The organism is Nocardia aobensis NBRC 100429 (genome assembly GCF_000308375.1).
GTDB classification, from domain to species: domain Bacteria; phylum Actinomycetota; class Actinomycetes; order Mycobacteriales; family Mycobacteriaceae; genus Nocardia; species Nocardia aobensis.
Map to the genome: position 1 here is coordinate 1 of NZ_BAFQ01000061.1, position 47,337 is coordinate 47,337.

The window sequence follows — 47,337 nt, forward strand, 5'->3', positions numbered from 1 at the left end:
CGGCCCCCGTCCGCCCCGGCATCGTCGCGCCGAGCCACCCCGGTCTGGGCGCCACCCCCGGTGGTGGCTTCCACGGTGGTGGACTGGGCGGTGGGCTCGGCGGTGGTTTCCATGGCGGTTTCGGTCACTGACACCGCTCACCGAGCGGGTTCGGCCACCGATGCCGGGCCTGCGACTACGAGGCTGTGTGCTGATCCAGGACGTCGAGGTAGTGCTGGTTGGACATGATGCCGAGCAGATTGCCGAACGGGTCGATCACCGAGGCGGTGACGAAGCCCGGACCGCGTTCGGTGACGGGCTGATGTTCGGCGGCGCCGAGTTCCCGGAGCCGCCGCAGAGACGCGTCCAGATTGTCGACATGCCAGTACAGCAGCGCGCCGCCGGTCCGGTGGGCGGGGTCCGGGCAGTAGCGGCGGTCGATGATGCCGAGTTCCTGCCGGTAGTCGCCGATGCGGAATTCGATATAGCCCGGAACTTCGAAATACGGTGCGGTATCCAGTAATTCGCTGTACCAGTGCTTGGCGGCGTCCAGGTCGTCGGCGTAGTAGGACACGGTCGTCATTCCTCGCAGCATGGTTTTCTCCTCGGTCGTTGCGGTGTCTCATACGATCTTCGCGCGCAAAGTGCTCACCGAATGAGCACTTTGTTGGGCAGAATTGCCGCATGCGCGCCGACCGTCTGATTGCCACGCTGCTCCTGATGCAGGCGAGGGGCCGGGTGACCGCCGCCGAGGTCGCCAGGGAGCTCGAGGTTTCCGTGGCGACCGCGCGCCGCGACCTCGAGGCGCTGTCGTCGGCCGGTGTTCCGGTCTATCCGCAGCCCGGTCGCGGCGGGGGCTGGGCGATGGTCGGCGGCGCCCGGACCGATCTCAGCGGAATGAAAGCCGACGAGGCGCGGGCGCTGTTCCTGCTGCTCGGTCCGGCCGCCTCGGGATCGCCGGCCACCCGCTCGGCGCTGCGAAAACTGTTGCGGGCCTTGCCGGAGACGTTTCGGGAGGAGGCGTTGGCCGCCTCGGCGGCGACGCTGATCGATCCGGCCGGCTGGGGCCGGCAGCCGCACGCCGAGCCGGCGGAGGTCGCGCTGTTGCAGCAAGCCGTCACCCGGCGGCGACCTGTCCGCTTCCGCTACGGTCCGGCCGGTCGCGACCGTCTCGTCGAGCCGTGGGGCGTCGTCGGCAAGGATGCGGTGTGGTACCTGATAGCCGGAACCGATCGAGGGCGCCGGACCTATCGGGTCGATCGGATGAGCGAGGTGACCGTCGAAGACGGCGTCACCGTCGTCCCGGCGGATTTCGACCTGGCGCAGGCGTGGTCGGAAATCGTCGAACAGATGGAACGCCGCCGCGGCGACGTGTCGGCGATCGTGCACGCCGATGCCGGGATCGTGCCGGTCCTGCGTGATCGGCTGGGCCGGCACTGCGTCGAGGACGGTCCGGTCGACGACGGCCGGGTACGGCTGCGGATCAGTGCGCACCTGCCGCGCGCGATCGCCGAACAGCTCGCCGGATTCGGGAGACGCCTCGAAGTCGTTGCCCCCGAATCGATTCGGCGCGAGCTGGCCGCGCTGGCGGCCGAACTCACCACGATCTATCGCTGATCCGAGGGCTCAGCGAGCGGTGAAACCACCGTCGACGGCGACCGCCGCGCCGGTGACGAAGCTCGCCTCGTCGGAGAGGAGGTAGGCGCACAGGGATGCGATCTCCTCCGCGCGCGCGATCCGGCGGAGGGGATGCAACGCCGCGACCGCTGCCTCGCCTTCGGGTGTCGCGCCCATCGACGAGCGGAAGGCGGGAGTATCCACCGCGCCCGAGACCAGGGCGTTGACCCGCACGCCCGCGGCGGCTGTCTCCAGCGCTACCGCGCGGGTCAGGCCGACCACGCCGTGTTTGGCCGCGACGTACGGAGCGACCGAGGCCATGCCGACCACGCCGAGGTTGGAGGCGTTGTTGAGAATCGCCCCGCCGCCGGACGCCAGCAGCGCCGGGACCTGGGATCGCAGACCGAAGTACACGCCGGTGAGATTCAGTTCCAGATCCGCCCGCCAGCCGTTTTCGTCGATGTCCTGCACCGGGCCGAAGGCGTTGACCGCCCCGGCGTTGTTGAATGCCGCGTCCAGCCGTCCGAATTCGTCGATCGCGGTGCGGGTGAGCCGCTCCACGTCCTCGGCGACGGTGACGTCGGTCGGCACGAAGACGGCCCGGCCGCCCTCGGCCCGAATGTCCGCGGCGATCCGGTCCCCGGCCTCCTTACCGCGAGAGCCCAGCACCACCGCGGCTCCCTCGGCCGCCACGCGCCGGGCCACGGCCGCACCGACCCCGCTGCTCGCACCGGTGATCAGCACGACCTTCGATTCGAACCGGTTGTCCATCGTCGTCTCCATATCTGCTGTTTCCACATCCGTTGTCTGCCACGTGATCTCGCGGCAGCTGTCAGTCAAGTCGTGCGGAGCCGGCAAAGCTGGCGGGATTCGGACCTATAGTTGATGCGTCATGCAACGCTCGGGCCGGCATACCGCCGGGTAACGGAGGCGGGGCTGTCAGTGCGGATGCACGATCGGTGACAATGACTCGGTGAACAGTCCTCGACTGATTGCCCTGGATGTGGACGGGACCATCCTGCAGGCGGGCGCACCCATGAGTCCGCGGGTGCGTGCGGCGGTGCGCGCCGCGGTCGATGCGGGCGCCCACGTGGTGATCACCACCGGCCGCACCCTGCTGGCCACCCGTCTCGTGATGGAGGAGCTGGGACTCGAGGAGGGGCAGGCGCTGTGCTCGAACGGCGCTGTGCACGTCGACATTTCGAACTGGGAGCCGCTGGCTGTGCACACCTTCGACCCGGAACCGGCGGTCGCGACACTGCGTGCAGTGCTGCCCGACATGGTGCTGTCGGTGGAGAAGGTGGGTGTGGGCACCTGGGCCACCGGCTACTATCCCGGCAGTTTCCGGCTCGGCGAATTCCGCTTCGTCGACGATGCGGAGTTGAGCCTGGAACCCACCACGCGGCTGAACGGCTGGTGGCCGGGCGGCAGCCTCGACGAAATGATCGACGCCGTCGGCGAACTCGATCTTCCCGGCGCCGGCTGGGTGCACGGCGAGGACGAACCGTGGCTGGTCGCGTCCAAGCAGGGGGTGTCCAAAGGCTGGGCGCTGGAACAACTACGCCTGGCCCTCGACATCCCGCTGGAGCAGACCCTGGCCATCGGCGACGGGTACAACGATATCGAAATGCTCACCTGGGCAGGGCATTCCGTCGCCATGGGGAATGCCGTGGCCCCGGTCCACGAGCTCGCCGACGAGACGACCGCCGATATCGGCGAGGACGGGGCGGCCCTGGTGCTGGAGCGCTGGTTCGGGGGATGAGCCCCGGCGCGCGAAGCCGCGCGACCGACGCGAGGCCGAGCCCGAATCAGGCCGAGAGTTCGAGTGACAGCCGCCCGGCGGCGTGATAACGGTCGAGCGCGACCTCCGTGAGAAGCCGGTGCGGCCCGATCGGGGGTGCGTGCACGAGGCCGGGTTCGGCGTCGGCCAGCCGATCGATGAGCAAGCCGGGGGCGAGGAACCACGGGACGACCATCACCCGGCGGGCTCCCCGGCTGCGCAGTTCCGACGCCGCTCGGGTCAGCGACGGCTGCGTGGTCGCGAAGCAGATCGCGGACCGCCAGCCGGTGCCGTGCGTGAGCGCCGCCGCGACCTCGGCGGTGATCCGGTTGGCGGCCGCGGACGAGGAGCCGACGGCTGCGACCGCGAGACCCAGGCCGGCGTCGTCGCGATCGGCGCCGGCGTCGAACGCTCGATCCCGCAACGCCGCCACGAGCCGTGCGTCGGTTCCGAGCACATCGGCCTGCGTGATCCGCAGCAACGGATGCCGGTGGCGGGCGGCCGCCAGCATGCCGGGCAGGTCCACCCGGGCGTGAAACGCGCTGCCCAGCAGCAACGGAACGACGATGGCTTCGGTATGTCCCTGTGCCGCAACGGCATCGATGACCTGTTCCACCGAGGGGGTGTTCAGATCCAGGAATGCCAGTCGTACGTCGACATCCGGACGCTGTTGGGCGATCTCGGCGACTACGGCCGACATCGTCGCCGCGGACCGCGGATCACGGCTCCCGTGTGCGACCGCGATGAATGCCGGGGCGCGCCCGTTCCCGACTGCGGCAAGTCCGGTGCCGGAGGGCATCGCGGGCGCGGCCAACGGCCGCAGCGACCGCTCGCCGTTCCCGAATGCTCCACCGGCCGAACTCATCTCAGTTACCGACCTCGACCGAGGTCAGCACGTCGCCCACCAAGCCGGCGGCCAGGGTGTTACCGCCCGCCGGGTCGATGAGCAGGAAGCTGCCGGTGTAGCGGTTGACCCGATAGTCGTCGGCCGCGATCGGCTCCGCGACGCGCACCGAGATGCGGCCGATATCGTTGAGCGCCAGCGATTCCGGATTCGGATCGGCGGCCAGGTTCTGCTCGTCGAACCGCTCGATCAGCGCGCCGACGATGGCCTGCGTGGTCCGGGTGCCGTGCTTGAGCAGCAGGCGGGCGCCGGGCCGCAGCGGCTTGTCGCCGAGCCAGCAGACGGTGGCGTCGAACGAATCGATCGGTTCGGGTGCGTCGGCGGCCGCGACGATGGTGTCGCCTCGGGAGATGTCGACGTCGTCGGTGAGCAGCAGGGTCACACTGCGGCCGGGCTGGGCCGAGGGCAGTTCGCCGTCGGCGGTATCGATGCGGTCGACCGTGGTCCGGATACCGGAGGGCAGCACCACGACCTCGTCGCCCTTGGACACCATGCCCGCGGCGACCTGTCCCGCATATCCGCGATAGTCCGGATACTCCGCCGTCCGCGGGCGGATCACGTACTGGACGGGGAAGCGCAGACCCACCTGATGGCGGCCGGTGCTGTCGGCATCGACCGGCACCGACTCCAGATGCTCGATCAGGGAGGGGCCGTCGTAGAACGGAGTTTTCTCCGACCGCGACGCGATGTTGTCACCGTGCAGCGCCGACACCGGAATCTCGACGACGTCCTCGGCGGCCCAGCCGAGTTTGCTCGTCAGCTCGGTGAACTCGGTCACGATCTGGGCGAAGACCGCTTCCGCATCGTCGACCAGATCGATCTTGTTCACCGCCAGCACCAGCTTCGGCACACCCAGCAGCGCCATCACGGCGGCGTGGCGCCGGGTCTGCTCGATGACGCCCTTACGGGCGTCGACCAGCAGGATCACCAGCTGTGCCGTCGACGCGCCCGAGACGGTGTTGCGGGTGTACTGCACGTGGCCCGGGGTGTCGGCGAGCACGAAGGACCGCTTCGGCGTCGCGAAGTACCGGTAGGCCACATCGATCGTGATGCCCTGTTCGCGTTCGGCGCGCAGCCCGTCGACCAGCAGCGAGAGATCGGGAGTGGCCAGACCCTTGTCGACCGAGGCCCGGGTGACGGCGTCGATCTGGTCGGCCAGCACCGATTTCGTGTCGTAGAGCAGACGTCCGACCAGTGTGGACTTGCCGTCGTCGACACTGCCGGCGGTGGCCAGTCTCAGTAGGTCGGACATCAGAAATAACCCTCTCGCTTGCGGTCTTCCATGGCGGCCTCGGAGACGCGGTCGTCGCCGCGGGTCGCGCCACGTTCGGTGAGTCGCGACGCGGCGACCTCGGCGAGGATGTCGTCGTTGGTCGCGGCATCGGAAAGTATTGCGCCGGTGGTGGATCCGTCACCGACGGTGCGGTAGCGCACCGACTTGACGACCAGCTCCTCACCCTCGCGCGGACCACCCCAGGAACCCGGGGTCATCCACATGCCGTCACGCTGGTACACCGGCCGCTCGTGCGCGTAGTAGATGGTCGCGAGTTCGACGTTCTCACGCGCGATGTAGCGCCAGATGTCGAGTTCGGTCCAGTTGCTCAGCGGGAACACCCGCACGTGCTCACCGGGCGCGTGCCGGCCGTTGTACAAGTTCCACAGTTCCGGGCGCTGCCGCTTCGGGTCCCAGCGGCCGAACGCGTCGCGCAGCGAGAAGATCCGCTCCTTGGCCCGCGAACGCTCCTCGTCGCGCCGGCCGCCGCCGAAGACCGCGTCGAAGCGATTCTCGGTGATGGCGTCCAGCAGCGGCACGGTCTGCAGCGGGTTGCGAATACCGTCGGGCCGTTCGGTGAGCCGGCCGTCGGCGAGGTACTCCTCGACGCTGGCGACGTGCAGCCGCAGCCCGTACTTCTCGACCACGTGATCGCGGAAGGCCAGCACCTCGTCGAGGTTGTGGCCGGTGTCCACGTGCAGCAGCGAGAACGGCAGCGGCGCGGGCCAGAAGGCTTTCAGCGCCAGGTGCAGCAGGACCGTGGAGTCCTTACCGCCGGAGAACAGGATCACCGGCCGCTCGAATTCGCCCGCCACCTCACGGAAAATGTGGATGGCTTCGCTCTCGAGGGCGGCAAGGGTATCGAATTGTGTATCGGTCACCGTTGAAGTCATGAGGCGTGCAACCCGCATTCGGTCTTGGCGAGGCCGGCCCAACGGCCGCTTCGCGGATCGGATCCCGGTTCCGGCTTCCGTGTGCACGGAGCGCAACCGATGGACGGATATCCCTCCTCGACGAGAGGGTTGACGAGAATGCCGTGCTGGTCGATATACGCGGCCATCTCGTCATCGGACCAGGCGGCGATCGGGTTGATCTTCACCAGGCCGAAGCCCTCGTCGAAGGAGATCAGGGGCGCGTTGGCCCGGGTCGGGGCCTCCACGCGCCGGATGCCGGTCACCCACGCGTTGTAGGGAGCCAGCGATCTCTTCAGCGGCACCACCTTGCGCAGCCGGCAGCATTCACCGGCGTCGCGGGCGAACAGATCCTTGCCGAGCAGCTGATCCTGTTCGGCGACAGTATTTTCGGGCTGCACGTTCACGATGTTCACGCCGTACACGGTCTCGACCGCGTCCCGGGTGCCGATGGTCTCGGCGAAGTGGTAGCCGGTGTCGAGGAACAGGATGTCGACGCCGGGCCGTACCTGCGCGGCCAAGTGCACCAACACGGCGTCCTGCATATTCGAGGCGACGATGTAGCCGGAACCGAAGATGTCCTCGGTCCACTGCAGCAGTTCGGTCGCCGAGGCGTCCGGGCCCAGCCGCGCCGCGCCGTCCTCGGCGATCCCGCGCAGCTCGGCTTCGCTCAGCTTGTCCAAAGTGGTTGCCATACTGAATCTCCCGTTACCGAAGGTCGGCCTCGTCGGCGCGGACAGCCCATTGCGCGAACCGCTCGCCGTCGTTGCGGTTCTTGACGAAATTGCGGACAACACGCTCGATGTAGTCGCCGAGCTCCTCGCTGGTCACCTTGTGCTGGCGTAGCTTGCGGCCGAAGGCGGCATCGAGCCCGAGAGTGCCGCCCAGATGAACCTGGTAGCCCTCGACCTGATTCCCGTTGCCGTCGTCGACCAGCTGGCCCTTGAAGCCGATATCCGCGATCTGCGAGCGGCCGCAGGAGTTGGGGCAGCCGTTGATGTTGATCGTGACCGGCACATCGAGTTGCGCGTTGATGTCGGCCAGGCGCTGATCGAGTTCGGGCGCGAGCACCTGCGAACGCTTGCGGGTCTCCACGAACGACAACTTGCAGAACTCGATACCGCTGCAGGCCAGCAGGTTTCGCCGCCAAGCGGACGGGCGGGCCTGAAGTCCGAGCGGCTCCAGCTCACCGATCAGTTCCTCGACCTTGTCGTCGGGAACATCGAGCACCACGAGCTTCTGGTACGGGGTGAACCGGATCCGATCGGCGCCGATCCGCTCGACCGCGTCGGCGACCTTGGTCAGGATCGTGCCCGACACGCGGCCCGCGATGGGGGAGAAGCCGATCGCGTTGAGCCCGTTGCGCAGCTTCTGCACACCCACGTGGTCGATGGGACGGGTGGGCTTCTCCGGCGCCGGGCCGTCGATGAGCTTGCGCTGCAGGTACTTGGTCTCGAGAACTTCTCGGAATTTCTCGACGCCCCAGTCCTTGATCAGGAACTTCAACCGCGCCTTGGTCCGCAGGCGGCGGTAGCCGTAGTCGCGGAACAGCGAGACGACCGCCTCCCACACATCGGGCACCTCCTCGAGCGGCACCCAGGCGCCGACGCGCTGAGCGAGCATCGGGTTGGTGGACAGGCCGCCGCCGACCCACAGATCGAAACCGGGCCCGTGCTCGGGGTGTTCGACGCCGATGAAGGCCACGTCGTTGATCTCGTGGACCACATCCTGCTGGCCGGAGATCGCGGTCTTGAACTTGCGGGGAAGGTTCGAGTACTCCTTCTTACCGATGTAGCGGCGGGTGATCTCCTCGACCGCCCAACTGCCGTCGATGATCTCGTTCAGCGACTCACCGGCCAGCGGGGAGCCGAGCACCACGCGCGGGCAGTCGCCGCAGGCCTCGGTGGTCTGCAGGCCGACCGCCTCGATGCGCCGCCAGATCTCCGGGACGTTCTCGATCTCGATCCAGTGGTACTGGAGATTCTCGCGATCGGACAGGTCGGCGGTGTCGCGGCCGAACTCCGTGGAGATCTGACCGAGGGTGCGTACCTGCTCGACGTTCAGCGCGCCACCGTCGCAGCGGATGCGCATCATGAAGTACTTGGCTTCGAGCAGATCGATGTTCTCGTCACCGGTCCAGGTGCCGTCGTAGCCCTGCTCGCGCTGGGTGTAGAGGCCCCACCAGCGGAAGCGGCCGCGCAGATCGCTCTTGTCGATCGAGTCGAATCCGCCCTTGGCGTAGATGTTCTCGATGCGCGCGCGGACGTTGAGCGGATTGTCGTCCTTCTTGCTCTGCTCGTTCGCGTTCAACGGCTCCCGGTAACCGAGGGCCCACTGGCCCTCGGACTTGCGGCGGACCGGCTTGCCGGTGCGTTCGCGCGGCCCGGAGGCCTCCGGACGGGGCCGGGCACGACGCTCGCGGGCGAGGCGTTCACGATCGGCGCGAACGGACTCGGGGGTGGGACCGGCGTCGGTACTCGACGTCATAGGGTCGCTCCTGAAGAAGATGGATCAGGCCTTGCGGCAGGCGGGAGGGGCTGGCTCGCGCCTTCGGTGTTCAGCGAATCGGACCGATGGGCATCGCGACGGATGCCGGGAACCGGGAGAGGGGAGGCCGAGCTACCGGAGGCGATCCGGCAGACAACTGGCACTGCAGACACGCTTGAAGTCGACATGGCGGCGCGCCACGAGTCGTACTCCAAGTCCGGTCATGACAGTTATTGTGCCATGTCAGATGGGTCTTTCCGACGGGTGGGTCATATTCTCCGCAAAAAAGCGGGAAATTCCCTGGACGGCCGTCCTAATTTGTGAGATGCGTCATAGAACAAGCGGATTCGCCGATTGCCGTACCGGCGGGTCCGTTCGGAGGGGTGCCGAGCGGGTCGGTCAGGGCAGCACGACGAGCTTTCCGGTCGCCTCGTCGTTCTCCATCCGGCGGTGGGCCGCGGCGATGTCGTCCAGCGCGAAGACTTGGTCGATGTTCGGAGGCAGAACACCCGCTTCGACGCTGTCGACGATGCGCTGCAATACGGCCGTGCTGCCCACGCAGTCGTCGCTGTGGAAGGCGGTGAGCCCGGTTCCGGACGGGATCATCGCGATCGGCTCGAAGTCCGGGATCAGCCATCCACTTAGCGAGCCCGCCACACAGACCGTGCCGCCGCGGCGAACCAGACGAAGCGAATCCACCGCCGTACGCGCCCCGACCAGATCCAGGACGTAGTCGGGACCCTCGGGCCAGATCGCCCGCACGGCCCCGGCCACGGATCCGCCGTCGTCGGCCAGGACATGATCGGCGCCGGCCGCGATCAGCGCCGACACCTTCGCGGGCCGGCGGGTCGTGGCCACGGTGTCGATACCCTCGGCGGCCGCGAGGCAGATCGCGGCCATGCCCACCGACGAGGTTCCGCCGCGAATCAGCAGCCGCGCGTGCCGCCCCGCGGACAGGACGCCCGAGGCCGCCAGCGCGCCGTGCGCGGTCAGATACATTTCGGGCAGCGCGGCCAGTATGTGCCACGGCAATGTGGTGCGGATCGGCATCAGCAGCGTGTTCGGTAGCAACGCGAATTCCGCGTATCCGCCGTCGAATTCGCGTCCCATCCCGCCCATCACCGCCGCGACCGTCGTCCCCTCCGGCAGGCCGGGATCGGTCGAGACCGCCACGTCGCCCACGCATTCGATACCGAGTACGCGCGGGAACCTCACCGCCGGGGAACGGCCCTGCCGGGTTCGCAGTTCCGACCGATTCACCCCCGCCCCGCGCACCCGCACCAGACTCCATCCCGGCCGGACCTGGGGAATCGGGCGCTCTCCGATCTCGAGCACCTCCGGCCCGCCCGCCCGCACACAGACCGCCGCACGCATCGTCGTCTCGCTCATGCGTTCACTGTCGTGGACCACCGAGGCGGCCGACCACCGATAGAATGCCACGTTATGCCCGTTCGCCGCCACGCCGCCGAGACGGGTCCGACGTCGCGGCTGTGGCCCTCCGGTGGCGTTCACCAGTGGGCTTCCGGAGCGTCGAGTTCGGTCCACGCCCATGCGCGCGGACATCTGGTGTACGCCGCCCGCGGTGTGCTGTCGGTGCACACCGAGCGCGGGACGTCGATCGTGCCGGCCAGCCGAATCGGCTGGACCCCAGCCGGATTCACGCATCAGCACCGCGCGCACGGACGTACCGACATGCGGATCGTCTTTCTCCCCGCGGCGCCGGCCCGGCTGCTACCGGATCACCCCGCCGTCTTCGGGGCCACCGATCTGGCCCGCGAGATCTTCCTCAGTCTCACCGGGCCCCGCGACCACGACCGCGGCGCGCGTGCCCGACTGCATCGCGTTCTCGTCGACGAACTCCGGGAAGCCCACGAGCAGCCGCTGCAACTGCCGCAACCTCGCGACGACCGATTGCAGGCCGTCGCGCGGATCCTGTACGACAATCCCGCCGACACCACCCCGCTGGCCGAACTCGGGCGGGCGGTCGGTGCAGGTGCGCGCACGCTGAGCCGGCTGTTCCACGACGAGCTCGGCATGACCTTCTACGAATGGCGCACCCAGCTGCGCATCTCGCACGCCCTCGTGCTGCTCGCCGAAGGACACGACGCCACATATGCCGCGCACGCCTGCGGGTGGGCGAACCCCAGCGGTTTCATCGCGGCGTTCACCGAGATCGTCGGCACCACTCCCGGCAGATATGCCCGCTCGCATCGGACCCAAGGTGGGCGACCGGCGCCGGAAGCGGTCGACTGACCGGTGTGCCGCCGGTCACTGCGGCGCACCGGGCACACTGGTGGGGTGACCGCATCCGCTCCCGAACAGACCACCGCCGCGCCGACGCTGCGCGATTTCGGCGGCGGGCCGTTCGGGATCTACGTGCACGTTCCGTTCTGCGCGACGCGCTGTGGTTACTGCGATTTCAACACGTATACGGCGGGCGAGCTGGGTTCCAGCGCCTCGCCGGAGTCGTGGCTCGAGGCGTTGCGCGGAGAATTGTCCACGGCGGCAGCGGCTTTCGCGGAACTGCCGAGCGCGCAACCGCCGGTCTCGACGGTGTTCGTCGGCGGCGGTACCCCGTCGCTGCTGGGCGGTGACGGCCTGGCCGACGTCCTCGCCGCCATTCGCGCCGAATTCTCCCTCGCCGCCGACGCGGAGGTGACCACGGAATCCAATCCGGAGTCCACCTCACCGCAGTTCTTCGAGCGCATCCGAACCGCCGGGTACACCCGCGTCTCGCTCGGCATGCAATCGGCCGCGAGCCACGTCCTGCGCATCCTGGACCGTACTCACACGCCCGGCCGCGCCGTGGCCGCCGCTCGCGAGGCGCGAGCCGCCGGTTTCGACCACGTCAACCTCGACCTGATCTACGGCACACCCGGTGAATCCGACGCCGACCTCGACGCCAGCCTCGACGCGGTCCTCGCCGCCGGGGTCGACCACGTCTCCGCGTACTCCCTGATCGTCGAGGACGGCACCGCCATGGCCCGCAAGGTCCGCCGCGGCGAACTCCCCGCACCCGACGAAGACACCCTCGCCGCCCGCTACGAACGCATAGACGCCCGCCTCGCCGCCGCCGGCTTCGACTGGTACGAGGTATCCAACTGGGCCACAACACCTTCCGCCCGCTGCCGGCACAACCTCGGCTACTGGGACGGCGGCGACTGGCTCGGCGCCGGCCCCGGCGCGCACAGCCACCTCGGCGGGGTGCGCTGGTGGAACGTCAAGCATCCGGGCCGCTACGCCGAGCGCATCGCCTCCGGCGCCGGACTACCCGCCGCCGGATGGGAGGCGCTGACGGACGCGGAGCAGTACACCGAACGGGTGATGCTGCGCGTGCGCTTGCGTTCCGGTCTTCCGGTCGGGGAATTGGACGCCGATGGGCGTGCGGCACTCGAGGGTGTGGTCGCCGAGGGACTGGCCCGGGTGGCCGATGGTCGGCTCGTCTTGACCGATCGAGGGCGCCTGCTCGCCGATGGAGTCGTCCGCGATCTGCTGAGCTGACAGTCGCCATCTCTCGGGGCGATGTGACGGACGGTACGCAGCGTTTCCGAATAATCCTGCGGCACAGAGCTTATCGACCGCCGAGCGATGTGGTCCCGATCCGCGTCGTGACAGCAAATCGCCCGTGATCGCCGACGTGCCCGATCCGCCATGCTTCGCAGTTCCGGCAAGTCGTTACCTTTGCGCACCACTGATTCGGCCGGTACCGTCTAACGAGCTTGACGGGGGCGGGTGAGCCGGTCCGACCCCGAGCGATGCGGCACCGGCAGACGTGAGGGGCGAGATGGCCAGCTGGGGGAAGGCGGCGCGGGGGATTGCGCTCGGTGTGGGCGTCGTTGCGGTGGTAGCCGGGTGCAATTCGGGCGGGGGATCGAAGGGGAGTGCAACGAGTGCTCCCGCATCCGCGACTGTCGCAGCGGACGTGCCGGCGGGTTTCGACGCATGCCAGCTCCCACAGTCTTTGATCCAAGCTGAGAAGCTGAAGAACAAGGGGACCGACACCCATGACGGTGGCGGCGGCACCAAATGGCGTGGCTGTATCTGGGTCGTATCGGATGGTTACAGTGCGTCGATCGACTCCACGAACATCACCTTGGATATGGTCCGCGCTAATAAAGATTTCACGGTCGGACAGGAGTTGTCGGTGGCAGGCCGCCCGGCGTTGGCATATGGCCCCACCAATCAAAACAATTTGCAGACTCACTGCATCCTCAGTGTCGAGGTGAGAGGCGGCAGTCTCGAGGTGAGTGTGAACAACCCACCGAACCGTAGCGCAACCGGAGGCGAGGATTCGTGTGCCATCGCTACCCGCTTGGCCGCGGGTATCGGTCCGGTGATCCCCGCGAACCTATAGACGTGTCGCCTGCTACGGGGATGCGGACGTAGAAACGGGGAGGAAGTAAAACAGTGGCTGACGATGCTTCGGCCCAGTCGGGGTCCTTGGCGAATTCGATCGACGATGCACGTGACGGCAATCTTACGGTCAAATTCAGCGACAAAATCCGTGTCAACGCCGACGAGTTCGTTTATATAGAGCGCGATTGCCAGGCGTTCAAAGACGAGATCAGCGCGTTACAGCAAATCGCGCAGAACATTGCGGATCGTCAGCATTGGGGCCTCGGTGAGTTGACTGAAGGTCTCGACTCGGCGAAAGTCCTGGTGGGATGGTTTCGTGGTAAAGCCAAAATAGTCGACCCGACACGAGACACGTCGAACAACGTCTACGACATCTTGCAGCAGCATTATCAGATCGTCGATGATATACAACGTATCCATCGCGCAATCGCCCAGAAGTACGTGGAAACCGACCAGGAATTCGCCGCCGAATACAACGCGCTGATGGCGAACACCCCCGCGAGCCCCATCGGGAAGGTGCAAATTCAGCCCGGCATCGTTCCCCAGAGCCCTGCGGTGGGAGCGCCGTAGTGGCCACGGGCAACGAAAACCCCAGGATCACCAACGGCGGTGAGAACCCCGACAGCTGGACCCATCAGAAGATCTACGACTCCTTCGTCGGCCTGAACACCACCGAGGCGAACCATGGGTGCGGTGAATACGAGGAGATCGCCCGGCGGTGGAATTCGGCGGCGGAGTTGTTCGCGGCCCGTATTCACAACTCCAGTTCGGCGGCGTGGGAGGGCCCGGCGGCGACGTCGACGCGCGACGCGATCAATAGATATGCGCAACGGGCGCTGGATCTGGTGACTCCGTTGAATCAACTCGCGCAGCGGGTTTCGTCGACGGTCGACGGTGTGGACAAGACGAGAACCATCGTGGACAAACCGCCGGCGCACGCGTCGGGGTGGAATCCGACGAGTTGGCAGATGCTGGGTATGCACGGTCCCAGTTCGCCGTCGGTCCGGGGCGATTGCGAGAACGCCGCCCGGGAGGCCATGCGGGATCACTATGTGAAGCAGTTCGTCGCCGCGGACGGGCAGATCCCGGTTCTGCCGGTACCCGACAATCCGGCCGATCCGCTGTACAAACCGCCGGGGACGTCTGTCGCGCCGCCTCCGACGGGTCCCGGACCCGGCCCTGGCCCCGGGCCGGGACCGGGGACTCCCGGTCCCGGGCAGCCGGGAAGTCCGACCGACAACACGCCGTCGACGAATCCGTCGTTCACCGCTCCGTCGTCGACGACGCCCTCCGGTCTCGGTTCGCCGGCGAATTCTCCGACCACGCCCAGTGCCGTGGACCCGTCCGGATTGGGGGCCTCGACGATGCCCAGCGGCTTGTCGGGCGGAGCAGGCGGGCTGTCCGGTGGCGGTTATCCCGGCGGTGGTCTCGGCGGCCTGCCCGGTGGGTCGACACCCGGCGGTCCGGGGCGCAGCGTCCCGGGGGGCCCGGCCGGCACCGCGGCGAACGCGGCCGCCACCGGCGGCGCGCTCGGAGGCAAGACGGGGACCTCGGGTATGCCCGGTATGGGCGGCTTGGGTGGTGCCAAAGGGAAGTCCGAGGGCGAGGAGAAGACTCACGACCTGCCCGAGTGGCTGCGGAACATGGAGAACACCGAGGAGTTGCTCGGTCCCGCACCGCGAACCATTCCGGGCGGCGTGATCGGCGGCGACTATGCCGAGCCGCCGGCCGGTTCCGGCTGATCGCACCGGTTCGCCCCTGTCACCCGAATCCGTCTGTTTCGCCGCCGTTCTCGTGATCATCGAGTCCGGCGGTGCTGTCTCGCATGATCGGAGCGTTTCCCCACGATGGCCGAATGGAGTTGGGACCCGGACGATTTCGCGGTCCTGTGGTACAGCGATGCCAACGATCGGATACCGGTGCCGCTGCGCTATACCAGCAAGCTGGCCACCAACGACGAGGTCACCGCACACCGGGCCGCCGTGCGCGCCCGATACGGCACCGACGAGTTCGAGCAGCTGAATCTGGCGCTGCACACGCTCACCACCTCCGAACTCCGCATCGAAATCCACGGCGAATCTGCGGTTCTCGGCAAGGGCAGGCCGCGCGAGTACCGCGTGATCGGCGCGCGCACCCCCTACCACGCGGTGATGCTGACCCAGACCGCCGACGGCGACGCCGACGGTCCCATCCGCTGCCGGCTGTTCCCCACCGACCAGCTCGCCGGCCGCCTGGCCGCCATCGTGCCCGGATGCCCTCCGGGAAACGGGAAGCCGGGCACCTTCCACATCGACGACCTGCGCGGCCCGGACGACGGCTATACCCGCAACTCCGCGCGCGACCGTTTCCACCGCCTCACCGCCCGGCCCCTCGACGGCACCGGTATGGCGGGCCTGTTGGCCGGTTATCTGCACAGCCGCCCCGACCCCTGGAACATCCTCGGATGGTTCGACGTCACCGGTGACGGGCGTTATCTGCGGGAGCAGTCCCGCGAGCACATCGCCATTCGCCCGGCGGCGAGCCGAGATCTGGCCGCGCACTTCGAGACCTGGATCGACCGAGCCGTGCGCCGCCTGCGCGAGGAGCAACCCGCCACCTGGTAGCGATCCGGTGGATCGGCCGATTTCGCCCGGAATTCGGCGCTGCCGCCCGGGCACGGGCCCGGACAGCGTAGGGTTCGAGGCAACTTGAGGAGATCCATGTCACAGGCACGCCACATCACACTTGTCCACGAGCAGAGCGAGTTCGCCGAAACGCGTGCCGCGGAGAAAGCCGAGGCCGCGCGGCGCGGGGCGCTCGCCGCGCGGGCGGTGGCCAGTCATTCGACCGGAGTCGACGACTGCCAGGCGCTGCTGACGATGCTCGGATTGGATGCGGCGGCAGGCAAACTCGTCGCCGAATCGGACTGAGTTCGCGCGTCGGGCGACGATCGGACCTCGTCGCCCGCGCCTGCCGTGATTCCACCCCGCTCCGCCGCGCGACCGGGTGCCCGGTGCCGGTCCGGTACCACTGTGCGACCTCACACGCGGGAACTTGTCCGCACAGGAACTAAACTGGTGTCGGATCAACCGGGAATCCGCGCGGTCGACGCTGCCCGTCTGCGGCCGTGTGGACCCCGAAGGCGAGCGAGGAGGTGGGGCCGATGTCGAGCACCGAGAAGCGGCGGCTGGAGGTCCTGCGCGCGATCGTCGCGGACTACATCGCGACCAAGGAGCCGATCGGGTCGAAAACGCTGGTGGACAAGCACAATCTGGGTGTCTCCAGCGCAACCGTGCGCAACGATATGGCGGTCCTCGAGGCTGAGGGCTACATCACTCAGCCGCACACGAGCTCCGGTCGCATTCCGACCGACAAGGGCTATCGCCAGTTCGTGGACAACATCGCCGAAGTCAAGCCGCTGTCGAATGCCGAGCGCCGCGCGATCATGGAGTTCCTCGAAAGCGGCGTGGACCTCGACGACGTCCTGCGCCGCGGGGTGCGGTTGCTGGCGCAGCTGACCCGGCAGGTCGCGATGGTGCAGTACCCGACGGTCTCGGCGTCGACGGTGCGCCACCTGGAGGTGGTGGCCCTCAATCCGGCCCGGCTGCTGCTGGTCGTGATCACCGACACCGGGCGGGTCGACCAGCGGCTGGTCGACCTGGGGGCGGTGATCGACGACGAGGATCTCGCCGCACTGCGCGGCATGCTCGGCAAGGCGATGGACGGTAAGCGTCTGTCCGCCGCCTCGAGCGCCGTCGCGGCGTTGCCGGAGAACGCACCCGCCAGGCTGCGTGATGTGCTGGTCCGGGTGTCGACCGTGCTGGTCGAAACGCTGGTGGAACATCCGGAGGAGCGGTTGGTGCTGGGCGGCACGGCCAACCTGACCCGCAACGCCGGCGACTTCGGCTTCCCGGGCTCGCTGCGTGCCGTACTCGAGGCGCTCGAGGAGCAGGTGGTGGTGTTGAAGCTGCTGGCCGCCGCGCAGCAGCCCGGCACGGTGACGGTGCAGATCGGCGAGGAGACCCGGGTCGAGCAGATGCGCGGCACCTCGGTGGTATCCACCGGGTACGGTATGCCGGGTACCGTGCTGGGAGGTATGGGAGTGGTCGGCCCGACCCGGATGGACTACCCCGGCACGATCGCCTCGGTCGCCGCGGTCGCCCGTTATATCGGTGAGGTGCTCGCGGAACGATGAGCCCGCCCCGGTAACCGGGATCCGCGTCGGCCGGCAACCGAGTTCGCCGGTCGGCCACAGTGAACATGGCAGCATCGGCTGCGAGCAGGGATGCTGGACGACACCCATTCGGAACAGGACTAGAGACTCAAGTGGCACGGGACTACTACGGAATCCTCGGCGTCGGGCGCAATGCGTCCGACCAGGAGATCAAACGCGCCTACCGCAAGCTGGCCCGGGAACTGCACCCCGACGTCAACCCGGATCCGGACGCGCAGGAGCGGTTCCGCGAGGTATCCACCGCCTACGAGGTTCTCACCGACTCCGAGAAGCGCCGCATCGTCGATATGGGCGGCGACCCGATGGAATCGGCGGGCGCGGGCGGTGGCTTCTCCGGCGCCGGCTTCGGCGGTCTGGGCGATGTGTTCGAGGCCTTCTTCGGCGGTATGAACGCGACCAGTTCGCGCAAACCGCGCGGGCGGGTGCAACCGGGCGCGGATTCGCTGCTGCGGACCCGGCTGTCGCTGGCCGAATGCGCGGTCGGTGTCACCAAGCACCTCACCGTCGACACCGCGGTGCTCTGTGATCTGTGTCAGGGTTCGGGCACCAACGGCAATTCCAAGCCGGTGCGCTGTGAGACCTGTGGCGGCGCGGGTGAGGTGCAGACCGTGCAGCGGTCCTTCCTGGGGCAGGTCATGACGTCCCGGCCGTGTCCGACCTGCCGCGGCACCGGCGAGACCATCCCCGATCCCTGCCGCAAATGCGGTGGCGACGGCCGGGTGCGTGCGCGCCGCGAGATCGCCGCGCCGATTCCGGCCGGTGTGGCCAACGGCATGCGGGTGCGGCTGGCCGCGCAGGGTGAGATCGGCCCCGGCGGCGGACCGGCCGGCGACCTCTACGTCGAGATCGTGGAGCAGCCGCACGACACCTTCGTCCGCGACGGCGACGATCTGCACTGCACGATCCGGGTTCCGATGGTCGATGCCGCACTCGGCACCACGGTGGTCATCGACACCATCCTGGACGGGCCCACCGAACTGACCATTCCGCCGGGCACCCAGCCGGGTGAGGTGTCGGTGCTGCGCGCCCACGGCATGCCGAAGCTGCGCTCGAGCTCGCGCGGCGATCTGGTCGCGCACCTGGACATCGTGATCCCGACCAAACTGGACAACAAGCAGTTCGATCTGCTGCGCAAGTATCAGGCGATGCGCAACGGCGAACACACCGAGGTGCTCTCGGCCCAGTCCGAACACAACAGCGGATTGTTCGCGCGGCTGCGCGCCTCGTTCAGCGGTCGCTGACAACGCCGTGGCCGCAACGGTTTTCTACCTCGACGACATTCCGCCGGTCGGCGCGGTCGCGGTGCTCGACGGCCCCGAGGGACGGCACGCCGCGACCGTGCGCCGCATCCGGGTCGGCGAGCCGATCACGCTCTCCGACGGTGCGGGACTGCTCGCCGAATCCGAGGTCGTGGCCACCGGGCGGGATCGACTGGACCTGAAGGTGCTCGACCGGGTGGTCGCCCCGCCCGTGTCGCCCCCGGTGACAGTGGTGCAGGCACTGCCCAAATCGGATCGCTCCGAACTCGCGGTCGAATCGATGACCGAGGCGGGCGCCGACGTGATCGTGCCGTGGCAGGCCGCCCGGTGTGTCGCGAACTGGGAAGCCAAGGCGCGCAAGGGCGTCGACAAATGGCGTGCGGCGGCCCGGTCGGCGGCCCGGCAGTCGCGGCGGGCCTACATTCCCGAGGTCGCCGATCTGCACCGCACCCTGGATGTGGCCGAGCTGGTCCGGAAAACCATCGCGGACAACGGCATCGCGATCGCGCTGCACGAATCCGCGGCGGCACGATTCGCCGAGCTGCCGTTCCCGCAGACCGCGCCGATCGTGTTGATCGTGGGCCCCGAAGGCGGCCTCGACGAGTCGGAGCTGGATGCGCTCACCGCGGCCGGTGCCACCGTCGCGCTGTTGGGACCGACCGTGCTGCGCACGTCCACCGCCGCGGCGGTCGCGCTCGGTGCGCTGGGGGCCCTGACTCCGCGCTGGTAGATCGCGTCGGCGGGATGGCAGGTGCCATCGGCGGCGCGGTCATTCCACCGGGCTATCGCGCCGCATGCCGGCGAACGTCCCGGCCGATCGCCGAGCTGCGATGTCCGTGCGCGGACGGAATCCGAGGCTCGCGACCAAGCCGGCCGCGACGACGATCAGCACGCCCACGTACAGCACCAATCCGGCCCACCCGTGCCAGCTGTAGGCCAGGCCCGCCAGCGCTCCGACGATCGAACTGCCCACGTAGTAGGCGAACAGGTACAGCGAGGAGGCGGCCGCGCGATTGCCGGTCGCGGTGGCGCCCACCCAGGCGCTGGCCACCGCGTGCGCGCCGAAGAAGCCCGCGGTGAACAGCAACAGCCCCGGCAGCAGGATCGCGAGTTGGTCCGGAATGGTCAGCAGCAGACCGAGTCCCATCGTCACGATGGAAATCGCCACTACCGGGAAACGGCCGATTCGATCGGCGAATCGGCCCGCCGCGGTGGACGAGACCGTGCCCGACAGATACATCAGGAAGACCGCACCCGCGGTGGCCGCCGACAGACCGAACGGCGACTGGATGAGCCGGTAGCCGAGGAAGTTGTACACCGAGACGAATCCGCCCATCAGCAGGAAGGCCAACCCGAACAGCGGTAGCAGCGCGCGGTTGCGCAGATGTGCGGCGAGATCGCCCAGCAGCGCTCCGACGCCGAGGGGCCGTGCGACGAAGTAGCGCGAGGGCGGCAGCATCCGCACGAACCACACCGTGCACAGCGCGGCGCCCACCGCGAAAATCGTTGCGCCCCAACGCCAGGACGCCACTTCCAGGGTGAAGGCGGGGATCAGCCGACCGGCCAGACCGCCGATGGTGGTGCCCGAGACGTAGATGCCCATCGCCGCGCCCAATCCGGCCGAACCGATCTCCTCGGCGAGATAGGCCATCGCCACCGCGGGGACGCCGGCCACGGCGATGCCCTGAACAGCCCGGCCCGCCAGCAGCACGTCCAGATTCGGGCTGAACGGCAGCAGCAGCCCGATGACGCTGGTCGCCATCGCGGACGCGATCATCACGCGGGTGCGGCCGAACCGCCCCGACAGCACGCTCACCGGCACGATCGCCACCGCCAGCAGACCCGTGGTCAGCGAGACCGCCAGTGCGGCGTGCGCGGGCGTCGCGCCGAAGGCCGTCGACAGGCTCGGCAGCAGCGCCTGCGCGCTGTACATCGACCCGAAGGTGGTGAGCCCGGCCGCGAAGAGTGCGAGGGTGATCCGGCGTTCGTGGCGCGCGTCCTCGGTCGTCCGGGTGGGAGCGGTGGTCACGGTCGCGCTGGTCATTCCTCCACCGTGGCTCGGCGGGGCTGGAAAAGGAAATGCATAATGATCGGTAAGTTGATGCAAATGCCGCATTAGGTGAGCTGAGCGCGGGGAGCCTTCCGATGGCGAGTGACGATTTGCACTGGTTTCTGACCCTCGCCGAACTCGAGCGCGTGGGCGCGGCCGCCGACCGGCTGCATCTGGCCCAGCCCACGCTGTCGCGCATGCTCGCCCGGCTCGAACAGCGGCTCGGCACGCAATTGTTCGACCGGCACGGTAAGCGGCTGACGCTCAACGAATCCGGGCGCATCTTCTACGAACACGCCCGCCGCGCCCAGGCCGAACTGGACGCCGCGGGCCGGGCGCTCGCGGATCTGGCGAATCCGGCGCGGGGGTCGGTGCGGCTGGCGTTCGTCCATTCCTTCGGCGGCCGGGTGGTGCCGGAGTTGATCGCCGGCTTCCGGCGGGTGTCGGGGCGGATCACGTTCCGGCTCGATCAGGGGCCCGCGAACGTGGTGGCCGCCGAGGTCCTCGACGGCACGGCGGATCTGGGCCTGACCTCGCCCGAACCCGCGCTGCCGGGACTGGGCTGGCGCACGCTGTTCCGGCAGCGCCTCGCCCTGGGCGTGCCGGTCGACCACCGGCTGGCGGGACGGCGGCAGATCCGGCTGGCGGAGGCCGCCGAGGCCGAATTCATCGCCATGCCGACCGGATACGGGATGCGCAGAATTCTCGACGAGCTGTGTGCCGCAGCGGATTTCCGCCCGCGGATCGCACTGGAGTCCAGTGATCTGGTGACCGTTTCGGGCCTGGTGGCGGCGGGACTCGGCGTGGCGTTGCTGCCGTTGGAGGAGCCGGCGGTGCGGGGACCGCAGCCCGGGCCGGTGCTGGTTCCGCTGTCGGATCCGGGCGCCGCCCGCGCGGTCGGGCTGATCTGGTCGGCCGACACCGTGCCCGGCGAGGCGGTGCGCACCTTTCGTGACTTCGCCGTCGAATGGGCGCGCCGCAGCGGCCGGTGAACGGACGGTGACGACCCTCATCTTCCGGGTGAGCGGGCTCTGAGCTGCGGCTGGAGATCAAATAAGTGGGCGGTGTCGGAGCCGCGCGATAGACTTTGAGAACAGGAGAGGATCCGTTCGAGACCGGAAAGCAGGCCATAGCTCCTTTTGCGAACATCAGGCGATATCGGCGACCCGACAACACCCACGACCGGCATCGGAGCCGGTGCCCCCGGCAATGGTAACGGTTCGGGTCCAGCGGCCCGGACGGTGCGTTCCAGCATCGAACTGGCCCCCGAGTCCGTGTTCGGATTCCTCGGTTCCGCCGACGCGAACCTGCGTGAACTCGAAGGTCTGCTCGACGCCGACATCCACGTACGCGGGAATTCGGTCACCCTCACCGGTAAGGCCGCCGATGTGGCGCTGGCCGAGCGGGTGGTCGAGCAGCTCGTGGCGCTGACCGCGCACAACCGCGTCGTCACCCCGGAAGCGGTCCGGCATACGGTCTCCATGCTGACCGAGGGATCCTCCGATTCCCCCGCCGAGGTGCTGAGTCTCGACATCATCGCCCGGCGCGGCAAGACCATCCGCCCGAAGACGCTGAACCAGAAGCGCTACGTCGACGCCATCGACGAGCACACCATCGTCTTCGGCATCGGCCCGGCCGGTACCGGTAAGACCTATCTGGCGGTCGCCAAGGCCGTGCAGGCGCTGCAGAGCAAGCAGGTCACCCGCATCATCCTCACCCGTCCGGCGGTGGAGGCCGGGGAGCGGCTGGGCTTCCTGCCGGGCACGCTGAACGAGAAGATCGACCCGTATCTGCGCCCGCTCTACGACGCCCTGCACGACATGATGGACCCCGAGGCGATTCCGAAGCTGATGGCCTCCGGCGTGATCGAGGTCGCGCCGCTGGCGTACATGCGCGGACGCAGCCTCAACGATTCGTTCATCATCCTGGACGAGGCGCAGAACACCACGCCGGAACAGATGAAGATGTTTTTGACCCGGCTCGGCTTCGGCTCGAAGATCGTCGTCACCGGCGACGTCACCCAGGTCGACCTGCCCGGCGGGACGAGGTCCGGACTGCGGGTGGTCAGCGACATCCTCACCGATGTGGACGACATCCATTTCGCGGAGCTCACCTCCAGTGACGTGGTTCGCCATCGGCTGGTCTCGGACATCGTCGACGCCTACGAGCGCTACGAGTCCGATGCCCGCCCGCAGGTGGCGCGGCATTACCCGGGCGGCAACCGCGCCCAGCGCCGCGCGGCCGACAAGGCGGCGCGCCGCTGAGTTGTAGGAGCGGCGCGCCGCTGAGTTGTAGGAGCGGCTCGCCGCTGAGTAGCCGGAGCGGCTCGCCGCTGATGTGGTGGTGAGCCCCCGCGCGGCCCCCATTAGGCTGGCAGGGTGAGTATCGAGATCGCCAACGAGTCGGGCATCGACGTATCGGAACCGGATCTGGTCAGCGTCGCGCGGTTCGCGATCGAACGGATGGACGTGCATCCGGCGGCCGAATTGTCGATGGTGCTCGTCGATCTCGATACCATGGCCGACCTGCACATGCGGTGGATGGATCTGCCGGGTCCCACCGATGTGATGTCGTTCCCGATGGACGAACTCGAACCCGGTGGCCGCCCCGACGGCGCCGAACCGGGCCCCTCGATGCTCGGCGACATCGTGCTCTGCCCCGAATTCGCCGCCGCTCAAGCCGGTAAGGCCGGTCATTCCCTCGACCACGAGCTGGCGCTGCTGACCGTCCACGGAGTGCTGCATCTGCTCGGCTACGACCACGCCGAGCCGGAAGAGGAGAAGGTGATGTTCGGCCTGCAGAACCGCCTGCTCGCCGAATGGTACGAAAGCCTGCGCGAGGCCGCCCGCCGTGCCGAACTGGCCGAGCGCGACCGCCGCCTGCTGGGCAAGACCGGATTCACCGCCCCCGGCGATCCCCTGGATCCCGCATGAGCGTCACCACCCGGGCCCGAGCTCGGGCGGCCGAGGGCAGAGCGTGAATGCGCTGATCCCGCTGCTGCTGGCGATTCTGCTGGTGCCCGTCGGCGGTGTCTTCGCGGCGATCGATTCCGCGTTGATGACGGTTTCGGCGGCGCGGGTGGAGGATCTGGTCCGCGCGGACCGGCCGGGCGCCCGCCGGCTGGCCCGGATCACGATCGATCGGCCGCGCTACGTGAACCTCATGGTGTTGCTGCGGCTGACCTGTGAGATCGCGGCGACGGTCCTGCTGGTGGCCGCACTCGGCGAGGTGCTCAGCTGGGGGTGGGCGCTGGCCGTGACCGCGGTGATCATGGTCGTGATCGACTATGTCGTCATCGGTGTCGGCCCGCGCACGCTGGGCCGCCAGCACGCGTATTCGATCTCGCTGGCGGCCGCGCTGCCGGTGCAGGCGATCGGGGCGCTGCTCGGCCCGGTGAGCCGGTTGCTGATCATGATCGGTAACGCCATCACCCCGGGGCGCGGATTTCGCAACGGCCCCTTCGCTTCCGAAGTGGAACTGCGCGAGATCGTCGATATGGCGCAGCAGAGCGGTGTGGTCGACTCCGAGGAACGCCGCATGATCCAGTCGGTGTTCGAACTCGGCGACACCGCGGCGCGCGCAGTAATGGTGCCGCGCACCGAGATGGTGTGGATCGAGGCGGACAAGACGGTGGCGCAGGCGATGTCGCTGGCCGTGCGGTCCGGGCATTCGCGCATTCCCGTGGTCGGCGAGAACGTCGACGACATCCTCGGCGTGGTCTATCTGAAAGATCTTGTGCCGTATGCGGATCGGGGCCGCAGTGTGCAGGTGCGGGCGGTGATGCGGCCGGCCGTGTTCGTGCCCGACTCGAAACCGCTCGACGCTCTGCTCGACGAGATGCAGCGTCGCCGCAATCACATGGCGCTGCTGGTGGACGAATACGGCGGGATAGCGGGGCTGGTCACCATCGAGGACGTCCTCGAGGAGATCGTCGGCGAGATCGCCGACGAATACGACACCGACGAGATCGCGCCGGTGGAGGAACTGGGCGAGGGCGTCTACCGCGTCTCCACCCGGCTGCCGGTCGAGGATCTGGGCGAGCTGTTCGGCTTGGAGATCGAGGAGGAGGACGTCGACACCGTCGGCGGCATGCTGGCCCACACACTGGGCCGGGTGCCGCTGCCGGGATCGGAGGTCGTCGCGCACGGGCTGCTGCTGCAGGGCGAGGGCGGCGCCGATACCAGGGGGCGGGTGCGCGTGCACACCGTCGTCGCGCGCCGGGCGGGGGAGCCGGGCGAACTGTCGGGCGCGCTCGCGGATGCGGTGCGCGGCGACCGTCAGGGGCGGGAAGAGACGTCGAGATACGAGAACGGAGATGGCGATGACCGAGGGTGAAACCGCCGAATCGAACACCGGCGAATTGAGCGCCGAGGACGGCAAACTGCTGGTGCTGGCCCGCGGTGCGATGGGACGCACCGGCGGGGTGGCGGGCGCGGCGATCCGCGATACCGACGGCCGCACCTACGCCGCCGGCACGGTGGACCTGAACGCGTTGTCGCTGTCGGCGCTGCAGGCGGCGGTCGCGGCCGCGATCTCCAGCGGTGCGGAAGGGTTCGAGGCGGCGGTGCTGGTCGGCGGGCAGGATGCCGATCCGGGCGTGGCCGCGGTGCGCGAGGTGAGCGCCTCGGCCGCGATCATCGTCACCGATCGCAAGGGTGCGACCTACCGCACCGTCGACGCCGGAACCGAGACGGCACGATGAGCGTCGAGCAGCCCGGTGAGGGCGAATTCCGTTCCGGCTTCGTCTGTTTCGTCGGCCGGCCCAATACCGGCAAATCCACGCTGACCAACGCCATGGTCGGCCAGAAGATCGCGATCACGTCCTCGCGTCCGCAGACCACGCGCCACACCATCCGCGGCATCGTGCATCGCGACCACGCTCAGCTGATCCTGGTCGACACTCCGGGACTGCACCGGCCGCGCACGTTGCTGGGGCAGCGCCTCAACGATCTGGTGCGCGACACCTACTCCGAGGTCGACGTGATCGCGCTGTGCATTCCGGCCGACGAGAAGATCGGACCGGGTGACCGCTGGATCGTGCAGCAGGTCCGGCAGATGGCGCCGAAGACGACCCTGCTCGGCGTGGTCACCAAGATCGACAAGGTGGACAAGCCGCAGGTCGCCGAGCAACTGCTCGCGGTCTCGCAACTGCTGGGCCCCGAGGCCGAGGTGGTTCCGGTCTCCGCGGCCAAGGGGGAACAGGTCGAACTGCTCGTCGATGTGATCGCCTCCAAGATGCCGGAGGGCCCGGCGTTCTACCCCGACGGTGAGCTGACCGACGAGCCCGAGGAAACCCTCATGGCCGAGCTCATCCGCGAGGCGGCGCTGGAGGGTGTGCGCGACGAGTTGCCGCATTCGCTGGCGGTGGTGATCGAGGAGATCATGCCGCGCGAGGAACACGAGGACATGCTCGACGTGCACGCGCTGCTGTACGTGGAGCGGCCGAGTCAGAAGGCGATCATCATCGGCAAACGCGGCGCGCGGCTCAAAGAGGTCGGCACCGCGGCGCGCAAGCAGATCGAGCACATCCTGGGCACCCGCATCTATCTGCACCTGCACGTGAAGGTCGCCAAGGACTGGCAGCGCGATCCCAAGCAGCTGCGCAAGCTGGGCTTCTGATCGATGCTCCCACCGGGGATCGGCCTCGAGCCGGTGCGGTTACGGGGTTCGACCTCAGGTCTCGCGTCGATGCCGTCGCTTTCTGTGATCTCCGTCTCGGGGCGCGCGCGAAACGCGGCGCGCATCCGGGTAACCGCCCATATCGGATTCGCAGGTGGGCCGTAGTCGAATTGTGATGTGCGATTCCGGTATTTCCGCAGGAGCGGGCGAACTGTGTGCGCACGCACATTGTGAGACGGGCCTACGATCCTGGCGTGAAGTGGATGTCCCGGGCGTTCGGCTCGAAAGAGCTGCCGCCACAAGTGCGTTCGGATCTGGAATCGGAAGGGATCGTCGTATTCGGCCCGGTGAGTGGATCGCTGGCCAGACGCAATTATCGGACGCCACTGCACTACGGTTCCTCCAGTTGGGAGAACATCGTCGGCGGCACCATCGGGATGAGCAGAAAGCGCCTCGTCATCTGGGGTAATCAGGAGGCGTTGGTCGACGTCTGGCTGGGTCATCCCGCCGTCACCATGGAACTGCAGGGGCCCGAGCGCATGCTTGTCGAGGCCGACCGCGGCGCGATCGACCCGATCCGCACCGGCTGGACCACGTTGATGCTGCGCACAATTCACGCACCCCGCATCGCGCAGCTGTATGCCGAGGGACTGCCGCGCAGCGTGTAGCGGCCACGAAGGCCTGGCGCACCCGCGGGGGCGGATGCCCGGCGACTCGGTGGCCGGGGCGGTTACGTGGCGCCCGAGCGGTGTCGAGTGGCGTGGGGGCGCGGGCACGTCGGGGTGGCGTGGGAGACTGTGAACGTGTTGTTGTATCGGGACCAGGCCATTGTGCTGCGCCAGCACAAGCTGGGTGAGGCCGATCGCATCGTCACGCTGCTCACCCGTCAGCACGGGCTGGTCCGGGCGGTGGCGAAGGGTGTGCGCCGCACCCGGTCGAAGTTCGGCGCCCGGCTGGAACCGTTCGCCTATATCGACGTGCAGCTGTATCCCGGACGCAACCTCGACACCGTGACGCAGGTGCACACCGTGGAGGCGTTCGCCGCCGATATCGTCGCCGACTACGGTCGCTACACCACCGCCTGCGCGGTGCTGGAGACCGCCGAACGTCTCGCCGGTGAGGAGCGCGCCCCCGCGCCCCGCCTGCACACCCTGACCGCCGGCGCCCTGCGCGCGATCGCCGCCGGCCGGCGCCCGCACGAACTGATCCTCGACGCATTCCTGTTGCGCGCCATGGGTTTCGCGGGCTGGGCGCCCGCTCTCGACGAATGTGCCCGGTGTGCCACCCCCGGCCCGCACCGCGCCTTCCACGTGGCCGCCGGGGGAGCGGTCTGCGTGCACTGCCGTCCGCCCGGCTCGGCCACGCCCGCGGTCGGGGTCCTGGAATTGATGAGTGCGCTCAATCGCGGAGACTGGACCGGACTCGACGTGGTTGCCGAGTCCGTCCGCCGCCAGGCCAGCGGGCTCACCGCCGCCCATCTGCAATGGCATCTGGAACGGCAGTTGCGGACGTTGCCGTTGATCGAGCGCTCTCGTCCGCACGAGGCGGCGGAGCCGCCGGCGTCGCGGGTGGGATAGACCGGCCGGCTACCCGAGGTCGGCCAGCTGCGGGACCGCCGGCGCCATGGCCTCGATCCACGCGGCGGGTGAGCCCGTGGTCGGGGTGATCAGCACCGCGTCGATGCCCAGTTTCGCGTAATCGGCCATGCTGCGGACGAATTCGTCGCGAACGTCCGGATTCGGGCGCGGATTGTTGGCCATGATCGTGGTGCGGATGGTGTCGAAATCGCGACCGACGTCGTCACAGTGGCGGCGCAGCACGTCCAGTTTGTGGGCGACGTCCTCCGGCGACGTGCCGAACAGATTGCAGGCGTCGCCGTACTGTGCGACCAGCCGCAGCGTCTTCTTCTCGCCGCCGCCGCCGATCAGCACACTCGGGCGATGGATCGGCTGCGGTGCGCACAGCGTCTCGGCCAGCTGGTAGTACTTGCCCTCGAACGGCCCGTTGTTCTGCGGATCCCACATCTGCGCGCAGATCCGCAGTGTCTCCTCCAGCCGCTCGAACCGCTCGGCCAGCGGCGGGAACTCGACCCCGAGCCCGCGATGCTCCCGCTCGAACCACGCGGCCCCGATCCCCAGCGTGGCCCGGCCGCCCGACAGCACGTCCAGGGTGGTGACGATCTTGGCGAGCAGACCCGGATGCCGATAGGTCACGCCGGTGACCAGCAGTCCGAGATCGATCGAGGTGGTATGTGCCGCAAGGTATCCCAGCGTGGTGTATCCCTCCAGCATATTCGCCTCGGCCGGTAGGCCGGTCGGCTCGATCTGGAAGTAGTGATCCATGAACGACAGCCAGGTGGCGCCCGCCACCTCCGCGGCCTGGCCTACGCGCGCCAGCTCTCCCGCGATCGCGGGGGTGCCGCCGTCGATATCGAAGATAGGAATGTGAAATCCGAGCTCCATGGAGTTCTCCCTCGTCAGTGACTGACTTCCCGTGGAGAACGCTATGCCCTGGAGCGCACTCCAGGTCAAGAGGTTTCCGGGAATGCGGGCCCTGCGTGCGGCTCGGACGGGGTAATTTCACTGGAAGGTCCCACCAACCCTACGGAGAAAGCTTCGATGTCTCACGAGCTTGTCGAGTTCGATACGGAGAAGGCGCATTCGGCGCGGATGTACGACTACTACCTCGGCGGCAAGGACAACTATCCGGCCGATCGCGAGGCCGCGTCGAAGGTGATGGAGGCGTTTCCGGAGACCGCGCAGGCCGCGCGGGCCAATCGCGAATTCGTCCATCGGGCAGCGCGTTTCGCGGCGCGCAATGGTGTGCGGCAGTTTCTCGACATCGGCACCGGAATTCCGACCGAACCGAATCTGCACAACGCCGTGCAGGCCGTCGATCCGCATTGCCGCGTCGTGTACGTCGACCACGACCCTCTGGTGCTGGCGCATGCCCGCGCGCTGATGATCGGCTCGGAGAAGGGGCGTACCGAATACATTCCCGCGGATGTGCGCGATCCGGACGTGATCCTCGGCTCGGAGCAGTTCCGCGCGGTGATCGATCTGTCCCGGCCGGTGGCGCTCAACCTGGCCGCGATCATGCATTTCGTCACCGACGAAGAGGGCGCCTACGACATCGTGCGCACCTATATGGACGCGTTCGCGCCCGGGTCCTACCTCAGCATCACCCACGCCTCCAGCGATGTGAATCCGGAACGACTCGCGAAGGTGGCGGCGGTCTACGCCCAGGCCGGGATGAAGGTCGCCCTGCGCAACAAGGGCGAGGTCGCCCGCTTCTTCGACGGGCTGGAGCTCGTCGAGCCCGGCGTGGTTCCGATGCACCGCTGGCACCCGAATCCGGACTTCTACATCCCGGAGGAACGGCTCGCGTGGGCCGACGAGGCGTTCGGCATCTGGGCCGCGGTCGGCGTCAAGCCCTGAGCGGATGCGTAGGCCCAGGTCGGCGCGGAAATCCCACGGCACCGGTCACGGGCGGCGCGCGGTGATGCAGGATAGGTGGCGTGATCGGTAACCGCTCCCAGACCACCCGCACGATTCGTCCGCCGTCACCGCACCCGTCGGGCGCCACCCCGCCCGCGCTGCCGCCGGAGTTCGTGCCCAGGCATGTGGCGCTGGTGATGGACGGCAACGGCCGGTGGGCCCAGGATCGGGGGCTGCCGCGCACCGCCGGGCACGAGCGCGGCGAGGCGGTGCTGATGGACACCGTCGAGGGGTGTATCGAGATCGGCGTGAAATGGCTTTCCGCCTATGCCTTTTCGACCGAGAACTGGCGGCGCAGTCCGGACGAGGTCAAATTCCTGATGGGCTTCAACCGCGACGTGATCCGGCGCCGCCGCGACGAGATGCACGAGATGGGCGTGCGGGTGCGCTGGGCGGGCCGGCGACCGCGCCTGTGGCGCAGCGTGATCAAGGAATTGGAGATCGCCGAGGAGCTCACCAAGGACAACACCGTGATGACGCTGACGATGTGCGTCAACTACGGTGGCCGCGCCGAAATCGCCGACGCGGCACGGGAAATTGCGCGGAAGGTGGCGGCCGGACAGCTGGATCCGGAGAAGGTCACCGAATCGACCTTCGCGAAGTATCTCGACGAGCCGGATATGCCGGATGTGGATCTGTTCCTGCGCCCCTCCGGCGAGCTGCGCAGTTCGAACTTCCTGATCTGGCAGTCCGCCTATGCGGAGTTCGTCTTCCAGCACACCCTGTTCCCTGATTTCGACCGGCGCGACCTGTGGGAGGCCTGTGTGGAGTACGCCAAGCGCGATCGCCGGTTCGGTGGTGTGAAGTGAGCAACGATCTGACCGTCGCCCGGGAACTGCAGGCCCAAGCCGCCGCCTGCCTGCGTCGATGCGATATCGCCGTGCGGGAGGAGGACGGTGACGCCCTCGGCTTCGAATACGAGGGCGCGCTGTGCTCGTTGCGCGGCGTCACACTGGCGCCGGGCCTGGACGTCCTCACGCTGACCTGCGTGCTCGCCTGGGATCGCCCCTTGAAGCCGCAACTGCACAAGCGAGTCGCCGATCGCAACAACGCCCTGCAGTTCGGCTCGCTGACGATCATCGCCCACGAGAAGCTCGCCGACGTCCTGCTGCGCTATACCTTCCCGGCAGCCGGCCTCGACGACGACGCCCTGGCGACGATGCTGCTGCTCGTCCTGTCCGGCGCGGGCCGCGCCCGCCAGGGCCTGGTGCCCTGACCGGCCCGGTGTGCCGCTGATCGAATCAGCGGGCGATGTGGGCGCAGTCGCGGCAGGTGCCGAACACCTCCATGGTGTGGCTGATGTCGGTGAATCCGTGCTCGCCGGCGATCGCCGCGGCCCAGGCCTCGACGGTGGGGCCCTCCACCTCGACGGTGCGCCCGCACTGGCGGCAGACCAGGTGGTGATGGTGGCCCTTGGAGCACTGCCGGTACACGGATTCGCCTGTGTCCGTGCGCAGGACGTCGACCTTGCCGGCGTCGGCGAGGGACTGCAGGGTGCGGTAGACGGTGGTCAGGCCGATGCCCTCACCGCGGCGGCGTAGTTCGTCGTGCAGCTCCTGGGCTGAACGGAATTCCTCGATATCGCCCAGCAGTGCGGTGATCGCGCTGCGCTGGCGGGTGCTGCGAATTCCGACGGTCTTCTCGGCGGTGTCCGTCTTCTCCGGCACGGTCATCCTTCCTCGGCGTGTGCGACGGCGTCGACGACGATGCGTGCCAGATGGTCGTCGACCAATTCGTAGATCACCTCACGGCCGGTGCGTTCACCGCGCACCACGCCCGCGGACTTGAGAATGCGCAGGTGCTGGCTGACCAGGGGCTGGGTGACGCCGAGCGTATCGACCAACTCGTGCACGCAGCGCGGCGATTCGCGCAGCTGCAGCACGATCGCGATCCGCACCGGCGCGGCCAGTGCGCGCAGCAGTTCGCCGGCGTTGTCGAGCGTGGTGCGGGCGGGGACCGCGGGGGCGGTCGGGGCGCGATAGGGATACGGGTCGTGCGGGATCGGCGTGGGCGCCTCGACGGCGACGCGGCTTCGACGCGCGGGGACACCGCTGTCGGCGGTCATCGAACCAACTCCTTATTGGAAACCGATGCCATTATTGATATGCACACGTGCGCATGTCAAGGAAGCGCGCTGTACCGCCTCTCCGCGTCTTCGGCGTGTCGCGGGCGCTCCACGATTGTCGTGTCGGGCCGGCGGTCTGTGTCGGGCCGGGTTTTGGGCGTTCCCGGCGAGTTACCCATGTGCGCGCGAAATCAGTCGTTGCCGGGGCGATACTGCCTCGCGGTGTTCGATCCGGTGTCAGTAGGCTGGGGCGAATCGTTCGGACCCATCATCCAGAGGGAGACCTTCCACCGTGGCACCCAAGTCGAAGATCGACACCGTCGCGAATCTCGCCAAGCGCCGGGGTTTGGTATACCCCAGCGGCGAGATCTACGGAGGGACCCGGTCGGCGTGGGATTACGGTCCGCTGGGTGTGGAGCTCAAGGAGAACATCAAGAAGCAGTGGTGGCGGGCCATGGTCACCAGCCGCGACGATGTGGTCGGCCTGGACTCCGCGATCATCCTGCCGCGGCCGGTGTGGGTGGCCTCGGGGCACGTCAGCGTCTTCAACGACCCGCTGGTCGAATGCCTGAACTGCCACAAGCGGCACCGGCAGGACCACCTGCAGGAGGCGTACGCCGAGAAGCACAAGATCGACGATCCGGACTCGGTGTCCATGGAGCTGATCGGCTGCCCGGACTGCGGCACCGTCGGTAAGTGGACCGAACCGCGCGACTTCAACATGATGCTCAAGACCTACCTCGGGCCGATCGAGTCCGAGGAGGGCCTGCACTATCTGCGTCCGGAGACCGCGCAGGGCATCTTCGTGAACTTCGCGAACGTGATGACCACCGCGCGCAAGAAGCCGCCGTTCGGTATCGCGCAGATCGGCAAGAGCTTCCGCAACGAGATCACCCCCGGTAACTTCATCTTCCGCACCCGCGAATTCGAGCAGATGGAGATGGAATTCTTCGTCAAGCCGGGTGAGGACGAGCGGTGGCACCAGTACTGGATCGACACCCGTCTGGCCTGGTACACCGACCTCGGCATCGACCCGGAGAATCTGCGGCTCTACGAGCACCCGAAGGAGAAGCTCTCGCACTATTCGACCCGCACGGTCGATATCGAGTACCGCTTCCACTTCCAGGGCAGCGAATGGGGTGAGCTCGAGGGTGTCGCCAACCGCACCGACTTCGACCTGTCGACCCACTCCAAGCATTCCGGCACCGATCTGAGCTTCTTCGACCAGAACACCAACGAGCGCTACACGCCGTACGTGATCGAACCCGCGGCCGGCCTGACCCGCTCGCTGATGGCCTTCCTGATCGACGCCTACACCGAGGACGAGGCGCCCAACGCCAAGGGCGTCATGGAGAAGCGGACCGTACTGCGCCTGGATCGCCGCCTCGCGCCGGTGAAGGCCGCCGTACTTCCGTTGTCGCGCAACGCCGATCTGTCGCCGAAGGCGAAAGACCTTGCCGCGCAACTGCGTAGGAACTGGAACGTCGACTTCGACGACGCCGGCGCGATCGGCCGCCGCTACCGCCGCCAGGACGAGATCGGCACCCCGTTCTGCATCACCGTCGACTTCGACACCCTCGAGGACCAGGCCGTCACCGTGCGCGAGCGGGACTCGATGGCGCAGGACCGGATCGCGCTCGACCAGGTGGAGGGCTACCTGGCGCAGCGCCTGCTGGGCGCCTGAGTTCACCGCGGCGCGGACGGGCATACCGCATTCGTATTCGGACATAACCGAAGACCCGGGCGTTATCGGGGCGAATCGCGCGCCGAAGTGGGATCGGCGGAAATATCGCCGTCGTCCGGGTCGTTCCGAGCACTGAGCAGTCCGAGATCCCGCGCGCCCCCGGGGCGCTGCCGGGCCCGGCCCACAGGTGCGACGAAAGGTCCTGATCATGGCGCAGGCGGTCAAGTTCGATCGTTACGGCGATATCGATGTGCTCGAGGTTCGCGAGATACCGGATCCGCAGCCCGGGCCCGGACAGGTCGCGGTCGAGGTGGTGGCCGCGGGGATCAACCCGGGTGAGGCCAAGATCCGCAACGGCTCGCTGCACGAGCGCTGGCCCGCCACCTTCCCCGAGGGCGAGGGCACCGATTTCGCCGGGCGCATCGTCGCCCTGGGCGAGGGGGTGAGCGGGATCGCCGTCGGCGACGAGGTGCTCGGATTCAGCGACAAGCGCTCCAGCCACGCCACCCGGGTGGTGGTGCCGGCCCAGCAGGTCACCCCGAAGCCGGTGGGTCTGTCCTGGGAGGTCGCCGGATCGCTGTACGTCGCGGGCACCACCGCCTTCGCCGCCGTGCGCGCGGTGAGCCCGGAGGCCGGTGACACCATCGCGGTGTCCGGCGCCGCCGGTGGAGTGGGATCCATTGTGGTGCAACTGCTTCGGGCCCGTGAGGTGACGGTGATCGGCATCGCGGGCCCGGACAACCAGGACTATCTGCGCGAGCTGGGGGCGGTCGCGGTGGAGTACGGTGACGGTCTCGCCGAGCGCCTCCGGGAGGCGGCGCCCGCCGGTATCGATGCGTTCATCGATACGCACGGCAACGGCTACGTCGAACTCGCCCTCGATCTCGGCGTGAAGCCCGAACGCATCGATACGATCATCGATTTCGCCGCGGTGGAGAAATACGGCGTCAAGGCGGAGGGCAATGCGGCCGCCGACACCATCGACGTGCTCGCCCAGCTGGCCGAACTGGCCGCCGCGGGGGCCGTCCGGATTCCGATCGCCGCCACATATCCGCTCGCCGAGGTGCGCGCGGCGTTCACCGAACTCGAGCGCGGCCACACCCGGGGCAAGATCGTCCTGCTGCCATGACATCTGTCATGGCACAGTCGTGACGCTCGGGCCAGGTACGACGCCCGGCTCCACGCGACAGTGGAACCATGACATCAGCAATGACATCCGGTTCGGCGGAACGGGTCGCCGCCGCACCGGTGATCGAGCTTCGCGGACTGACCAAAACCTTCCGCAGCTCCGCCGGGCCCGTCCGCGCGGTCGACGGACTCGATCTGACCGTCACCGCGGGTGAGGTGGTCGCCTTCCTGGGACCCAACGGTGCCGGGAAGTCCACCAGTATCGACATGATGCTCGGCCTGCTGCGCCCCGACGCCGGCACCGCCCGAATTCTGGGCGGAACACCGGCGGAAGCGGTTGCGGCGGGCCGAGTTTCGGCGGTTCTGCAATCGGGCGGCCTGCTTCCGGATCTCACCGTCGGCGAAACGGTGCGGGTCGTCGCGTCCCTGCATCGTCATCCGCGCCCCGCCCGGGAGGTGCTCGTCCGCGCCGGAATCGACGGCATCGCCGACCGCATGGTGGGTAAATGCTCCGGTGGTCAGCAGCAGCGCCTGCGCTTCGCTCTCGCGCTGCTGCCCGATCCGGACCTGTTGATCCTCGACGAGCCGACCACCGGCATGGATGTGGAGGGACGCCGCGATTTCTGGAACGCCATCCGCGCCGACGCCGGTCTCGGACGCACCGTCGTCTTCGCCACCCACTATCTCGACGAGGCCGACGCCTACGCCGACCGCATCGTGCTGGTGCGGGGCGGGCGGGTCGTGGCCGACGGCAGTGCCGCGTCGGTGAAGAATCTGGCCTCCGGCCGCACGGTCTCGGCGACGCTGCCCGATGCCGACCCGGCGAGCCTGCTCGCCCTCGCCGGCGTGGACCGGGTCGAGCAGCGCGGTGATCGAGTGCTGGTGCACGGCAACGACTCCGACGCGGTCGCCCGCTATCTGCTGACCCGGACACCGGCCGTCGACATCGAAATCACCGGCCGCAATCTCGAAGACGCCTTCCTCGCACTGACCGGAGACAACTGAGATGACCACATCGACCGTGCCCCGCGCCATCCGTCCGAGCGCCGGCGGATTCAGCTGGGGATTCCTGCTGCTCGAATTGCGCCGCATGCTGCGCAACCGGCGCACCGTCATCTTCGCGCTGGTGATGCCCGTGGTGTTCTTCGTGATCTTCGGCGCCCAGAACTCCTACCGCAACGAGACCTACGGCTCGGCGAATGTCACCGCCTACGTGATGGTGTCGATGGCCGTCTACGGGGCGATGCTGGCCACCACCAGCGGCGGCGCCATGGTGGCGGTGGAACGCGCCGCCGGTTGGGTGCGTCAGTTGCGTCTCACGCCGCTGAGCCCGGCCGCCTACGTCGCCACCAAAGTGGCCGGCGCGATGGTGCTCGGATTGTGTTCGGTCGTCGTCGTTTTCGTCGCCGGCGCGGTGACCGGCGCGCATCTGACCACCGGCGCGTGGGTGGGCTGCTTCCTGATCGCGTGGCTGACCTCCGTGGTCTTCGCGGCATTCGGACTGTTCATGGGATATGTGCTGCCCTCGGAGAACGTGATGCAGATCCTCGGCCCGGTGCTGGCACTGCTGTCGTTCGCCGGTGGATTGTTCATGCCGCTGCACGGCTGGTTCGAAACGGTGTCGAAGCTCTTCCCGACCAACGGCGTCGCGACGCTGGCCCGGTTGCCGCTCGGCGACACCACTGCCGGTTCCGCCGCACTGGCGGTGCTGAACATCGTGGTCTGGGCCTCGGTATTCGCCCTCGGAGCCGCGGTTCTGTTCCGGCGTGATACCGCTCGCTGACCGACGCGCCGCACCGTCCGCCCCGGTGGACGGTGCGGTAGCGTCGAAATCCGGCGGCGCCGGCCGAGGCGGGAGACGGAGGGTGACGATGCGGGTACCTCCGGTCGATCGGCCGATTTCGGGAGCGCTGGACCGGATCGCCCGCAGAATGGATCACGAACCCGCCCCGCAGACCGCCATCCAGCATCGACGCCTGCTCTTCGGCGCGGTGCTGGCATTGGTCTGGTTGCTGTATCTGATCGCGCCGATCGTCTCGCAATGGCAGGACGGGCATCGCGGGCGGGCCGTCGCGGCGGCCTTCTGCCTCGCGGTCTTCTGGGTGCTGACGGCCTCGTGCTTCGGTCCCTTCCGGCAACCTGACTGGGAGGAGAAACACGCGCACGCTGGGCTGCCGGTCTCCTACGAATGGCCGCGATGGCTGGTGGTGGGCGGGCTGGCGGCCCTCGCCGCGAGTTTGACGGTGCTGCTGGGCGTCACCGGTCTGGGCACCGCCATCTACGTCGCGGCCGGCGCCGTATTCGTCCTGCCCCCGGCCAAATCCGGTGCGGTGGTGGCCGGGACAGCCGCGCTGTTGATCGGCCTGTCGCTGCATTACGGCAGTGCCCCGTTGTATTTCGCGTTCATTCCGGTGGTGATGTGGACCGGCCGCGAAGTCGGCCGGCGGCGCGGACAGCTGCGGGAACTCACTCGCCGCCAGCAGGGCGAGCTGGCGATCGTGGAGGAACGCAACCGGGTGGCGCGCGACGTGCACGACATCCTGGGGCACTCGCTGACCGTCATCACCGTCAAAACCGAACTGGCGCAACGGCTGCTCGACACCGATCCCACCCGCGCCCGGCAGGAGCTGGCCGATGTGGAGCGCCTGGCCCGCGAGGCGCTGGCGGGGGTGCGCGATACCGTCGGCGGCCTGCGCGAGGTGTCGCTCTCGACCGAGCTCGTCAACGCCCGGACCGCCCTGCGCGCCGCCGGTATCGAGGCGGCGCTCCCGGATCCCGCCGAGCTCCCCGCGCGCCATGCGGTGATCTTCGGATGGGTCCTGCGCGAGGCGGTGACGAATGTGGTGCGCCACAGCGGCGCCGGCCACTGCCGGGTGTGGGTGAGCGAGTCGCGGATCGAGGTGAGCGATGACGGAAAAGGGCTGTCCGGCAGTACCTTCGGTTCCGGTCTGACCGGTTTGCGCGACCGGGTGCGCGCCGGGGGCGGCAACCTGACGGTCGAGACACCGTCCGGCGGGGGAACGCTGATCGCCGCGGAGTTCCCGACGGCCGACAGGCGGAGTTGAGCAGGGCGAGGGGATTCGGCAACTCGGACCGGCGAAGGTCACGCGGATGTGCACCCGGGCGGGCGGACGAAGATGCCTTCGCCGGTCGGGCGGCGGATACCCCACCGGCCGCATTAGGGTCGCAGCTGTGCGTGTGATGATGTCGATCGGTGAACCGCGACGGGGGCGACGCCGGTGATCCGGTTGTTGCTCGCCGACGATCAGGCGCTGGTGCGGGGCGCGCTGGCGGCGCTGCTCGGGCTGGAGGCGGACCTCGAGGTGGTGGCCGAGGTGGGCCGGGGCGACGAGGTTCTGGACGCCGTGCGGCGCACCACGCCGGATGTGGTGCTGCTCGATGTGGAAATGCCCGGAATGGACGGAATTTCGGTGGCGGCGCAGCTGCACGCCGAATTCCCGCGTATCCGAATTCTGATGGTGACCACATTCGGCCGCCCCGGCTACCTGCGTCGCGCCATCGACGCCGGAGCCGGCGGATTCGTCGTGAAGGACACGCCCGCACGGGAATTGGCGGATGCGGTGCGGCGCGTGCACATGGGCCTGCGAGTGGTGGATCCGGCACTGGCCACCGAAACCCTCACCGCCGGAACCTCTCCGCTCACCGCACGCGAGCGCGAGGTGCTCGCCGCGGCGGCGGACGGGTCGACGGCGGGGGTCATCGCGAAGCGGCTGCATCTGTCCGAGGGAACCGTCCGCAACCATCTCTCGGCAGCGATCGGCAAGACCGGCACCCGCACTCGTGCCGAGGCCGTCCGCGCGGCCGAACGTCTCGGCTGGTTGTGAGCGGCCCCCGCCGCGGCGGGCGTAGATTCGCCGATGTGCATCTGACGCAGATCCGCCTGATCGTGTCCGAATTCGACCGCTGCGTGGCGTTCTATCGCGACGTTCTCGGACTGACACCGCAAACCGACGACCCGCGCCCGCCCTACGCGGCGTTCAAACCGGCGCTGGGCAGCACGCTCGCGCTGCACGAGCGCGCGAATCTCGCGGCGGCGCTGGGGGATACCTTGCGGTCCGGGGTCGGCTCGCGCTCGTCGTCGGGTGACGACGTGGCGCCGGTCCCGCCCGCCGACGCGGCGATGGTGTCGTTGCGGGTCGACGACCTGGACGACTATCTCGCCGCGATCACCGCCCGCGGCGCCGAAATCTCGGGCGAGCCCGTCGCATACGACGGACGCGTGCGCTGCGCCTATCTGCGCGACCCCGAGGGCAACCTGATCGAACTGCAGCAGTGGCTCGCGACGCGCACCGGCGAGGCCGTGCCACCGGCGCGGTGAGACGAGCAGATCAGAATCGCCCGCCGCGGCTGATCCGGCGGGAACTGTCGGAGCCGCCGAAAGAGGCCGGACCCCACCCGGATCCGCCCATCGAACGGCCGCGATAGCCACTCCCCGCGCCGCGCAGCAGGCTGTCGATCAGAATGCCGCCCAGTACCGCACCGGCCTGGGACGTACCGGAAGCCGGGCGATGGGTCTGCCACTCCCGCACATCGGCCTCGGCGGCGTGCAGTGCGCGGGTGGCCAGATCGGCGGCCTGTTGCGCACTGCTCAGCGCCGCCTGCGGGTCGGTGGCCGAAAGCTCCTGCGCCCGATCGAGATTGCGCTGCGCTTCGGCCAGGCGAGTACGAGGCGCGGCGTCGATACCGCCGCGGCGGGTGTCGATGAAATCGGCGGCCGCGCGGACCTGGCTCTGCGCGGCGATCACGGCCTGATCCAGGCGGCGCCGCAGCTGCTCGGCGGCGAGTTTGCGCTCGCCGGCCGCGGCGACCGCGCGATCGAGTGCGGTATCGGCCGCGACCGCGCGGTGGAACGTGCCGAGCGGATCGCGGTCCCCGGTGGTCCGGGCCGCTTCCCATGCGGTGCGGGCGCCCGACATCGCCGCCGCCAGTTCCGGGCCGCCGTGTTCGGTCAGGCCCTGCGCGGTCTCGAGGTCGCGGCCCAGTTCGTCGATCGCCGCCGGCAGGCCGGCCCGCGCCTGGGTGATATCGGTTTCGGCGGTGTCCACGGCGTCGAGCAGGGTGCGGGCGGCGGTCACCGCGGCCTCCGCGCCGCGAATCGCCGCGACCACCCCGCCCTGACGACCGACCGGCTCGGCCGCGGCCCGGCGGCCCTGCTCGATCGTGTTCTCGGCGAACCCGATTCGCTCCCGTGCCATCGCCACGTTGTCGCGCACCGGCGCGGTGACCGATTCCGGTTGTGCGGCCAGCAGCCGGCGCAGGGTCTCCTCCGAGCGCGGCAGCCGCACGGTGAGATCGACCACATCGCGGGTCAGCGTGTCCAGCCGTTGTGGCGCGTCGATCAGCAGATTGCGCATCGCGTCGAATTCGGCCACCTTGTCGTCGAGTTCGGCATCGGCCCGCCCGCAGGTGGCGATCAGCTCGACCAGCAGATCGCGGCGCTGATCAGGGGTTTCGGGGATGTCGTCATCGAGCCGCTGGCGGATCGAAAAGGCATGTGCCATCGCCCGTTTCGCCGACTCGAGCGCGGCGGCGAACGGAGCGGTCGCGGTGGCGCCGAATTCGTCGGTGGCCAGCCGCAGTTCCTCGGCACTGGCCCGGATCGCGTTGTCGGTGTCGACCAGCACCTGCGCCGAGCGGGACTCGAGCAGATCCGGGCGCAGCCGAGCCAGCGCGGCGGTGTCGGTCGGATCGACCGCGCGGGCGGCGTCGGTCTCGGCGCGGTCCCGGGCCCGCCGGCGCAACTGCGAATAACCCAGCACCACACCGATCACGCCCAGCACGATCAGGGTGATCACGATCAGCGGCCAGATCCCGACACCACCGGAATCGCCCATGGCCGTGGACAATCCGTCCGCCGCGGCCACCGCCGCCTCGGCCCACTGACCGTTGTGCAGTCGCGGCTCGACCTGATCGGTGAGCAGCGAATTCAGTTCCGCGTCGCTCACCGAGGGCGGGAGCGCGCCGGTGAAGGAATAGGAGCGGTCGCTGGTCGCGATCGACAGCAGCACATCGCGGTCGCCGAATCCGGACGCGGTCGCGGTGCGCTGACCCCAGGTCTGCGGGTCCAGGCCGCCGAAATCGCGGACGTAGACCACCCACAGCCGCTCCCGATGAGCGGTGTAGAGCGCGTCCACCGAGGCGCGCACGGTGTCGCGCTGCGGACCGTCGAGAACCTGCGCGGAATCGGTGACGTATTCGTTGAGCCGCATCGGTTCGTCGGCGACGGCCGGGCCGCAGCAGCCGAGCACGAACCCGAACACGATCGACAGCAGCAACGCGAGCAGCGTCGGCGGCTGTGATCGTCGAGGACGCGAGTGCGGCGGCATAGCACGAATGTATCCGCCGACACGGCGCGAGGGGCGTTGATCCGGCCGACCCGTGTCGGAACCGATGATTACGATCGGCAGGGTGATCACGCTGGATATCCCCTATACGGGCCACGTCGCGCCGGGCACGAATCCGCAGCAGCGCGACGTGCCGGGCGCCCGGATCGTCAAGATGTCGGTCGGCGGTATGGACAACAACGTCTATCTGGTGCAGGACGCCGCCACCGGCGACGCGGTGCTGATCGACGCCGCCAACGAATCCGAACGCATCCAGGCCCTGCTGGACCAGGAGGTGCCGGGGCGGCTGCGGCTGATCGTCACGACGCATCAGCATTTCGACCACTGGCAGGCCCTGAGCGCCGTGGTCGCCGACACCGGCGTACCGACCGCCGCGCACGCCCTGGACGCCGAACCGCTTCCGGTACGGCCGGATCGGCTGCTCACCGACGGTGACACCGTCTCGATCGGCGACCTGCGGTTCGACGTCATCCACCTGCGCGGACATACCCCGGGATCCGTCGCGCTGGCGCTCACCGACGGTTCCGGCCGCACCCATCTGTTCACCGGCGACTGCCTGTTTCCGGGTGGTGTCGGCCGCACCACCTCCCCGGAGGATTTCGATTCCCTCTACAGCGACGTCACCAGCAAGGTGTTCGACCGCTTCGGCGACGATACGGTCGTCTACCCGGGCCACGGCGACGACACCACCCTGGGTGCCGAGCGGCCGCAGCTCGAGCAGTGGCGGCAACGCGGTTGGTGAGCGGTTCCGGTGCCCTGCGACCGTGACGATCCGGCGCTCCGCAATCGTGGCGTGACCGAGCACTGGCACACTCGGGGAATGCCCTCGGCCCTCACCCATCCCGCACCGACCCGCCCGCCCGCCGCGCCGCGCCGTCCGCGCGGATCGGCGGTCGTGCGGTGGGTGCGCCGGGTGATCGCCGGCACCGTCGTCATCGGGGTCGTCCTCGTCGGCGGCACCGCCTTCCGGGTCTGGCAGGTGGCACGGATCGACGACTACAGCCGTGCCGACGCGATCGTGGTGCTGGGCGCCGCGCAATACGACGGCACGCCGTCCTCGGTGTTCGAGGCCCGGCTCGGACAGGCCTACCACCTGTACACCAAAGGTGTTGCGCCGCTGGTTATCACGGTCGGCGGCAAACAGGTGGGCGACAACTACACCGAGGCCGCCTCCGGTAAGAACTATCTGAAGAATCGTGGCGTGCCCGCCGACCGGGTGCTGGCCGTGGAGACCGGATCGGACACGCTGCAGAGTATCGAGGCGGTCGCCTCCGCGATGCGGGCCCGCGATCTGTCGTCGGTGGTGCTGGTCAGCGATCCGTGGCATTCGCTGCGCACCCGCACCATGGCCCGCGACGCCGGTCTGGACGCGTGGACCGCGCCGACCCGCACCGGCCCGGCGGTCTACACCCGGGAGTCCCAGGTCCACGGCATCGCCCGCGAAACCGGCGCCCTGCTGTGGTATCAGCTCACCCACTTCTCCGCGGATTTCAAATACACCGCGGAGCAGTGAGACACGTATCAGGCGGTATCCCTCATGAGTTTCGACGCGATGCCCGAATGCCCGTATGTCGACGGCGATCACGAGCGCATGGTGTCCGAGACCTCGCCCACGGCGGGGTTGCGGTGGTCGCCGTCACCCGCCCGCCGCAGTGACTTCGCGCGGGACCGGGCCCGGGTGCTGCATTCGGCGGCACTGCGGCGACTTGCCGACAAGACCCAGGTGATGGGGCCGCGCGACGGTGATACGCCACGCACCCGGCTCACCCATTCGCTGGAGGTCGCCCAGATCGGGCGCAGCATCGCCGAGGGGCTGGGCTGCGACGCGGATCTGGTCGATCTGGCCGGGCTGGCCCACGACATCGGCCATCCGCCGTACGGCCACAACGGCGAACGCGCCCTCGACGAATTCGCCGACGCCTACGGCGGGTTCGAGGGCAACGCCCAGAACCTGCGGATTCTGACCCGGTTGGAGCCGAAGGTCTTCGACACGGCGGGGGAGAGCTACGGCCTCAACCTGACCCGCGCCGCCCTCGACGCCACCGTCAAATACCCCTGGGGCAGAACGGCTTCCGGTGCGAAGTTCGGCGCCTACGATGCCGATCTGGACCGGCTGGACTGGGTCCGCAAGGGGGCGCCCGAGCGTCGGCAGTCGCTGGAATCGCAGGTCATGGACTGGTCCGATGACGTGGCGTATTCGGTGCACGACGTGGAGGACGGGGTGATCGCGGGCCGGATCGATCTGCGAGCGCTCGCCGATCCGGCCGAACAGGCCGCCCTCGCCGAACTGGGCCAACGCCAGCACCGCGACCTGTCCGCCGACGATCTGATCGCGGCCGGTCAGCGGCTGTCGCAATTGCAGGTGATCGCCGAGGCCGCCGGCTATGACGGCACCCTGCGCGCCTCGGTCGCCCTCAAGCGGCTGACCAGCGATCTGGTCGGCCGATTCGCGACCGCGGCGGTGGAGGCGACCCGCGCGGCGTGGACCGGGCAGTCGCTGTGCCGCTACGCGGCCGATCTGGAGGTGCCGGCCGTGGTGGCCGCGGAGGTCGCGCTGTTGAAAACGGTCGCGCTGCGATATGTGATGTCCGATCCCCAACACCACGAACGCCAGGCCGAACAGCGCGAGCGCATCCGATACGTGGCCGACCGCCTGTTGGCCGGCGCCCCCCAGGGCCTCGACCCGATCCTGCTGCCGTGGTGGGAGGCTGCCACCGACGACACCGCCCGGGTACGCGTGATCGTCGACCAGATCGCCTCCTACACCGAGAGCAGATTGGAGCGGATCGCGGCCCGATGACCCCGGTCGTCGGCGTGGGCCGACCGGCACGCGGCTAGACTCGGATTTCGTGGCAGGTCGACTTCCGGATCGCGATATCGCGGCAATACGTGAACGCGTACGCATCGAGGATGTCGTCGGTGAATATGTGTCGCTCAAGCGTGCCGGTGCGGATTCGCTGAAGGGGCTGTGCCCGTTCCACGACGAGAAGTCGCCGTCGTTCCACGTGCGGCCGAATCACAGCCATTTCCACTGCTTCGGCTGCGGTGAGAGCGGTGACGTGTTCGCCTTCCTGCAGAAGATCGACCACGTCGGGTTCGTCGAGGCGGTCGAGCAGCTGGCCGACCGGATCGGCTACACGATCAACTACGAGGGTGGCGGGACCTCGGTGCAGCGCGACCGTGGCACCCGCTCCCGGCTGGTCGCCGCCAATGCGGCCGCGCACGAGTTCTATCAGGCGCAACTGCGGGAACCGGGTGCGGAGGTGGCGCGCACATACCTCACCGACCGCAATTTCGACGCCAACGCGGCGCGGCAGTTCGGCTGTGGTTACGCCCCGGCAGGCTGGGACACGCTGACGAAATACCTGCTGCGCAAGGGTTTCGACATCAAGGAGCTGGAGGCGGCGGGGCTGTCCAAGCCCGGCCGGCACGGTCCCATCGACCGGTTCCACCGGCGGCTGCTGTGGCCGATCCGGAATCTGAGCGGCGATGTCATCGGTTTCGGCGCGCGGCGCCTGTTCGACGACGACCAGATGACCGCCAAGTACATCAATACGCCGGAGACGGTGCTGTACAAGAAGTCCCAGGTGCTGTTCGGTCTCGACCACGCCAAGCGGGAGATCGCCAAGAGCCATCAGGCGGTGGTGGTCGAGGGCTACACCGATGTGATGGCCATGCACCTCGCGGGTGTGACGACCGCGGTCGCCTCGTGTGGCACCGCCTTCGGTGACGAGCATCTGTCGATGTTGCGCCGGCTGCTGATGGACGACAATTTCTGGCGCGGCGAGATCATCTACACCTTCGACGGCGATGCCGCCGGTCAGGCCGCGGCGCTGAAGGCATTCTCCGGTGACCAGAAACTGGCCGGGCAGACGTATATCGCGGTCGCGCCCGACGGGCAGGACCCGTGTGAACTGCGGCAGCGTTCCGGCGACGGAGCCGTCCGCGATCTGGTGGCCCGGCGAGTCCCGTTGTACGAGTTCGTGATTCGCGGTCTGCTCGCCGACCACAACCTCGACACCCCCGAGGGGCAGGTCGAGGCGCTGCGGCGTGCGGTGCCCGTGGTGGCGCAGATCAAGGACAACGCGCTGCGCAAGGCGTACGCCACGAAGCTCGCCGGATGGGTCGGCTGGGACGACATCCAGCTGGTGGTGCGCCGGGTCGGCGATCACGCCCGCCGCGGCAAGCCGGTGAAGGGTGTGCCCGGCCGGGAAGCGGCCACCGAGACAGTGGTCGCGGAGTCGGCCGCCGCCCGGCCGAACCCGGGTGACCCGGTACTACTGCCGCAGCGGCAGGTGCTGGCCGCCGCGCTGCAGTATCCGGCGACCGCGGGCCCGATCTTCGACAGCCTCGAGCCCGAGGCGTTCACCCATCCCGCCTACACCGCCGTGCGCGCCGCCCTCGCCGCCGCCGGTGGCACCGCGGCGGGACTCGGTGGCGCGGAATGGGTTTCGCGCGTCGCCGACCACACCGACGACCTGATGCTGCGCGCACTGGTCTCCGAACTGGCCGCCGAGCCGCTTCCGGTGAAATCGATGGACGACATCCCCCGATTCATCTCCGGCGTGCTGGCGCGGGTGCAGGAGGCATGGGTCGGCCGTCAGGTCGCCGCGCTCAAGTCGAAATTGCAGCGGGTCTCGTCGACCGAACAGCCGGACGACTACATGGCCCTGTTCGGCGATCTGGTCGCCCTCGAGCAGTACCGCAAGAGCCTGCTCACCCAGGCCATGGGCAACTCGGATGATTTCAACGTCGCCTGATCGTTCCAACCGGAATGAGATCGACGTCTTTCCATCGTTCCGGGACCGCACTGACCGCCGAGATCGTCGACGGTGACGGCCCGCCGCTGGTGATCGTTCCGGGGGTGATGTCCGATGCCGCCGCCTGGCGGCCCGTGGTGGAGCGGCTCGGTTTGCCCAATCCGGTGGTGACGATCAATCGCCGCGGGCGGGTGCCGAGCGGTCCGCTGGGGGCGGACTACTCCGTACGTACCGAAGTGGACGACCTGCACCATATCCTCGACACTCTCGGCGGTGCGGTGGAGCTGTTCGGATGGAGCTACGGCGGGCTGATCGCCCTGGAGGCGGCTTGTGAGCGGTCGGATCTGCGCTCGCTGATCGCCTACGAACCGGTATCGGCGCCCTTCGCCCCCGCCGCGATCCCCGCGCTGCGCGCCGCCGTCGACCGCGGCGATCTGGACGCCGCCGTCCGGTTGGTCAACACCGATGTGTCGGGCTTCTCCGCGGAATATGTTGCCGCGCTGCGGGAATCGCCGACATGGGCGGTGCTGCGGCCGCTGGCCGCGCCGCTGCCGACCGAACTCGAGGCCGTCAACGCATGTCGGGCGGACCTACAGCGATATCGCGCCCTGACCGTTCCGGTCACCCTGCTGCTGGGCGAACTCAACGCGAACGCCGAACCCTACGGCACCGCCTTCGGCCGCATCGCCCATGCACTGCCGCAGGCCCGCATCGACCTTCTGCCGGGGCAGGGGCATCTGGCCCACGCACAGGCACCGCACCTGCTCGCCCGGCACATCGCCGCCGCGGTGGCGCGGACCGAGGAAAAGCCTGAGGAGATCGGCTCGACCGGTAGGTAGGGCGCGGTCGGTGGCACGCGGTCCGGCGGTGACGCCGGCCGCGGGCCGGTCGGGCGGCTCAGCGCCGGAGCTGGTCCTGGGGGACGAGGACGGTGGTGCGCTCGTCGATCGGCTCCATGGGTTCGAGCCGCGGCTGGGTATTGAGTCGATCCGACAGTTTCTGGCGGCTGGCCTGGACCAGCTTGCGGGTGACCGGGCTGGCGGCGACAGCACGGGTGGTCTTGCTGATCTGCTCGTAGCGAGCCCGCCCCGCCTTGGCCCCCAGCACGTAACCGGCTGCGACGCCGATGATCAACCGCAGCATTCTTTCGGGCTCCTCCCAGTAGCTGTCCGCGCCGTACATCCTGCCCGACACCGAGCCGGGCTGTCGATCCGGCACCACCTTGCCAGACCCCACCGACATTGATGATGGAAAGGATCTTGATCGTCGTGTCTCTCCCACCGACTGTCGCCCTGCTGGGTTGATCATCACTTGGTCTGACCGGCGGTCAAGGTCCCGCGCGCTGGCCGGGCGGACATGACTTAATAAGAGCCTGGCCCGGCCTCATCGA

At 68.6% G+C, this 47,337-nt stretch carries 50 protein-coding genes; 35 read left to right on the plus strand and 15 right to left on the minus strand.

Annotation, left to right across the window (positions count from 1 at the left end):
- Positions 1–175: 175 nt before the first annotated feature.
- Positions 176–574: a VOC family protein gene (locus RJ03_RS07955; protein ID WP_036499676.1), complete on the minus strand. Its 399-nt coding sequence runs from the start codon at positions 572–574 to the stop codon at positions 176–178.
- 89 nt (positions 575–663) lie between these two features.
- Between RJ03_RS07955 and RJ03_RS07960 the strand changes: the two genes are divergently transcribed.
- The gene (locus RJ03_RS07960) at positions 664–1,596 is read left to right on the plus strand and encodes a helix-turn-helix transcriptional regulator (RefSeq protein ID WP_036499677.1); all 933 of its coding nucleotides are present in this window, start codon (positions 664–666) and stop codon (positions 1,594–1,596) included.
- Positions 1,597–1,605: 9 nt separating this feature from the next.
- Here the strand turns inward: RJ03_RS07960 and RJ03_RS07965 are convergent, their stop codons facing one another.
- Positions 1,606–2,394: a glucose 1-dehydrogenase gene (locus RJ03_RS07965; protein ID WP_245552212.1), complete on the minus strand. Its 789-nt coding sequence runs from the start codon at positions 2,392–2,394 to the stop codon at positions 1,606–1,608.
- A 175-nt stretch (positions 2,395–2,569) separates the two neighbouring features.
- On the opposite strand from RJ03_RS07965, the gene RJ03_RS07970 reads away from it, so the two are divergent.
- A complete protein-coding gene (locus RJ03_RS07970) occupies positions 2,570–3,358 on the plus strand; it encodes an HAD family hydrolase (protein WP_036499679.1) in 789 nt (262 codons plus the stop codon).
- Positions 3,359–3,404: 46 nt separating this feature from the next.
- Here the strand turns inward: RJ03_RS07970 and RJ03_RS07975 are convergent, their stop codons facing one another.
- From RJ03_RS07975 to RJ03_RS08000, 7 genes are all read right to left on the minus strand, one after another.
- The gene (locus tag RJ03_RS07975; protein WP_051024457.1) at positions 3,405–4,175 is read right to left on the minus strand and encodes a sirohydrochlorin chelatase; all 771 of its coding nucleotides are present in this window, start codon (positions 4,173–4,175) and stop codon (positions 3,405–3,407) included.
- A 67-nt stretch (positions 4,176–4,242) separates the two neighbouring features.
- Positions 4,243–5,532 carry a sulfate adenylyltransferase subunit 1 gene (locus RJ03_RS07980; RefSeq protein ID WP_036499681.1) on the minus strand — a complete coding sequence of 430 codons (1,290 nt, stop codon included), beginning with the start codon at positions 5,530–5,532 and terminating at the stop codon, positions 4,243–4,245.
- Complete coding sequence (gene cysD, locus RJ03_RS07985; RefSeq protein WP_086007204.1) at positions 5,532–6,464, minus strand: sulfate adenylyltransferase subunit CysD; 933 nt, start codon at positions 6,462–6,464, stop codon at positions 5,532–5,534. Before cysD ends, RJ03_RS07980 begins: the two co-directional genes overlap by 1 nt.
- On the minus strand, positions 6,443–7,159 hold the full coding sequence (locus RJ03_RS07990; RefSeq protein ID WP_036499685.1) for a phosphoadenylyl-sulfate reductase: 717 nt from the start codon (positions 7,157–7,159) through the stop codon (positions 6,443–6,445). The genes cysD and RJ03_RS07990 overlap by 22 nt, the downstream gene beginning before the upstream one ends.
- Positions 7,160–7,172: 13 nt before the next feature.
- Positions 7,173–8,951, minus strand: a complete 1,779-nt coding sequence (locus tag RJ03_RS07995; protein ID WP_036499687.1) for a nitrite/sulfite reductase — start codon at positions 8,949–8,951, stop codon at positions 7,173–7,175.
- Positions 8,952–9,083: 132 nt separating this feature from the next.
- Positions 9,084–9,176 (minus strand): Ms4527A family Cys-rich leader peptide, encoded by a 93-nt coding sequence (locus RJ03_RS39020; RefSeq protein ID WP_368854180.1) that lies wholly within the window; start codon positions 9,174–9,176, stop codon positions 9,084–9,086.
- 174 nt (positions 9,177–9,350) lie between these two features.
- A complete protein-coding gene (locus RJ03_RS08000; RefSeq protein ID WP_036499743.1) occupies positions 9,351–10,340 on the minus strand; it encodes a zinc-binding dehydrogenase in 990 nt (329 codons plus the stop codon).
- Positions 10,341–10,394: 54 nt separating this feature from the next.
- On the opposite strand from RJ03_RS08000, the gene RJ03_RS08005 reads away from it, so the two are divergent.
- From RJ03_RS08005 to RJ03_RS08050, 10 genes are all read left to right on the plus strand, one after another.
- Positions 10,395–11,204 carry a helix-turn-helix domain-containing protein gene (locus RJ03_RS08005; RefSeq protein ID WP_083870665.1) on the plus strand — a complete coding sequence of 270 codons (810 nt, stop codon included), beginning with the start codon at positions 10,395–10,397 and terminating at the stop codon, positions 11,202–11,204.
- Positions 11,205–11,249: 45 nt separating this feature from the next.
- Positions 11,250–12,452, plus strand: coding sequence for a radical SAM family heme chaperone HemW (gene hemW, locus RJ03_RS08010; RefSeq protein ID WP_083870666.1), 1,203 nt, complete (start codon positions 11,250–11,252; stop codon positions 12,450–12,452).
- Positions 12,453–12,735: 283 nt separating this feature from the next.
- Positions 12,736–13,305, plus strand: a complete 570-nt coding sequence (locus RJ03_RS08015; RefSeq protein ID WP_083870670.1) for a DUF3558 domain-containing protein — start codon at positions 12,736–12,738, stop codon at positions 13,303–13,305.
- Positions 13,306–13,358: 53 nt separating this feature from the next.
- Positions 13,359–13,877 carry a hypothetical protein gene (locus RJ03_RS08020; protein ID WP_036499690.1) on the plus strand — a complete coding sequence of 173 codons (519 nt, stop codon included), beginning with the start codon at positions 13,359–13,361 and terminating at the stop codon, positions 13,875–13,877.
- Complete coding sequence (locus tag RJ03_RS37015) at positions 13,877–15,049, plus strand: WXG100 family type VII secretion target (protein ID WP_051024450.1); 1,173 nt, start codon at positions 13,877–13,879, stop codon at positions 15,047–15,049. Before RJ03_RS08020 ends, RJ03_RS37015 begins: the two co-directional genes overlap by 1 nt.
- A 105-nt stretch (positions 15,050–15,154) precedes the next feature.
- Positions 15,155–15,910 carry an ESX secretion-associated protein EspG gene (locus tag RJ03_RS08030; RefSeq protein WP_036499692.1) on the plus strand — a complete coding sequence of 252 codons (756 nt, stop codon included), beginning with the start codon at positions 15,155–15,157 and terminating at the stop codon, positions 15,908–15,910.
- Positions 15,911–16,006: 96 nt separating this feature from the next.
- Positions 16,007–16,216 carry a hypothetical protein gene (locus RJ03_RS08035; protein ID WP_036499694.1) on the plus strand — a complete coding sequence of 70 codons (210 nt, stop codon included), beginning with the start codon at positions 16,007–16,009 and terminating at the stop codon, positions 16,214–16,216.
- A 233-nt stretch (positions 16,217–16,449) separates the two neighbouring features.
- Positions 16,450–17,481, plus strand: coding sequence for a heat-inducible transcriptional repressor HrcA (gene hrcA, locus RJ03_RS08040; protein WP_036499751.1), 1,032 nt, complete (start codon positions 16,450–16,452; stop codon positions 17,479–17,481).
- 131 nt (positions 17,482–17,612) lie between these two features.
- Positions 17,613–18,761, plus strand: a complete 1,149-nt coding sequence (gene dnaJ / locus RJ03_RS08045) for a molecular chaperone DnaJ (protein ID WP_036499695.1) — start codon at positions 17,613–17,615, stop codon at positions 18,759–18,761.
- A 7-nt stretch (positions 18,762–18,768) separates the two neighbouring features.
- Entirely contained in the window at positions 18,769–19,509 is a 741-nt protein-coding gene (locus RJ03_RS08050; RefSeq protein ID WP_036499696.1) for a 16S rRNA (uracil(1498)-N(3))-methyltransferase, read from the plus strand.
- Between the two features lie 39 nt (positions 19,510–19,548).
- Here RJ03_RS08050 and RJ03_RS08055 read toward each other — a convergent pair whose 3' ends face one another.
- The gene (locus RJ03_RS08055; protein ID WP_051024451.1) at positions 19,549–20,823 is read right to left on the minus strand and encodes an MFS transporter; all 1,275 of its coding nucleotides are present in this window, start codon (positions 20,821–20,823) and stop codon (positions 19,549–19,551) included.
- 101 nt (positions 20,824–20,924) lie between these two features.
- On the opposite strand from RJ03_RS08055, the gene RJ03_RS08060 reads away from it, so the two are divergent.
- The 8 genes from RJ03_RS08060 (at position 20,925) to recO (ending at position 28,025) form a co-directional block, all read left to right on the plus strand.
- Positions 20,925–21,821 (plus strand): LysR family transcriptional regulator, encoded by an 897-nt coding sequence (locus RJ03_RS08060; RefSeq protein WP_036499700.1) that lies wholly within the window; start codon positions 20,925–20,927, stop codon positions 21,819–21,821.
- A gap of 195 nt (positions 21,822–22,016) precedes the next feature.
- The gene (locus RJ03_RS08065) at positions 22,017–23,093 is read left to right on the plus strand and encodes a PhoH family protein (protein WP_036499755.1); all 1,077 of its coding nucleotides are present in this window, start codon (positions 22,017–22,019) and stop codon (positions 23,091–23,093) included.
- A gap of 114 nt (positions 23,094–23,207) precedes the next feature.
- Positions 23,208–23,762, plus strand: coding sequence for an rRNA maturation RNase YbeY (ybeY, locus tag RJ03_RS08070; RefSeq protein WP_030512859.1), 555 nt, complete (start codon positions 23,208–23,210; stop codon positions 23,760–23,762).
- Positions 23,763–23,805: 43 nt separating this feature from the next.
- Entirely contained in the window at positions 23,806–25,164 is a 1,359-nt protein-coding gene (locus RJ03_RS08075) for a hemolysin family protein (RefSeq protein WP_051024452.1), read from the plus strand.
- Positions 25,151–25,531, plus strand: coding sequence for a cytidine deaminase-like protein (locus tag RJ03_RS08080; RefSeq protein ID WP_051024453.1), 381 nt, complete (start codon positions 25,151–25,153; stop codon positions 25,529–25,531). The genes RJ03_RS08075 and RJ03_RS08080 overlap by 14 nt, the downstream gene beginning before the upstream one ends.
- Complete coding sequence (gene era, locus RJ03_RS08085; protein ID WP_036499702.1) at positions 25,528–26,448, plus strand: GTPase Era; 921 nt, start codon at positions 25,528–25,530, stop codon at positions 26,446–26,448. The genes RJ03_RS08080 and era overlap by 4 nt, the downstream gene beginning before the upstream one ends.
- A 254-nt stretch (positions 26,449–26,702) precedes the next feature.
- Positions 26,703–27,116 carry a hypothetical protein gene (locus RJ03_RS08090; protein WP_143859879.1) on the plus strand — a complete coding sequence of 138 codons (414 nt, stop codon included), beginning with the start codon at positions 26,703–26,705 and terminating at the stop codon, positions 27,114–27,116.
- A 135-nt stretch (positions 27,117–27,251) separates the two neighbouring features.
- Positions 27,252–28,025, plus strand: a complete 774-nt coding sequence (gene recO / locus RJ03_RS08095; protein ID WP_036499760.1) for a DNA repair protein RecO — start codon at positions 27,252–27,254, stop codon at positions 28,023–28,025.
- 9 nt (positions 28,026–28,034) lie between these two features.
- Here the strand turns inward: recO and RJ03_RS08100 are convergent, their stop codons facing one another.
- Positions 28,035–28,910, minus strand: coding sequence for an LLM class F420-dependent oxidoreductase (locus RJ03_RS08100; RefSeq protein ID WP_036499709.1), 876 nt, complete (start codon positions 28,908–28,910; stop codon positions 28,035–28,037).
- 156 nt (positions 28,911–29,066) lie between these two features.
- Between RJ03_RS08100 and RJ03_RS08105 the strand changes: the two genes are divergently transcribed.
- The 3 genes from RJ03_RS08105 to RJ03_RS08115 all read left to right on the plus strand — a co-directional run bounded on the left by RJ03_RS08105 (position 29,067) and on the right by RJ03_RS08115 (position 31,161).
- Positions 29,067–29,885: an SAM-dependent methyltransferase gene (locus RJ03_RS08105; protein WP_036499711.1), complete on the plus strand. Its 819-nt coding sequence runs from the start codon at positions 29,067–29,069 to the stop codon at positions 29,883–29,885.
- 80 nt (positions 29,886–29,965) lie between these two features.
- Positions 29,966–30,754, plus strand: coding sequence for an isoprenyl transferase (locus RJ03_RS08110; protein WP_036499713.1), 789 nt, complete (start codon positions 29,966–29,968; stop codon positions 30,752–30,754).
- Positions 30,755–30,762: 8 nt separating this feature from the next.
- Complete coding sequence (locus tag RJ03_RS08115) at positions 30,763–31,161, plus strand: hypothetical protein (protein ID WP_036499762.1); 399 nt, start codon at positions 30,763–30,765, stop codon at positions 31,159–31,161.
- Positions 31,162–31,186: 25 nt separating this feature from the next.
- On the opposite strand, the gene RJ03_RS08120 is transcribed toward RJ03_RS08115, so the two are convergent.
- Both RJ03_RS08120 and RJ03_RS08125 read right to left on the minus strand, forming a co-directional pair.
- Complete coding sequence (locus tag RJ03_RS08120; RefSeq protein WP_051024455.1) at positions 31,187–31,618, minus strand: Fur family transcriptional regulator; 432 nt, start codon at positions 31,616–31,618, stop codon at positions 31,187–31,189.
- The gene (locus RJ03_RS08125) at positions 31,615–32,010 is read right to left on the minus strand and encodes an ArsR/SmtB family transcription factor (RefSeq protein WP_025351935.1); all 396 of its coding nucleotides are present in this window, start codon (positions 32,008–32,010) and stop codon (positions 31,615–31,617) included. The genes RJ03_RS08120 and RJ03_RS08125 overlap by 4 nt, the downstream gene beginning before the upstream one ends.
- Before the next feature lie 292 nt (positions 32,011–32,302).
- Here RJ03_RS08125 and RJ03_RS08130 point away from each other — a divergent pair, with 292 nt between their 5' ends.
- The 7 genes from RJ03_RS08130 to RJ03_RS08160 all read left to right on the plus strand — a co-directional run bounded on the left by RJ03_RS08130 (position 32,303) and on the right by RJ03_RS08160 (position 39,161).
- Positions 32,303–33,694, plus strand: a complete 1,392-nt coding sequence (locus tag RJ03_RS08130; RefSeq protein WP_036499715.1) for a glycine--tRNA ligase — start codon at positions 32,303–32,305, stop codon at positions 33,692–33,694.
- A 208-nt stretch (positions 33,695–33,902) separates the two neighbouring features.
- Positions 33,903–34,823 (plus strand): NADP-dependent oxidoreductase, encoded by a 921-nt coding sequence (locus RJ03_RS08135; RefSeq protein ID WP_036499768.1) that lies wholly within the window; start codon positions 33,903–33,905, stop codon positions 34,821–34,823.
- Positions 34,824–34,891: 68 nt separating this feature from the next.
- Positions 34,892–35,827 carry an ABC transporter ATP-binding protein gene (locus RJ03_RS08140; protein WP_036499718.1) on the plus strand — a complete coding sequence of 312 codons (936 nt, stop codon included), beginning with the start codon at positions 34,892–34,894 and terminating at the stop codon, positions 35,825–35,827.
- 1 nt (position 35,828) lies between these two features.
- Positions 35,829–36,605 (plus strand): ABC transporter permease, encoded by a 777-nt coding sequence (locus RJ03_RS08145; RefSeq protein ID WP_036499721.1) that lies wholly within the window; start codon positions 35,829–35,831, stop codon positions 36,603–36,605.
- An 88-nt stretch (positions 36,606–36,693) separates the two neighbouring features.
- Complete coding sequence (locus RJ03_RS08150; protein ID WP_051024456.1) at positions 36,694–37,887, plus strand: sensor histidine kinase; 1,194 nt, start codon at positions 36,694–36,696, stop codon at positions 37,885–37,887.
- A 174-nt stretch (positions 37,888–38,061) separates the two neighbouring features.
- Complete coding sequence (locus RJ03_RS08155; protein WP_036499723.1) at positions 38,062–38,667, plus strand: response regulator transcription factor; 606 nt, start codon at positions 38,062–38,064, stop codon at positions 38,665–38,667.
- Between the two features lie 35 nt (positions 38,668–38,702).
- The gene (locus tag RJ03_RS08160; RefSeq protein WP_036499725.1) at positions 38,703–39,161 is read left to right on the plus strand and encodes a VOC family protein; all 459 of its coding nucleotides are present in this window, start codon (positions 38,703–38,705) and stop codon (positions 39,159–39,161) included.
- A gap of 10 nt (positions 39,162–39,171) precedes the next feature.
- Here RJ03_RS08160 and RJ03_RS08165 read toward each other — a convergent pair whose 3' ends face one another.
- Positions 39,172–41,169 (minus strand): TPM domain-containing protein, encoded by a 1,998-nt coding sequence (locus RJ03_RS08165; protein WP_036499728.1) that lies wholly within the window; start codon positions 41,167–41,169, stop codon positions 39,172–39,174.
- 64 nt (positions 41,170–41,233) lie between these two features.
- On the opposite strand from RJ03_RS08165, the gene RJ03_RS08170 reads away from it, so the two are divergent.
- From RJ03_RS08170 to RJ03_RS08190, 5 genes are all read left to right on the plus strand, one after another.
- Positions 41,234–41,929: an MBL fold metallo-hydrolase gene (locus tag RJ03_RS08170; RefSeq protein ID WP_036499772.1), complete on the plus strand. Its 696-nt coding sequence runs from the start codon at positions 41,234–41,236 to the stop codon at positions 41,927–41,929.
- Positions 41,930–42,007: 78 nt separating this feature from the next.
- A complete protein-coding gene (locus RJ03_RS08175) occupies positions 42,008–42,700 on the plus strand; it encodes a YdcF family protein (protein WP_036499774.1) in 693 nt (230 codons plus the stop codon).
- 24 nt (positions 42,701–42,724) lie between these two features.
- The gene (locus tag RJ03_RS08180; protein ID WP_269750212.1) at positions 42,725–43,987 is read left to right on the plus strand and encodes a deoxyguanosinetriphosphate triphosphohydrolase; all 1,263 of its coding nucleotides are present in this window, start codon (positions 42,725–42,727) and stop codon (positions 43,985–43,987) included.
- A gap of 49 nt (positions 43,988–44,036) precedes the next feature.
- Positions 44,037–45,947, plus strand: coding sequence for a DNA primase (dnaG, locus tag RJ03_RS08185; protein ID WP_036499732.1), 1,911 nt, complete (start codon positions 44,037–44,039; stop codon positions 45,945–45,947).
- A 14-nt stretch (positions 45,948–45,961) separates the two neighbouring features.
- Positions 45,962–46,786 carry an alpha/beta fold hydrolase gene (locus RJ03_RS08190; RefSeq protein ID WP_036499734.1) on the plus strand — a complete coding sequence of 275 codons (825 nt, stop codon included), beginning with the start codon at positions 45,962–45,964 and terminating at the stop codon, positions 46,784–46,786.
- 58 nt (positions 46,787–46,844) lie between these two features.
- On the opposite strand, the gene RJ03_RS08195 is transcribed toward RJ03_RS08190, so the two are convergent.
- Entirely contained in the window at positions 46,845–47,090 is a 246-nt protein-coding gene (locus RJ03_RS08195; RefSeq protein ID WP_036499775.1) for a hypothetical protein, read from the minus strand.
- Positions 47,091–47,337 lie beyond the last annotated feature (247 nt).

Coding starts and splice junctions, on each gene's coding strand:
- RJ03_RS07955 (WP_036499676.1), bottom strand. CDS start 574: ATGCTGCGAGGAATGACGACCGTGTCCTACTACGCCGACGACCTGGAC.
- RJ03_RS07960 (WP_036499677.1), top strand. CDS start 664: ATGCGCGCCGACCGTCTGATTGCCACGCTGCTCCTGATGCAGGCGAGG.
- RJ03_RS07975 (WP_051024457.1), bottom strand. CDS start 4,175: ATGCCCTCCGGCACCGGACTTGCCGCAGTCGGGAACGGGCGCGCCCCG.
- RJ03_RS07980 (WP_036499681.1), bottom strand. CDS start 5,532: ATGTCCGACCTACTGAGACTGGCCACCGCCGGCAGTGTCGACGACGGC.
- cysD (WP_086007204.1), bottom strand. CDS start 6,464: ATGCGGGTTGCACGCCTCATGACTTCAACGGTGACCGATACACAATTC.
- RJ03_RS07990 (WP_036499685.1), bottom strand. CDS start 7,159: ATGGCAACCACTTTGGACAAGCTGAGCGAAGCCGAGCTGCGCGGGATC.
- RJ03_RS07995 (WP_036499687.1), bottom strand. CDS start 8,951: ATGACGTCGAGTACCGACGCCGGTCCCACCCCCGAGTCCGTTCGCGCC.
- RJ03_RS39020 (WP_368854180.1), bottom strand. CDS start 9,176: ATGACCGGACTTGGAGTACGACTCGTGGCGCGCCGCCATGTCGACTTC.
- RJ03_RS08000 (WP_036499743.1), bottom strand. CDS start 10,340: ATGAGCGAGACGACGATGCGTGCGGCGGTCTGTGTGCGGGCGGGCGGG.
- RJ03_RS08005 (WP_083870665.1), top strand. CDS start 10,395: ATGCCCGTTCGCCGCCACGCCGCCGAGACGGGTCCGACGTCGCGGCTG.
- RJ03_RS08015 (WP_083870670.1), top strand. CDS start 12,736: ATGGCCAGCTGGGGGAAGGCGGCGCGGGGGATTGCGCTCGGTGTGGGC.
- RJ03_RS08030 (WP_036499692.1), top strand. CDS start 15,155: ATGGCCGAATGGAGTTGGGACCCGGACGATTTCGCGGTCCTGTGGTAC.
- RJ03_RS08035 (WP_036499694.1), top strand. CDS start 16,007: ATGTCACAGGCACGCCACATCACACTTGTCCACGAGCAGAGCGAGTTC.
- hrcA (WP_036499751.1), top strand. CDS start 16,450: ATGTCGAGCACCGAGAAGCGGCGGCTGGAGGTCCTGCGCGCGATCGTC.
- RJ03_RS08055 (WP_051024451.1), bottom strand. CDS start 20,823: ATGACCAGCGCGACCGTGACCACCGCTCCCACCCGGACGACCGAGGAC.
- RJ03_RS08060 (WP_036499700.1), top strand. CDS start 20,925: ATGGCGAGTGACGATTTGCACTGGTTTCTGACCCTCGCCGAACTCGAG.
- RJ03_RS08080 (WP_051024453.1), top strand. CDS start 25,151: ATGACCGAGGGTGAAACCGCCGAATCGAACACCGGCGAATTGAGCGCC.
- era (WP_036499702.1), top strand. CDS start 25,528: ATGAGCGTCGAGCAGCCCGGTGAGGGCGAATTCCGTTCCGGCTTCGTC.
- RJ03_RS08100 (WP_036499709.1), bottom strand. CDS start 28,910: ATGGAGCTCGGATTTCACATTCCTATCTTCGATATCGACGGCGGCACC.
- RJ03_RS08105 (WP_036499711.1), top strand. CDS start 29,067: ATGTCTCACGAGCTTGTCGAGTTCGATACGGAGAAGGCGCATTCGGCG.
- RJ03_RS08120 (WP_051024455.1), bottom strand. CDS start 31,618: ATGACCGTGCCGGAGAAGACGGACACCGCCGAGAAGACCGTCGGAATT.
- RJ03_RS08125 (WP_025351935.1), bottom strand. CDS start 32,010: ATGACCGCCGACAGCGGTGTCCCCGCGCGTCGAAGCCGCGTCGCCGTC.
- RJ03_RS08135 (WP_036499768.1), top strand. CDS start 33,903: ATGGCGCAGGCGGTCAAGTTCGATCGTTACGGCGATATCGATGTGCTC.
- RJ03_RS08140 (WP_036499718.1), top strand. CDS start 34,892: ATGACATCAGCAATGACATCCGGTTCGGCGGAACGGGTCGCCGCCGCA.
- RJ03_RS08145 (WP_036499721.1), top strand. CDS start 35,829: ATGACCACATCGACCGTGCCCCGCGCCATCCGTCCGAGCGCCGGCGGA.
- RJ03_RS08150 (WP_051024456.1), top strand. CDS start 36,694: ATGCGGGTACCTCCGGTCGATCGGCCGATTTCGGGAGCGCTGGACCGG.
- RJ03_RS08165 (WP_036499728.1), bottom strand. CDS start 41,169: ATGCCGCCGCACTCGCGTCCTCGACGATCACAGCCGCCGACGCTGCTC.
- RJ03_RS08170 (WP_036499772.1), top strand. CDS start 41,234: ATGATTACGATCGGCAGGGTGATCACGCTGGATATCCCCTATACGGGC.
- RJ03_RS08175 (WP_036499774.1), top strand. CDS start 42,008: ATGCCCTCGGCCCTCACCCATCCCGCACCGACCCGCCCGCCCGCCGCG.
- RJ03_RS08180 (WP_269750212.1), top strand. CDS start 42,725: ATGAGTTTCGACGCGATGCCCGAATGCCCGTATGTCGACGGCGATCAC.
- RJ03_RS08190 (WP_036499734.1), top strand. CDS start 45,962: ATGAGATCGACGTCTTTCCATCGTTCCGGGACCGCACTGACCGCCGAG.
- RJ03_RS08195 (WP_036499775.1), bottom strand. CDS start 47,090: ATGCTGCGGTTGATCATCGGCGTCGCAGCCGGTTACGTGCTGGGGGCC.